Genomic DNA, 56938 nt, shown 5'->3' with positions numbered 1-56938 from the left:
CGCCGGGTCGCACCCGGCACCGTTGACCCCATGACCGACACCATGCACGCCATCAGCCAGGACTCCCTCGGCGGACCCGAGGTCCTGCACGAGGTCGAACTCCCCCGCCCCCTCCCCGGTCCGAGCCAGCTGCTCGTCCGGGTGCACGCGGCCGGCCTCAACCCGACCGACTGGAAACATCGCGCGATCCCCGGATTGTTCCTGCCCGCACCGCCGTTCGTCCTCGGCTGGGACGTCTCCGGTGTCGTCGAGGCGGTCGGCTTCGGCGTCACCCTGTTCGAGCCCGGCGACGAGGTGTTCGGGATGCTGCCCTATCCGCACGGGCACGGCTCGCTGGCCGAGTACGTCGTCGGGCCCGCGCGCGCCTTCGCCCGCAAGCCCGCGGGGGTCGACCACATCGTGGCCGGGGCGACCCCACTGGCCGCGCTCACCGCCTGGCAGGCGCTGGTCGACACCGCGAATCTCGAGGCCGGCCAGCGGGTGCTGATCCACGCGGCCGCGGGCGGGGTCGGCCACCTCGCGGTGCAGATCGCGAAGTCGCGGGGCGCGTATGTCATCGGGACGGCGAGCGCGCCCAAGCACGAGCACCTGCGCGCGCTGGGCGCCGACGAACTGATCGACTACCGGGAGGTCGATTTCGCGCAGGTCGTGCGCGACGTCGATGTGGTGCTCGACACGCTCGGCGAGGAGAACTCCCACCGGTCGCTGCCCACGCTGCGACCCGGCGGCCTGCTCGTCACCATCCGGGCCGGCGCCCAGGACGACCTGCGGGCCGCGGCCGCCGAGCGGGGCGTCCGGTTCGCCGCGCTGCTCGTGGAGGCCGATCACGCGGGCATGAACGCGGTCGCCGACCTGCTCGCCGCCGGCACCATCCGCCCGACCATCGCCGGGGTGTTCCCGCGGGCCGAGGCGGCGAAGGCGCACGCGATCGGCGAGACGGATCGGACGCTCGGGAAACTCGTCGTCACGATGCGCTGACCGGACCCGCGCCGCCACCGGTGGGTGGCGGCGCCGCCGGTGCGCGCGGGCGGCGCCGCATCGGCGGGAAACTCGTGAGCGACGCCGCACGGCAAGTGGCATTGTGGACGCTGATGTGCGCACCGGTGCGAACCGGAACGCGCGAGGAGTGCCGTGTTCGTCGACGACGAAGGAGATCTATGTCCGCCCCGAATCTCACCCGCGACCAGGCGGTCGAACGCGCCGCGACGGTGGCCGTGCAGAACTATCGGATCGAACTCGACCTCACCGACCAGCCGCGCAGCGCGGGTTCGGAAGTGTCGGACACCTTCGGTTCGAAGACCACCGTCACCTTCACCGCCACCCCCGGCGCGAGCACCTTCATCGACCTGGTGGCCGCGCGGGTGCGCTCGGCCGTCCTCAACGGCACCCCGCTCGATGTGAGCGACTACGACGAGTCGACCGGCATCACCCTGCCCGCGCTGGCCGCGACCAACGAACTCGTCGTCGAGGCCGACTGCGAGTACTCGCACACCGGCGAGGGCCTGCACCGCTTCGTCGATCCGGCCGACGACAACGTCTACCTGTACTCGCAGTTCGAGACCGCCGACGCCAAGCGGATGTTCGCCTGCTTCGACCAGCCCGACCTCAAGGCCACCTTCGACATCGTCGCCACCGCGCCCGGTGACTGGAAGGTCGTCTCCAACGGCGCCACCGCCGAGGAGCACAAGGTCGGCGCGGTCGTGCGGCACACCTTCGTGACCACCCCGAAGATGAGCACCTACCTGGTCGCCATGATCGCAGGCCCGTACGCGCGGTGGACCGACACCTACACCGACAGCCACGGCGAGATCCCGCTCGGCTTGTTCTGCCGCGCCTCGCTGGCCGAGCACATGGACGCCGAGCGCCTGTTCACCGAGACCAAGCAGGGTTTCGCCTTCTACCACGACAACTTCGGCGTGCCGTACGCCTTCGGCAAGTACGACCAGCTGTTCGTGCCGGAATTCAACGCGGGCGCGATGGAGAACGCGGGCGCGGTCACCTTCCTCGAGGACTACGTCTTCCGGTCCAAGGTCACGCGCGCGTCCTACGAGCGCCGCGCCGAGACGGTGCTGCACGAGATGGCGCACATGTGGTTCGGTGACCTGGTCACCATGAAGTGGTGGGACGACCTGTGGCTCAACGAGTCTTTCGCCACCTTCGCCTCGGTGTTGTGCCAGGCCGAGGCCACCGAATACACCAGCGCCTGGACCACGTTCGCGAATGTGGAGAAGTCCTGGGCCTATCGCCAGGACCAGCTGCCCTCGACCCACCCGATCGCCGCCGACATCCCCGACCTGCACGCGGTGGAGGTCAACTTCGACGGCATCACCTACGCCAAGGGCGCTTCGGTGCTCAAGCAGCTCGTCGCCTATGTCGGCCTGCAGCCGTTCCTGGCCGGTCTGCGTGACTACTTCGCCGAACATGCCTACGGCAACGCCACTTTCGACGATCTGCTGGCCGCGCTGGAGAAGGCGTCGGGCCGTGACCTGTCGAGCTGGGGCGCGCAGTGGCTCAAGACCACCGGCCTCAACATCCTGCGTCCCGACTTCCTCGTCGCGCCGGACGGCACGTTCTCGAGCTTCGCCGTGGTGCAGGAGGGCGCCGAGCCCGGCGCCGGCGAGCACCGCGTGCACCGGATCGCGGTCGGCGTCTACGACGATGTCGACGGCAAGCTGGTGCGCACCCACCGCGCCGAGCTCGACCTCGACGCGACCGGACGCACCGAGGTACCCGAGCTGGTGGGCGTGGCACGCGGAAAACTGGTGCTGGTCAACGACGACGACCTCACCTACTGCTCGCTGCGTCTGGATCCCGATTCGCTCGACGTGGTCGTGCAGCGCATCGGGGACATCGCCGACTCGCTGCCGCGCACGCTGGCCTGGTCGGCGGCCTGGGAGATGACCCGTCAGGCCGAGATGAAGGCCCGCGACTTCGTCGCGCTGGTGCAGCGCGGGATCGGCGCGGAGTCCGAGATCGGCGTGGTGCAGCGCCTGCTCATGCAGGCCGCCACCGCCCTCTCCAGCTACGCCGAACCGGGATGGGCCGACCAGGAGGGTTGGCCCGGCTTCGCCGACCGGCTGCTCGAGCTGGCCGGTGCCGCCGAGGCGGGCTCGGATCACCAGCTGGCCTTCGTCAACGCGCTCACCGCGGCCGAGCTCGCACCGCGCCACACCGAGGTGCTGGCCCAGTTGCTCGACGGTGATCCGGCCGCGGCCGGTCTGGCGGGGCTGACCGTCGACACGGATCTGCGCTGGCGCATCGTCACCGCCCTGGCGGCGGCGGGCCGGATCGACGCCGACGGGATCGACGCGCCGACCATCGACGCCGAGCTGGCGGGCGATCCGACCGCGGCGGGCAAGCGCCAGGCCGCGGCGGCGGCCACCGCGCGCCCGATCGCCGAGGTGAAGGCGCAGGCCTGGAACACCGTGATGGGTGACGATTCGGTGCCCAACATCACCGCCCGCGCCATCGTCGGCGGCTTCGCGCCCGCCGGTCAGGGCGCATTGCTCGCGCCGTATGTGGACAAGTACTTCGCCGAGATCCCGGCGGTGTGGGAGCGCCGGTCGAGCGAGGTCGCCCAGACCGTCGTCGTCGGCCTGTACCCGCACTGGGCGATCAGCGAGGACGCGGTCGCCAAGGCCGACGAGTTCCTGGCGGGCGATCACCCGCCTGCCCTGTACCGCCTGGTGTCCGAGGGCCGGGCCGGCATCGAACGTTCGCTGCGCGCCAGGGAGTTCGACGCCAAGTAAGCCGGACCACCCGATGGCCCCGATCCCCCGCGGCGGATCGGGGCCATCGGCCGTTCTGCCCGCCGCCTCACGTCCCGTTGCGCTTGTGCGGCGCAGCGATTTTCGGCCACCCCGCTCTACTACGTGAAGTAGTATTCAATTCGGGGGAATTCCTCCCTGTCGACCTCGAGGGAGAAGCGGGATGGAAACTGTCGTCGTCGAACGCGTGATCGCGGCACCGATCGAGCAGGTCTTCGACTGGTGCGCCGACACCACCAATTATGAGCGCTCGCGCTGGGTGCTCCGCGACAAGCTCATCACTCCGGGGCAGGGCGCGCCCTACGGTGTCGGAGCGATCCGCCGGCACACCTGGCTGATCGGCCACTTCCACGAGCGGATCACCCGTTACGACGCACCGCGCTCGTTCGACTACGTGGTCGATCGGAGCTTCCCGCCCGCGCGACACGAGGGCGGTACCCTGACCTTCACCGCCACACCCGGCGGCACGCGGGTCGTCTGGACCACGACCTCGGAGGTCAGCGTCCCGCTGCTGGGCGGACCGGTGACCCGCCTCCTCGCCAAGCCGCTCATCGGCCGGGTCTTCGGGCAGATCCTCGACACCTGTGCCGAGGAACTCGCCGCGACACCCGCGGGCTGACTCACCGGGACGGACCGACGCGGCGTGCGCCGATCCCGTGGATTCGCTCGCTGCTGTGAGCAGATCCGCTGGGGGCAGCAAAAGGCGCGAAACACGGTGCGGGCGAGGCACCGTGGGGACATGGCACACGACGACAAGACCCCGATGTTCAGCTGGCGGGCGCGCGAACAGCTGTTCGGGCGCCGAATCCTGGTACTGGACGGCGCGCTCGACGACGACAACGGCACCCTGCTGATCACCCAGCTCCTCACCCTGGCCGCGCAGGGCCCCGAGGCGCCGATCTCGCTGTGGATCCACTCCCCCGGCGGCTCGGTGCCCTCGATGCTCGCCATCCGCGACGTGATGCGGCTGGTCCCGTGCGAGGTCTCCACCCTCGCCCTCGGCTTGGCGTGCAGCGCCGGGCAGTTCCTGCTGTCCTCCGGCGCGCCCGGCCGCCGGTTCGCGCTACCGCACGCCCGCATCCTCATGCACCAGGGCTCGGCCGGAATCGGCGGCAGCGCCGTCGAAGTCGAGGTGCAGGCCGACGATCTGCGCTACACCGTCGACACCGTGCTCGGCCTGATCGCCGCCGACACCGGCCAGCCCTTCGATCGCGTCTACGAGGACTCCCTGCACGACCGCTGGTTCACCGCCACCCAGGCGAAGGAATACGGCTTCATCGACCACATCGTCGAATCCTTCGACCAGGTCATCCCCAACCGTCACCGCATCGGCATCACCGCGTGAGACACGCTCTCGCAGAGGAGAACCCATGACCAGCTATACGATTCCCAATGTCGTGTCCCAGCATCGCGGCGGTGAGCGGATCACCGATATCTACTCGCACCTGCTCAGCGAGCGGATCGTCTATCTGGGCACACCCATCGATTCCGGGGTCGCCAACGCGCTCATCGCCCAGCTGCTGCACCTGGAATCCGACAGCCCCGGCCAGCCGATCAGCCTGTACATCAACTGCGAGGGCGGCGATCTGTCCGCCATGCTCGCCGTCTACGACACGATGAGTTTCATCAAGGCGCCCGTGCACACCACCTGTGTCGGCCAGGCCATCGCGGTCGGTGCGGTATTGCTGGCGGGGGGCGCGGCGGGGCATCGCGCGATGCTGCCGCACACCCGGATCGTGTTGCACCAGCCCGCGACTCGCGGTCAGGGCACCATTCCGGATCTGATCCTGCAGGCCGACGAGATCGTCCGGATGCGCGCGGCGATCGAGGCGATCCTGTCCAAGCACACCGGGCAGACCCCGGAGACCCTGCGGCGCGACACCGACCGCGACCGCGTGTTCACCGCCGCGACCGCGCTCGAGTACGGCCTGGTCGACCGCGTACTGCACGAGCGGGAGTGATCGCCGGGCTGTGCGCGCCCGCGGGATCGGCCCAGCCGACCCCCGCGGGATGCGGTGCGAGCACAGCCGGCGATTCAGCAGCGGCTCACTGCTTTTCGATGCGATCCAGGTAGGCCCGGCGCACCCGGTCGTCGACCCGGGTGATCGCGGCGTCGTCGTTGGCGGCCTTGCGCAGGACCCGCATCACCGGCTCGGGCACCAGCCCGGCGACATCGGCCGCCAGCCCCACATACGACGGCACCGCGGTCTCGGCGGCCCTGGTCCGCACGCTGCGGACCACGGCGGCGGCGATGTCCTCGGGGTCGACGGCGGGCAGGATGCCGTAGTCGATGCCGGAGCTGAGTTCGGTGCGCACCGCCGAGGGCAGCACCGCGCTCACGCTCACGCCGGTGGAATCCATCTCCAGCCGGGTCGCCGCGGTCAGCCCCACCACGGCGTACTTGCTGGCGTTGTACACGGCCAGGCCCTTGATCGGGAACTTGCCCGCCAGCGAAGCGACGTTCACGACGTGGCCGTAGCCGCGCGCCACCATTCCGGGCAGGGCCAGCCGCATCCCGTGGATGACGCCGTAGACGTTGACCTCCATGGTGAGCTGGTCGATCCGGTCGGACTGGTCCAGAAAGGCGCCGTTGGGCATCACGCCGGCATTGTTCACCAGGACGTCGAGCGGTCCGCCGCGCCACTTCTCGGCGGCGGCGAGGAAGGCCGCGTACGAGGCCTTGTCGGTGACGTCGAGGACATGGCCCAGCGCACGATCGCCGAGGCCCTCGGCAGCCTGCACCGCCAGCGCCTCGTCGAGGTCACCGAGCGCGACATAGGCGCCCTTGGCGGCGAAGGCCGCGGCGGTGGCCAGACCGATGCCGCGCGCGGCGCCGGTGATGGCGACCAGCGCGCCGTTCAGATCGATCCGTGGGTAGCTCATGCCGGTACCGCCATCTCGTCGTCGTGGGTGATGCTGAAATCGTCGGGGTCGAAGGCGCTGACCCGGCGGGTCAGTTCGCCGGTGGACCAGGGCCAGCTGAAACTGTTGCGGCCGTTGGCATCCAGGTAGTAGCTCTGGCAGCCACCCGCGTTGTAGACGGTGCCGGTCAGCGCCGCCTGCACCTGCTCGACGTAGCGGGCCTGCACCTCGGGACGCACGTCCAGGACCGCCCAGCCGCGGCGCCGGGCGCTCGCGATCGCCGAGACCAGGAAGTCGACCTGGGCCTCCAGGATCGCGAAGGCCGAGGAATGGCCGGTGCCCAGACTCGGGCCGAGCACGGTGAACGCGTTGGGGAAGCCGGTGGTGACCGTGCCGAGGTAGGCCTCGGGCGAGCCCTGCCAGTGCTCGGCCATGGTGCGGCCGTCGGCGCCGCGCACGATGTCGGCCAGCGGGGTGTCGAGGATGTGGAAGCCGGTGCCGAGGATGACGGCGTCGACCTCGGCGGTGCTGCCGTCGGCGCCGTGCACGGTGCTGCCGCGGAACTCGGCGACGGCGGTGGCGTGCACGTCGACGTTGTCCTTGGTCAGCGACTGGAGGTAGCTGTTGGAGAACAGGATTCGCTTACAGCCGAGCAGGTAGTCGGGGGTGAGCTTGGCGCGCAGCCGCGGGTCACGCACCACCGCGCGCAGATACGCCGAGCCGACCTTCTGCACGGTCTGCATCAGCGGCCGCGGGTTGCGGAACGCCACGCCGAGGGCTTCCATCAGCCCGTACTCGACCGAACGCAAGGCCTTGTGCGCGAACGGCAAGCGCCGCATCACCCGCTTCTCGATGGCGGGCACCGGGTGGTCCAGCTTGGGCAGCACCCACTGCGCGGTGCGCTGGAACAGGTGCAGCTCGGCGACGTCGGGCTGGATGGCGGGCACGAACTGCACCGCCGAGGCGCCGGTCCCCACCACCGCGACGCGCTTGCCGCGCAGGTCGTAGTCGTGGTTCCAGCGCGCGGAGTGGAACACCTCGCCGGGGAACTCGGCCAGGCCGGGGATCTCGGGAACGCGCGGCTCGTTCCACGGTCCGGCGGCCGAGACGACGAAGCGGGCGGTCAGCTCGCCGGTGCTGGTGTCCAGGCGCCACCGGCGGTCGGTGTCATCCCAGCTGGCGCCGAGCACTTCCACCCCGAAGCGGGTACGGGCGGGCAAGCCGTTGTCGCGGGCCACCCCGTCGACGTAGGCGAGGATCTCGGGCTGGGTCGCGAACAGCCGCGACCATTCGCTGTTGGGCGCGAAGGAGAACGAGTACAGGCCCGAGGGCACGTCGCAGGCGCAGCCCGGATAGGTGTTGGCGCGCCAGGTGCCGCCGAAGGTCTCGGCCTTCTCGAGGATGACGACATCCTCCACGCCCGCCTCGGCGAGCTTGATGGCGGCGCAGATGCCCGAGATGCCCGCACCGATCACGACCACTTCGTGGTGACTCATACGATTTCTCCTTCGACGACAGCGGTCCGGATCGCCTCGGCGACCCGGGCGGGGACGGCTCGGCGGGCGGCGGCCAGGGTGGCCGGGCGCCGGGCGGAGTCCATGAAGTTCGGGCCCATGGCCGCGAGTTCGGCGGGACCGGGTTCGACCCGGATCACCCGGGTGCCCGCAGCGCGCAACAGTGCCACCTCGCGGTCGAGGCCGCGGGTCATCTGAGCGCGCAGGAGGCGCTCGACGCGGCTCAGGCCGGTCGCGGACGCACCGCCCTCGGTGGTCATCGGCGCGACGACCACCACCTCGTCGAGGTCGAGGGGGGCCAGCAGATCGGCCGACACCGAGGACACCGCGCCGCCGTCGACGAAGGCGCGCCCGCGCACCGGCACCGGCGGGAACCAGCCGGGGATGGCCCAGGAGGCGGCGATGGCCGTGCCGAGGTCGACGGTCGGCGCGCTCGGGGATCCGAAGGCGACCCGCTCGCCCGTGCGGGGGTCGGCGGCGACCAGCCAGGTCGCCGGGTGGTCGACCCAGCCGCCGCGGGGGGTCAGCGCCCGGCCGAACGCGCGCAGCCAGTCGGCGTCGCCACGCCCCTTCGGCAGCAGTCCGGCCAGCGCGGTGTACACCGAGCCGCTGCGCATACCGGCGCCGACCAGCCCGAGGCCGGGCAGTCCGAGGGCGGGTACCGGCGGCGTCATGCCGGGATCCACCGCCACGTGGTCGGCGAGGACCGGATCCGCGTCGGGCGCGCCGTCGAGAGCGGCGAGTAGATCGCCGGGGGTCCGGCCGGAGCCGAGCGCGGCGACGATCTCCGCGCCCGCGGAGGTGCCGATCAGTACGTCGGCGGTGCGGACATCCCAGCCGAGCGCCTGTTCGACGGCGTCGAGGGCGACCGCGGTCCAGGCGAAACCGAGGATGCCGCCGCATCCGATGGCGAGGCCACGTCGTGTAGTCATAATTCGGATACTAACGGTATTCGAATTCCAGCGGTACCCCAGATTTGCTAGACTGGGTCCGTGGCCGCCCGGATGACGCGTAAGGAATCGCACGCACAGACCCGTGAACGACTGGTCGAGACCGCCAAGCGGCTGTTCCTCGCCGACGGCTACAACGTGACCTCCCTCGAGAAGGTGGCCGCCGAGGCCGGCTTCTCCAAGGGCGCCGTCTACTCGAACTTCGCCACCAAGCACGAACTCGGCCTGGCCGTGATCGACGTCGTGCACGTCGAGCGCGCGGAATCCCTCGCCGCGGCGGTGCTGACCGGCGATTCCATGGCGGAGCGGATCGAACGCTTCGCGCGCTGGGCCGACGAGAACATCGGTGATGTCGGCTGGACCGCGCTCGAAGTCGAATTCGCCACCAGCACCCGGCACATGCCCGAGGTGCGCACCGAACTGGCCGAGCGCAGGCGGTCGATGACCGCGGTGCTCGGCTCACTGATCCAGGTCCAGGCCGACGAGATGGGCTTCGAGCTGCCCATTTCGGCCGACGATGCCGCCGTGCAGCTGCTCTCGCTGGGTATCGGTCTCGGCGTGCAGCGCGCGATCGATCCCGAGATGCCGGTCAGCGCGCTGGTCGACCTGCTGCGCGGCCTGCTCGCATCCGTCCTGACGGCGTAACCGTCCGGCTCAGGCCGCCAGCAGGACGGCGTTGGGGGCGAACGAGTTCTGCGCGGGCGCGGGCCGAACGGGCGTGGCGATGCTGCGGTCGCCGCCGACCACCACGGCCCGGGCCGGGACCCGGCCGCGCATAGCTTCGGCCACCTGGCCGACCAGCTCGCTCAGCGAGGTGCCGAGCGCGCCGGCCAGCGCCGCGATCATCTCACTGGAGGGTTCCTTGCGGCCGCGCTCGACCTCCGACAGGTACTGCGGCGAGATGCCCGCGCGCCCCGCGGTGTCGACCAGCGTCGAGCGCTGCTCGAGCCGCAGGCTCCGCAACCGCTCACCGAGGGCTTCGCGCCACAACGGTTCGGGGCGCGGCCGCCCTTCGCCGCGTCCGCCCGGAATCACCCGCAACCCGTTGTGTTCGCCCATACGTCGAGCGTAGGGACGCCGGTCCCGACACACCCGGTTCTTCTGCTGTGGGCGTAACTCAGCGGGTGATGCCGAAGCGGGTGTCCACCCAGCCGAGCGCGTCGGCGAACCCGGCGGCGACGATGCCGCTGTGGTCGACGTCGTCGTACTTGCGGTAGTCGACGGACTGGCCGTTGAGCTGCTGTTCGGCCACCATCGCGTCGGTCGACTTCAGCGGCACCGTCAGGTCGGAGCGCCCCTGCAGGACCAGCACCGGTGCCGCGAACCGCAATCCGCTGGGATCGTTGTCGTCGAGGACTCGCAGCAGGCCGGACGGATCGCCGTCCTCGGTGAACACGTCCTTCGCCGAGAGCCCACCCCACCTGCTCCGATCCCGCAGTCCCGCGGTGCATTCGGAGTCCGCGAGCGGCAGCAACGAGACCGCGCGGCCGGTGAGGAACCGGCCGGGATCGACATCGGTGACGGTCTGCGCGCCACGCACCAGCAGGGGCACATACAGCGAGATGTCACCGGTGCCGAGCTTGCCCAGCGGATTCGACACCGCCCACTTCGCCATCCTGACCTGTTCGCCGAGATGGGAGGCGGGGGCCAGCGCGACCGCGCCGAGCAGTGGCGCGCCCGGCGCCCACGCCCCGGCCGCGCTCGCGGCGAACAAGGCGGCGTGCCCGCCCTGCGAATGCCCCATCGCCACCCAGCGCGCGCCCACGGTCTTGTCGACTTCTCGTGCGGCCGTGGCGATATCGCTCATCGCCCGCTGCTCGGTCTCGCCGATCAGATAGCCGTGGTCGCCCGGCGTGCCCAGGCCCTGATAATCGGTCCTGGCCACGGCGTAGCCCTTGGCGACCCAGCGCGCCTGTTCGTCCTTGCCCGGCGAGGACCCCTCGGCGCGCGAGGGCGCGCACACATCGGCGACCCCGTTGGTGCCCGGCGCCCAGGACAGCAACGGCCAGCCGCCCGCGGGCGGTGTCCCCTCCGGCACGGCGAGCGTGCCCGAGACCGCCACGGGCTTGCCCTGCGCGTCGACCGATCGATACAGCACCAGGAAGTTCCTGGCTCCCGGCACCGCCTGCGAACCGGTGACGGGCTGGGTCCGGATCACCGAGCCGTGCGGTCCCGGAATCGATTCCGCCGGTGGCGAATAGAAGTCGGACCGGGGAGTGCCCGCGACCTCGGTCACGCTCGCCGTGTCCTGCCCACAGGCCGCCGCCGTCACGGCCAGACAGGCCACCGCGGCGGCCGTGATCACCCGAGCGATTCCTGTCCGCATGTTCCCCCCACGTGCCACCGAACGGCCGCCACGCGCGGCCGGTAAACCGCCGATCAGGGTACTCGATGCCGCGGGGACGGCCGGGAGGCCCGGCCGTCCCCCGGACTCAGCGCAGCACCCGGCCGAGGAAGTCGCGAATCAGCGCCGCGATCTCCGGTCCGTGCGACTCCAGCGCGAAATGACCGGCGTCGAGCAGGTGCAGTTCCGCGTCGGGCAGATCGCGCAGGTAGGCACGGGCACCGTCGGCGCCGAAGATCTCGTCGTGCTCACCCCAGGCGATCAGCGTCGGCGGCTGATGCTCGGCGAAGTACTTCTGGAACGCGGGGTAGCCGTCGAGGTTGTTCTTGTAGTCGAAGAACAGCTGCAGCTGGATCTCCTTGTTGCCGGGGCGATCCAGGTAGGCCTGGTCGAGGGTCCACGTGTCCGGGCTGACCAACGCCAGCCGATCGGCCGGAACACCGTGTGTGTACTGCCATTTGGTGGCGTCGAGCTCGAGCAGCTTGCGCACCTCGGGTTCGTGGGTGACGCGGTCGTTCGCGTGCGCGAACAGCACCTCCCAGAACGGCGTGAAGCCCTCCATGTAGGCGTTGCCGCTCTGGGTGATGATGGCGGTGATCCGCTCCGGGTGGCGCGAGGCGATGCGCAGGCCGATGGGGGCGCCGTAGTCCTGGATGTAGATCGCGAAGCGCTCGATACCGAGGGTGTCGAGCAATTCCAGGGTGATGTCGGTCAGCGAGTCGAAGGTGTAGTCGAAGTCCTCGACGCTCGGGGCGCCCGACTGGCCGAACCCGAGATGGTCGGGCGCGATCACGTAGTAGTCGTCGGCGAGAGCCGGGATCAGGTTGCGGAACATGGCCGAGCTGCTCGGGAAGCCGTGCAGCAGTAGCAGAGTGGGGTTCTCCGGGTTGCCCGCCGCGCGATAGAAGACGGTCTGCCCCTGGATCTGGACGGTGTTGTGGCTGATCTGGCTCATGCTGGATCTCTCTTTCTCGATGGGTGTGATTACTCGGACCAGGTGGAGTTCTGGACGGCCTCGGTGAAGGCGGCGAGGATCTGTCGGCGCCGTCGATCTCGAAACGCTGGTTGCCGGAGCGGTAGCGCCGGGTCAGGCCCAGGTCGTGGGACATGGCGCAGACGTAGCGGATCTCGGGGTCGTAGCTCGGGCCGGACGCCGCCCCGCGCAGCGCGCCGAAGTAGTAGACGCGGCGGGAGTTGGTGGTAGATCAGCGGACTCGCCGCGGCGCGGACCAGCTCGGTGGCCTCGGCCACCAGCGCCGAATCCGGGATCGCCGGAAGCTCGGTCATCGGGTGTTCCTTTCAGACGGTGACCGGTTCGCGGTGGCGGACCGGAGTGATCAGTGCGGCGGCGGCGACGGTGAACACCAGGCCGAGCGCGAAATAGCCGCGGTAACTGTCGGTGAGGGCGTGCACGACGGTGGCCACGCCGAGGCCGGCGGCGGCGGCCAGCTGGTGGATCACCCAGGCGGGGGCGAGCGTGCGGCCCATCCGCGCCGGGTCGAGGCCGCGCGACAGAATGGCCATGGTCAGTGGGATGACCGGGAACGAGGCGATGCCGAACAGCACGGCCACCACGACCAGCACCTGGGGTCCGGGCACGAACACAGCGGGCAGCAGGGCGGCCAGGCGTACCGAATACAGCACCCGGAGCAGCGATTCCGGCGGGAAGCGGCGCAACAGTCGCACCATCGCCGCCGAGGTGAGCCCGGCCGCCAGGGCGGCCAGCGCCACCAGCCTGCCCGCACCCGCCACCGACCAGCCCTGCTCCACGGCGTGTTTGGGCAGCATCAGCACCACCACGTACAGGGTCGCCGCGTGTAAACCGAACGACACCAGCACTTTCCATCGATCGGCCAGCGACTCCCCCGCACCGGCGCTGGTCGCCGCCCGCTGATCCGTGGGCAGCAGCACCCACAGCGCGGCGGTGGCGGCCAGCCCGATCGCGCCCAGCAGCGCGAAGGTGGCGCGCACCCCGATCGGCTCGAACAGCGCCGTGGCCGCCCATGGCGTGATCAGCTGTCCCAGGTTGATGCCGATCGCGGCCCGCGCCATGGCGGGTCCGGCCTGCGGGCCGTGCGCGCGGCCGAGCAGCGTCGTCACGGTCAGCGTCGACGACGACGCGAAGCCGAGTCCGCCCAGCACCATGTACGCCGCGACGAACTGCCAGGTCTCGGTGACGGTGGCCAGCACCAGATAGCTGCTCGAGATCAGGGTGAGCCCGCCGATCAGCACGAGCTTGGGCCCGAACAGATCCAGCAGCCTGCCGATGCCCTGCTGCGCCAGCCCGGTGACCGTGGTGCCCAGCGCGGCGGCGACGGCCAGTGCCGTCGCCGAGACGCCGTAGGCCGCGGCCGTCGGGGCGAAGAACACGCCCATCGTGAAGTTCAGCCCGAACGACACGGTCATCGCCGCGAGTCCGGCCCAGGCGAGATGTTCACGTCGCATGTCGGTCACCTCCTTTCCGTGTGTAGCCGGGCGATCTCGCCCTCGAGTTCGGCGATCCGATCGCGCAGGACCTGCATCGCCTCGGCGACCGCCGCGCGTGGATACAGCGGCGGAATGTGCTGACGGCAGTTCCAGTCGAACGCCTCGATGTCGATCAACACCGCGCGCTCGAGCTGCGCGCGATACCCCTCGACCGCCAGCGAGGCGACCAGGTCCGGATCGTCGGCGGCTTCGACCACTCGCGCCCGGCCGAAGATCTTCATCCGCGCCTGCGCGGCGTAGTCCATGAGGAACAGCGAGACCCGGTCGTCGTGGTCGAGATTGCCGCGGCTGATGTATTGCTTGTTGCCGCGGAAGTCGGCGAAACCCAACGTGCGATCACCGAGCACCTTCAGCAATCCCGGTGCGCCACCGCGATGCTGGATGTACGGCCAGCCGGTCTCACCGACCGTCGCCAGGTAGAAGCTGTCCCGCTCGCCGATGAACCAGGCCTCGTCGGGCCCGATCCGGTCGGCGACCTCGGGCACCTGCGCCATCCGCTCGTAGCTGCGCAGACTGCCGTGCGCGCGCTGGTGCTCGCGCACCAGCGGAGTGAACGCGACCTGCGCGTAGTGCCCGGTCACGACTACCCCTTCGCCCGTTCGATCTTCCCGGCGAGCGCGGCGAGCAGGCTCTGGAGCAGGTCGATGGTGGTCTCGTCGACCAGGTTGCCCGCGTCGTCGAACCGCTCGTGCGACCGGAAGGCGATCACCTCCGGCTTGACCACCACATCGCTCTCGGTCCAGACGAAGACCTGTCGCAACGCCAGTTGCGCTCGGACCGAACCGAATTGGGTGGGCGCGGCGCCCATGATCGCGACCGGCTTGCGCAGCAGCGGCAGCCCTTCGGTTCTGGTCCAGTCGGTGCTGACCCAGTCGATGGCGTTCTTGAGCACACCGGGGATCGAGTAGTTGAACTCCGGCGTCGCGATCAGCACGCCGTCGGCGGCGGCGATGCGGCGACGCAGGTCGGCCACCGCGGCGGGTCGCTGATCGGGCGTATCCAGGTCCTGGTCGTAGGGCGGGATCGCCCGGAGCCCGTCGTAGATCTCGATGTCGAGGCCGGCGCCGAATTTCTGGGCGGCGCGCAGCAGGGCGGTGTTGTGCGAGTCGGCGCGCAGGCTGCCCGACAGCGCGAGGACGGTGTGGTTGGTCATGGGCTCGCTCTTCTGGGTCGTGCGGATGGGATCCGTTGTTCTAACCAGTCATCGATACTTTAAAGGTTAGTCCGGGCCTCGTTGATTCCCGGTTCGGGAAAAAATCTCGGATTCAACGACGGAGCGCCTTCGTGGCGTACTCAGAACCTACGGCGCGGGCGCGGTATCGACGGCGGACCACCGGCGCCGCGCGGCGGACATTCCACGCCAGATCGTCCAGCTGGAAGGGTTCGCACTTCGGTTGCCCGCGAACGGTTGTCGTCGACTAACATCCGCTGGTGATCGACAGCACCATCCCGGTACGCACCGCCCGGCTGATCCGGGCGACCGCGCGGGGTGTCGGGGTCACCGAGGCCGAGCTGCGTCATCTGCCCGGCCCCGACCCCGCGGACATCGCCGATGGCCTGGCCCGCATTCCCACCGAGTCGACCTGGCGCATCTGGGAACTCACCGAGGCGATCGGCGGTCCCGGTGCCGGACTCCGGGCGGGAGCCGCGGCCGATCGTGGGCAGTTGCTCGAGTGGGACTACCTGTTCACCAGCGCACCCACCCTGGCCGAGAGCGTCCGCATCGCGTTCGACCTGCGCGCCCTGGTGACCGATCCAGGTGTCGGCTGGTCCGTGCGCGAGGACGGCCGCTTGCTGGTCCTGCGGTTCGACGCGATCGAGCCCGACCCGCTACTGGCCCCGGTCGAGGACTTCATCCTCTCCACCGTGCTGCGGCGAATGCGCGAGGCCACCCGGACGGCGATCACGCCGGTCCACGTCGCGCTCCGCAGGCGCGCACCCGCCACCCGGCAGCACCTCGTCGATCTCTTCGGCACCCAACGCATCGATTTCGGCGCCCCGCACGCCCAGCTGACCTTCCTCGACGTCGCCGACCTGCCCACCGGCACCGATCCGCAGCTGGGCGCCCTGGTCCGGCACCACGCCGAGCTCGCCCTCGCCGGCTCCTGCCCCGTCCCCACCGATCAGGAGGCGCTGCGCGCCGCGATCCTCGACGAACTCGCCACGGGCGAGCTCACCCTTCCCGCCGTCGCCGCTCGCTTCGCCGCCAGTCCGCGCACCTTCCAGCGCCGCCTCGCCGCGGCGGGCACCACCTGGCGCGACGAAGTCGACGCCGCCCGCCGCGACCGTGCCGAACGTCTGCTGCGCGAGTCCGACCTCCCCGTCCAATCCATCGCCGCCCGCCTGGGCTACACCGATGCTCGCGCCCTGCGCCGTTCCTTCCACCGCTGGACCGGCCACAGCCCCGATGCCTTCCGCCGGTCGGCGGGAAACGAACTAGCGGCCGATGGCCGCGGCCATCACGCGGACGGCGGAGATCAGGCCGTCGATCAGGTTGCCCTGACGGAACGACGCCAGCGCGGCGGTGACGCCCAGCTGGCAGATGCGATCGTTGGCGCGCTCGGCGACGTGCGCACCGGAGCGCACCTCGATGGCGCCCTGGTTCGGCGAGACCGCGATGAGCACCGAGTCGGCCGCCTCGGGGGTGTTCGGCAGGACCGCGTCGGCGCCGGCCGCCGGGTCGTTGCCGAGATCGCCGAGGTAGATGTTGAAGCGGACCTTGGTCGCGCGGGTCGCCTCGGTGAGGGCGTTGTCGAGCATGACGCGCTCACGGTCGGTGAAAGGCACCTCGTCGAAGACGGTACCCGGCTCGTGCACGCCCGAGACGCGACCGCTGCTGGTCAGTGCGAATCCGTGCGGCAGGTCGGCCTCGACCACCGCGGGCCACTTAGAACTTGCCACTTGCCCGGCCTCCGATCAGCTCCGCGTTCGCGGCTTCGAGAGCCGCATGGCTGCCATGCGACTCGGCGGTGTGGTGACCCGCCGCGGCGGTCACCTCGTCGGTAGCACTCCACAGCACCGGCGAGTGGGTCCACTTCTGCCCGAGCGCGAAGTGGGCCGGCTTCTCACCGGGGAATGGCTTACCGAGATAGGACAAACCCGCGATCGCGAAGTAGATCGCGGCCGGGATGCCGACGAAGATCAGCACTGTCTCGAGAATGCTCACGGTCCAACGGTAGACGATGCTCTGTAGTAGTTCATCCTCCGGCACTCCCGAAACCGCGTGTCCACCCTCCTCAGACCAGCCAGGCCGCCGCGTTCGCGGGCAGCCGGTCGTCGGCGACGGGGGCGCTGGCCAGCAGCACCTCCCCCGGCGGCAGCTGGATCGGCCCGTCGGAGGCGTTGAGGACACAGATCAGTCCACCCGGCCTGCGGAAGGCCAGGCATCCGTCCGGGCTGCCGTACCACTCGATCCGGTCACCCGCGAATTCCGGCCGCGTGCCACGCAGATCGATCGCCAGCCGGTACAGCGACAGCGTCGAATGCAGGGTCTCCAGTTGGGCTTCCACCGTGCGGTCGGCCCAGTCGGCCGGGATCGGCAGCCACGGCGTGCCCGTGGTGAAGCCGAACGGGGTGGTCGAGCCCTCCCACGGGATCGGCACCCGGCAGCCGTCGCGCCCGCGTTCGGTGTGGCCCGAGCGCTCCCACACCGGGTCCCGCAACGCGTCCTCGGGCAGATCGTCGACGTTGGGCAGGCCGAGTTCGGCGCCGTTGTAGACGAACACCGCCCCGGGCAGCGCCAGCTCGACCATCGTCATCGCCCGCGCCCGCGCGACCCCGATCCGGCCGCCGCCGTAGCGGGTGACCTCGCGTTCGATGTCATGGTTGGACAGCGTCCAGGTCGGCGGGGCGCCGACGCCGCTCACCGCGTCGAGGGAGTGCGTGATCGCCTCGCGCACACCCTCGGCGGTGTAGGGGGTCTCGGCCAGGCGGAAGTTGAACGCCAGGTGCAGTTCGTCCGGGCGCACGTACTCGCCGAAGCGGGTGTTGTCGTCGACCCATACCTCGCCGATCGACACCGCGTGCGGGTAGTCGTCGAGGACCGCGCGGATGCGGCGGTGGATGGCGTGCACGCCCGGGTTGTTGAAGCGGGGATCGTCGTCGTCGTGGACCAGCATCTTGGTCTCGACCTTCGCCATGTCGGGCAGGCCGTCGGGCTTGGCCATCCCGTGCGCGACATCGATCCGGAAGCCGTCGACCCCGCGGTCGAGCCAGAACCGCAGCGTCTTCTCGAAATCGGCGGCGACCTCGGGATTCTCCCAGTTCAGGTCCGGCTGTTCCGGCGCGAAGATGTGCAGGTACCACTGGCCCGGGGTGCCGTCGGGCTCGGTGACCCTGGTCCAGGCCGGGCCGCCGAAGATGCTCGGCCAGTTGTTCGGCGGCTCGGCCCCGTCGGGGCCGCGGCCGTCCCGGAACAGATAGCGGGCCCGCTCGGGGCTGCCCGGCGCGGCCTCCAGGGCCGCGGTGAACCACGGGTGCTCGACGCTGGTGTGATTGGGCACCAGGTCCATCGTCACCTTGATCTCGCGGTCGTGTGCCTCGGCGATCAGCTCGTCGAACGCGGCCAGCCCGCCGAAGAGCGGGTCGATGTCGCGCGGGTCGGCCACGTCGTATCCGCCGTCGGCCTGCGGCGAACGCATCACCGGACAGATCCACAGCGCGTCGACGCCCAGTAACTCCAGGTAGCCCATCTTCTCGCGAACGCCGCCCAGATCGCCGACACCGTCACCGTCGGAGTCGGCGAACGAACGTGGGTAGACCTGATAGAACACGGCGGTTGTCCACCACGGAGCGGTGCTGTTTTCCCCCGGCACCGGCGAGGCAGGTGTCTGTGTCACAACCGCAATATTGCCAAAGATTGCCCGGGATATTCCTACGGCGCGAGACTTTCTTCGAATCTGGCAAATCGCCAGCGTTCGCCACGCCGGAGCGAAACATCGGGGTAAACCTCGGCATCGACCCGAAACCGCGGCGCCACCTGCCGGTCATCAGCGAACGCGGGGCACCCTTCCCCTCACCCGGGCGCGTTCTGCAGCGAGGCGGCCGCCATCTGGAAGTAGTCCATCAGCTGCTTGCGGTGCGCGTCGTCCAGGATCGATGGCTCGATCTCCCCGACCGCGATCGTCATGCACCGCAGCCACGCGTCACGCTCGAGCGGGCCGACGACGAACGGGTTGTGCCGCATCCGCAGCCGCGGGTGCCCACGCTCGTCGGAATAGGTCCGCGGCCCGCCCCAGTACTGCTCGAGGAACATCCGCAGCCGACGCTCGGCGGGGCCCAGATCCTCCTCCGGATACAGTGGGCGCAGGATCTCATCGACAGCGACCTCGCGATAGAACACGGACACGATGCGGCGGAACGTCTCGGCGCCACCCACCGCTTCGTAGAACGAGGTCGTTGTCTGCTCACCTGAAGTCACGACGTCCATTGTGCCCCGATGACCGGGCACGCGACGCGGCGGCAGCCGCGCATCACGAACGCGTGGCCCTTCAACCACAGTTCACCCGAAAGTTTGAAAAATAGCCGTGCAATACCGGCAGAACCATGGTCAACTGGGGGGCAGTATCGGCCCCAGATACCACATGATCCTGCCAATCATGAAATTGAGGTCAAGATGAAGCAGCGACCAGGCGCCCGGTCACACGAGGCGCGCGCGCACCGACAACTCCAGCCCGCCGACGTCCACAATCGTGGCTCGGGGGCTATCCCGCTGCATATCTTGTCCGATCACCATCCGGGCGCACACGGTCATCACGACCTGCCGCATCACCCCGCGCCATTGCATCTTGCCGGAGACCACGACGCCGCCGCGTGGCGCAAACGCCGGGTCCTCCTCCTCAACGCCACCTACGAACCGCTCACCGCGCTGTCCGCGCGCCGTGCCGTCGTCCTGCTGATCTGCGCCAAAGCCGACGCGGTCCACGACAACCCCGAAGCCCCGGTCCTGCACTCGGCAGGCGCCGAAGTGGCGATTCCCTCCGTCATCCGGCTGCGCACCTACGTGCGCGTGCCCTACCGCGCCCGGGTGCCGATGACCCGCGCCGCGCTCATGCACCGCGACCGCTATCGCTGCGGCTACTGCGGCGGCAAGGCCGAGACCATCGACCACGTGATCCCGCGCAGCCGCGGCGGCGAGCACTCGTGGGAGAACTGCGTCGCCAGCTGCGCCCCCTGCAATCACCGCAAGGCCGACAAGATGCTCACCGAGCTCGGCTGGACGCTGCGCCACCCCCTGGTCTCCCCCAAGGGACCGCACTGGCGGCTGCTGTCCACCACCGCCGACCTGGATCCGATCTGGTTGCAGTATCTCGGCGAAGGAGCCGCCTGAGTCAGGGGCTCTCGATGACCATCGAGGCCCAGGTCCCCGGTTCCAGCGCCTCGAAGATGTGCGGAAGATCGCCCAGGTAGCGGACGTAATCGCCGGGGCCGATCTCGATGGGCTCGTCCGCCGGGCCGACCAGCGCGCGCCCGGCGGCCAGCACCACGTGCTCGACCACGCCCGGGTTGTGCGGATCGGAGCGGCGGGTATGGCCGGGTTCGGCCGCGATCCGGTAGACATCGCAGCGCGTGTGCGACTGCCCCGCTGCGAGCAATGTCACTCGATAGTCCGCGTCGGCCGATGGCACCGGCGCGCCCTCGTCGGCGCGGATCACCTGGACATTGGGCCGGGGCGGGTCGAGCAGCCGCGAGAACGGCATCTCCAGCGCGACGCACAGCGCCCACAGGGTTTCCAGACTGGGATTGCCGGTGCCCGATTCCAGTTGCGACAGTGTCGATTTCGCGACGCCGGCCCGGCTCGCGACCTCGGTCAGCGACAAACCAGCGCGCGCGCGTTCGCGGCGCAGCGATGCCGCGATCACCGCTTGGGGTGGTCCGGTCACCGGGTCCTGCCGGTCCATCAACGCCTCCTGGGAGCTGGCGATTTCGCGTTGACTTTACCCACCTGTCGCGTTCAATATGAGAAACATGCGTTCGATATGGCGAACACTCGATCGGCGAACCGTCACCGCCGTGGCCGCGGCCTGCCTGGCCGTCGGCCTCTTCGGCGTGTCCTACGGCGCATCGACGATCGCGGCCGGGTTCCCGGTCTGGATGCCGATCGTGATGGCGGTGACGGTGCTGGCCGGCGGGTCCGAGCTGCTGTTCTTCGGCATCGTCGCGGCGGGCGGTAGCCCGCTCGCCGCCGTCGTCGCCGGACTGCTGCTCAATGCCCGGCACCTGCCCTACGGCCTGTCGGCGCCGGAGGTCTTCGGCCACGGCTGGAAGCGAGTGCTCGGCATCCACGTGCTCAACGACGAGTCGGTGGCGTTCGCGACCGCGCCCGGCGACCAGGAGCGCAAGCGCGCCGCCTACTGGGCCTGCGGCATCGGCGTCGCCCTGAGCTGGCCGCTGGGCGCGACCCTCGGCGCCGCCCTGGGTTCGCTCGTCCCCGACACCTCGGCTCTCGGTCTCGACGCGGTGTTCCCGGTGATCCTGCTCGCGCTCATCCTGCCCGCCCTGCGCGACCGCGCCACCCTGCGCCCGGTCCTGGTCGGCGCCGCACTCGCGGTCGCGGCCGCCCCGTTCGTCCCCGCCGGCCTGCCGGTGCTGATCGCTCTGCTCGGCTTGGTGTTCGCGCTGCGGCCACCGGAGCAGACCGAGAGCCCGGCGGCACAGCCATGCTGACCTCGGCCGTTCGGCCCGGGCACGCCGGTGCGCGGTCGATACCCGCCCGGTCGATCCCCGCGCGTCCCGGCCGCGCGCTCGGATCGCCGAGGGTCGTGCCGACCTGTGCGACCGGCCGGACTCCGCCCGTCTCCCAGCGGCGGTGCCCGTCGTGAACACCCCCTACCTGCTGCCCGCGATGCTCACGCTCGCCGCGGGCACCTACGCGCTGCGGTGGACCGGCCCGGCTCTTCGGCATCGACTTCGCCTGTCGCCCAGGATGATCCATCTTCTCGATACCGGCGCGCTGATTCTGCTCGCGGCGCTGGTCGCGACCGCCACCCTCCCGACCGGGTCCGGCGAACTCGGCATCGCCCTGCCCGCCGGAGTGACGGTCGGCGGCCTCCTCGCGTGGCGCCGTGCGCCGCTGCTCGTCACCGTGCTCGCCGCGGCGGCGACAACCGCCCTCCTCCGACTGGCCGGCGTGCACTGACGCGGCGCCGTCACCCTGTGCTCGACGACCGTGACGCGGCGACTCGCGAGCGTCCACCGACCTGATCGTCACACTGCCGTCGAGTCATGGTCGGCACGGGCCGGCTCGCGCCGCTGCTGGCCACCGTCCCCGAGATTACGGACACGCGCACGTCGACCATTCTGCTCCGGCGCCGCGCGCGCGACCTCGTTGTCGCCGGGAGATGTCCGACCCCACTGGCACCATGTCGCCCGTGACCACGAGCGAACGACCGATGCCGCCCCTGAACGCCGACGAGCGCGCGACCACGGAGGCGTGGCTCGACTTCTACCGCGCGACGCTGGCGCTCAAGTGCCAGGGTCTCGACGACGCCCAGTTGCGCACCGCCGCCGCGCCATCCGCGCTGACCCTGCTCGGCCTGCTCCAGCACATGGCCGAGGTCGAACGTAACTGGTTCCGCCGAGTCCTCGCCGAGGAGCCCGCGCCGCCGATCTACGACCCGCACGCCGATACCGCGGGACACGACGGTGGTTTCGAGCTCACCGACGACTCGTCCTACGACAAGGCCGTCGCGGTCTGGCAAGACGAGATCGCCCATGCCCGCCGCAATTGCGCCGCTCGCGAGCTGGACGACACCAGCCCGTTCCTGGACAGCCGGGTGAGCCTGCGCTGGATCTACACCCACATGATCGCCGAGTACGCCCGCCACTGCGGCCACGCCGATCTGCTGCGCGAGCGCATCGACGGAGCCACGGGCGTCTGAGCCCGGCGCACGACCTCAGCTGGGCGACAGCGGGATCCCCCCACCCAGGCGACGCGCGACGGAGCCGTAACGGGCGTCGAGGCGCAGCCAGGTGCGGGTGGCGCGGACGCGGACCAGTTCGGTGGGCTGGATGCGGCGCGATTCGGTCTTCTCCCCCGCGTGCGGGATGAAGTCCATGGCGGTGAGGGCGAAGACGACCCGCATCGGGACCTCGACCGCGAGGTCGTCGGCGCCGGTGACGGTGAGCACCGACTGGTCCAGCAACGAAGCGGGCGGGCCGTGGGCCCCGCCGTGCTCGCGGGCCAGATCGGCACCGCGCTCGGCCAGCTCGACCAGTGCCCGAGCCGGGACGTCGTCGACGTGGGTGAAACCGTCGGCGGGTGGCAGCGCACCGCGCCAGGCCGAGTCCATCGAGTAGCCGAGGTCGATCGGGTGCCCGGTGCGCAGACCCGCCAGCACCGTATCGGCGCCGACGGTGACATCGTCGACACCGAGTTCGGCGGTGACCGTGCGCACCGCGAGGGTCTCGAAACCTGTTGCGACCCACGCGGAGACGAGACTGGAACCCCGCCGCCGCAACCGGACCACCGCGGCCGGGTCGAGCCGGATCGCCCGGCTGAGGAAGGTGGCCAGGTTCTCGCGTTCGGCCGGGTCGGGAGCGTGCAGCACCCGCTGTTCGGAGCTCACGGAGGTCAGGCCCGCCACAGGGCCAGGTAGTCGCGTTCGGTGTCGCTGAGCCTGCGCAACCGCTGGGTCTCGATGTCGAACGCGGCGAGCTGGGTGGTGGCGGTGACCGCCGGCGGCGAATCGGGGGCGGCGCCGTTGGCACGCACCTCGTAGCCGATCGTGAAATCGACCGCCCGCAACTGCTTGACCCACATGGCGATGTCGAGCGGGGTGTCCTCGTGCCGCAACTGGCCCCGGTACTTCACGTGCAGGTCGACCAGCACACAACCCTGCCGCCCCATCGACGCCGTCGGCTTGTCGTCGTCGAACAGCCACGGAATCCTGGCCTCTTCCAGCAGCGTCACCATCCGCGCGTGGTTGACGTGCTGGAACACGTCCATGTCCGACCAGCGGATCTCGACCTTGGCGTGAAAGCGCCGGGGCAACACCAGGTTCGTCTCCGGCGCGGCCGTGGCTGTGTTCGGCGAGCTCGTCACCGTGGTACCTCCGATTGGGCGCCCACCCCGCTCACCATGCTCCGCACCTGTCGCGCGGCGACCGACAGTGTGGCGAGGTCGTGGGTCCCGGACTCGAACAATTCCGACAGTGCCGCGCGCGCACGACCCAGCCGGGACTGGTTCTTCGACTCCCAGTATGCAATTTTCTCGTCGGCCGTCTCCTCCGGGTCACCCGCGGAGAGCACATCGAGGGTGAGCGAGCGCAGCGAACCGTACATGTCGTCGCGCAACGCGAGCCGGGCCAGCGCGTGCCAGCGATCGCCGCGTTCGAGGTGGCTCACCGCCTCGAGCAGCCAATCGATCTTGAGATGCTCGTTGAGCGCGTAGTACAGCGCACCGACCTCGGTGCCGTCCCGGTCGGCGATGTCGGCGATGTCGACGATGTCGAGCAGCGGGTACAGGCTCAGCAGCCCGAACACCTCGGTCGCCAGCTCGGTCGGCGCGCCACGGGCGATCAGCTCGGCCGCGCCCTGGGTGAGCGAGGTGACGTGGTGCCCGCGCAGCCAGCCCGGCACCTGCGGCGCCAGCTCCTGCACCCGCCGGTGGTATCGGTTGATCTCGGCACCCACCGCGATCGGCTGCGGCCGGTTGCTGAGCAGCCAGCGCGAGGCCCGGTCCAGCGTCCGCTTGGACTCCAGCTCCAGCAGATCGCACACACCCGCGGGCGCGTCGGCGCCGCGGATACGCGCCCACACGTCGTGCAGTTCGAAGATCTCGGTGGCCGCGGCGAACGCGCGAACGGTGTCGGAAGTGCTGGCCCCGACTTCCTCGTTGAGCCGGTGCGCGTAGGTGATGCCCGCGTAGTCGACGACTTCGTTGACGATCATCGTGGTGACGATCTCGCGCCGCAGCCGGTGCTTCTTGATCGCGGCGCCGAACCGCTCACGCAGCGGCGTCGGGAAGTACTGCGGCAGCCTGCGCGCGAAGTAGACGCTGTCGGGCAGATCGGTGTCGAGCAGATCGGCCTTGAGCCCGAGCTTGACGTGCGCGAGCAGATTGGCCAGTTCGGGCGAGGTGAGCCCGCGGCCCTCCTCGTCACGCCGCTTCAGTTCGGCCTCGCTCGGCAACGCCTCGAGCTCACGGTCCAGGCCGCGACGCTGCTCGAGATCGTCGATGACACGGCCGTGCACGCTGACCATCTGCGGCGCGTCGGTGCGCGCGATGCCGATCAGCACGTTCTGATCGACGTTGTCCTGCAACACCATCCGCGCGACCTCGTCGGTCATCGAGGCCAGCAGCGGGTTGCGGTCGGCCTGCGCCAGGTCGCCCGAGCTCACCACGCCGTCGAGCAGGACCTTGATGTTGACCTCGTGGTCGGAGCAGTCCACGCCCGCGGAGTTGTCCAGGGCGTCGGTGTTCATCTTGCCGCCGCCCCGGCAGAACTCGATCCGGCCCAGCGCGGTGGCGCCGAGGTTGCCGCCCTCACCGATCACCTTGACCCGCAACTGATTACCGTCGACCCGGACCGCGTCGTTGGACTTGTCGCCCACCTCGGCGTTGGCTTCGGTGCTGGCCTTGACATAGGTGCCGATGCCGCCGTTCCACAACAGCTGCACCGGCGCGAGCAGGATCGCCCGCACCAGTTCCGGCGGCGTGAGCGCCTGCACCGAGTCGGGCAGCCCCAGCGCGAGCCGGGCCTGCGGCGAGATCGGCACCGACTTCACGGTCCGCTCGAACACGCCGCCGCCCGCGCTGATCAGCGAGCGGTCGTAGTCGGCCCACGAGGACCGCGGCAGCGCGAACAGCCGCTCGCGCTCGACGTACGAGGTGGCCGCGTCGGGGTTCGGGTCCAGGAAGATGTGGCGGTGGTCGAACGCGGCGACCAGCCGGATGTGGCGCGAGAGCAGCATGCCGTTGCCGAACACGTCACCGCTCATGTCGCCCACGCCGACGACCGTGAAGTCCTGGCTCTGGGTGTCGATGCCCATCTCGCGGAAGTGCCGCTTGACCGCTTCCCACGCGCCCTTGGCGGTGATGCCCATGGCCTTGTGGTCGTAGCCGGCCGAGCCGCCGGAGGCGAAGGCGTCACCGAGCCAGAAGCCGTAGCGGGTCGCCACGTCGTTGGCGATATCGGAGAAGCTGGCGGTGCCCTTGTCGGCGGCGACGACCAGATAGGTGTCGTCGGCGTCGCGGCGGACCACCCGGGCGGGCGGCAGCACCGCGCCGGTGGCCAGATCGACATTGTCGGTCACGTCGAGCAGGCCGGAGATGAAGGTGCGGTAGCAGGCGACCCCCTCGGCGATGCTCGCCTGACGATCGGCGGCGGGGTCACCGGTGGGCGCGGGCGGATTCTTCACCACGAAGCCGCCCTTCGCGCCGACCGGCACGATCACCGCGTTCTTCACCGCCTGCGCCTTCACCAGACCCAGGATCTCGGTGCGGAAGTCCTCGAGCCGGTCCGACCAGCGCAGACCGCCGCGCGCCACCGAGCCGAACCGCAGATGCACGCCCTCGACGCGCGGCGAGTAGACGAAGATCTCGAATTGCGGTCGCGGCTTGGGCAATTCGGCGATCTCGCGCGGTTCCACCTTGAACGAGAAGTAGTCGCGGGGATGACCTTCGGCGTCGACGACGTAGTAGTTGGTGCGCAGGGTCGCCTTGATCAGGCCGAGGATGGCGCGCAGAATGCGGTCGGCGTCCATGCTGACCACTTCGTCGATGCCCGCCCTGACCTTCGTCTCCAGCTCGGCGGCGGTCTCGGCCGACACGGTGTCGGGATCGAAGCGGGCGGCGAACAGGTCGACGAACGCCCGCGCGACCTCGGGATGGGCCAGCAGCACGCGCGCGATGTTGACCTGGCTGTACGGGAAACCGGCCTGCTGCAGGTACTTCGCGTACGCGCGCAGGATCGCCACCGACCGCCACGGCAGACCGGCCCGCAGCACCAGCTCGTTGAGGCCGTCCGCCTCGGCTCGGCCGTCCCAGACCGCCTCGAAGGCGTCGGTGAACCGAGAGTGCAGCTCGTCCTCGTGGGTGGCCTGCTCGAGCAGTTCGGCGTCGAGATCGCCGCCGAGCGCGTTGCGCAGCAGCTCGGGACGCGCCTGCAGCCCGAAGTCGTAGATCCAGCGCTCGGCACCGCACTCCAGCTGCAGCTGGTAGGGCCGCTCGTCCACCACCTCGACGCCGAGACTCTGCAACACCGGCAGGACCTGGCTCAGCGAGACAGCCGCCCCGGCGATGTAGAGGCTGAAGCGCCACGACCCCGGCGCGGCCTCCGGCTTGCGGTACAGGTGCTGGCCGATGCCGCCCTCGGTGAGCCGTTCCAGCCTGCCGATGTCGGCCAGCGCGCGGACCGGGCCGAAATCCTCCTTGTAGCTTTCCGGGAAGGCCTCCGAATATCGCTTCACCACACCGGGGTCCAGGACGGTGGAGGTGGCGACCTCGTCGTCGATCCGATCGTCCCAGGTGTGGCTGGCCGCGTTCAGCAGAGTCTGCAGGCGCAGCCGATTGTCCTCGGAGGTGTCCGGCGCCGCGGTGGCCTCGGCGGGCAGCATCACGGTGAAATAGACACTGGCGAGCTCGCTTTCGCTCACCCGCGCCGAGTAGTCGATGTCGGCGCCGCCGAGCTCGCGGACCAGGATCTCCTGCATCTGCAGGCGCACCGCGGTGGTGTAGCGATCGCGCGGCAGGTACACCATGCAGGCCACGAACCGTCCGTACCGGTCGCTGCGCAGGAACAGGCGCACCTGCCTGCGCAGGCCCACCCCGAGCACCGCCACCGCGGTGCGGCGCATCGCCTCGGTGTCGGCCGAGAACAGCTCGGTGCGCGGGAACGACTCGATCACCTCGAGCATCGCCTGCCCGGAGAACGAGTCCTTGTCGAATCCGGCCGCCTCGATGGCGGTGCGCACCCTGGTGTTGATGACCGGGATGTCGAGGACGTTCTCGTGCACCGCGCTGACGGTGAACACGCCGATGAACAGATGGACGCCGACGACGGCGCCCGCGTCGTCCACGTCGGCGACGCCGACGAAGTACGGGTACACCGAGCGGTGCACGGTCGCGCGGACCAGGCCCTGGGTGAGCATCAGCAGCGGGCGGTCGCCGCCGTTGATCGGCACCTGGAAGTCGGTGCCGATGTCGGCGCGCAGCACGCCGAGGCTCGCGCCGGCCACCGGGGTGGACACGGTGTGGCCGAGTTCGGTGTCGCGGTGATAGCGCGCGTAACCGAGCAGGGTGAAGTTGCCGCGCGACAGCCAGCGCAGCAGCTCCGCGCACTCGGCCAGATCGGTGGCGGGGAACGGCCCCGAGCCCGCGGCCGCGGTCCGATCGAGCTGGTCGGCCAGGGAGCTCTGCACCCTGGTCATCGCCTCGGTGTCGTCGATCACCTGACGGACGTCGGCGATCACGGTGGGCAGGGTGCGCTCGATGTGATCGAGCTGGGCCCGCCCGGTCGAGGGATGCAGCTGCAGATGCATCCACGACTCCGGCTTGCCGGTCGCGCCGTTGCCGTCCACCTCGTGCGGTGCCGCACTGATCAGGACGCCGTGCGCGTCGCGGGTGACCTCGAAGATCGGGTGGATGACCTCGGTGACGCTCACCTGCATCCGGCTCAGCGCCGCGGTGATCGACTCGACCAGCAGGGGCATGTCGTCGGTGACCAGCTGCGCCGCCGCGCCCATGCCCGACCCGTCGTCGGGATGGTAGACCCGCACCAGCGCCGTGTCCGCGGGACGTTCGGCGGCCAATTCCATGTGGCGACGGAAGATCTGGTTGATGCCGGTGACCGGGAAGTCCGCGTCGCCGGCGTCCACGTGTCGGAAGTACGCCCCTTCGAGTGTCGCGAGATCACCGCGCAAGCTCTGCGGTATTCCCGCGGCCCACGCCGCGCTCGACATTTCCGACGAGACCGTCATCGTTTCGCCCACTCCCATGGATTCGGTTCGCTTCGATTCCGCAACTCAGGTGACGCAAATTCGAGACTAGTCGGGGCTCCATGGACACGCGGAGGGAATTTGCGCTTGCCGCGCCGGTAACTTGGCCAACGTTCGGTGAACGCCGCGGAAGGCGCCGCTGCCAGTCGTTTTCGCGCGTTGACGCCGACGGCCCGGCGAGCCGATCATCGTGGATCGTTCCGCCGGGCCGTCGCAGCAAACCCTCGGGATCAGTCCCGGGTGAGCTTGCGGTGGGTCACGCGGTGCGGGCGCGCCGCTTCGGCACCGAGGCGCTCGACCTTGTTCGCCTCGTAGGCCTCGAAGTTGCCCTCGAACCAGAACCATTTGGCGTCGTTGTCGCTGTCGCCCTCCCACGCGAGGATGTGGGTGCAGGTGCGGTCCAGGAACCAGCGGTCGTGGGAGATCACGACGGCGCAGCCGGGGAACTGCTCGAGCGCGTTCTCCAGCGAGCTGAGGGTTTCGACGTCGAGGTCGTTGGTCGGCTCGTCGAGCAGGATCAGGTTGCCGCCCTGCTTGAGGGTCAGTGCGAGGTTCAGGCGGTTGCGCTCACCACCGGAGAGCACCCCGGCCGGCTTCTGCTGGTCCGGGCCCTTGAAGCCGAACGCGCTGACGTAGGCGCGCGAAGGCATCTCCTGGTTGCCGACCTCGATGAAGTCGAGCCCGTCGGAGACGACCTGCCAGACGTTCTTGTTCGGGTCGATGCCCGCGCGGTTCTGGTCGACGTAGCTGAGCTTGACCGTCTCGCCGACCTTCACCTCGCCGCTGTCCGGCGCCTCCAGTCCGACGATGGTCTTGAACAGCGTGGTCTTACCGACACCGTTGGGGCCGATCACGCCGACGATGCCGTTGCGCGGCAGCGTGAAGGACAGGTCCTTGATCAGCTGACGATCGCCGAAGCCCTTGTCCAGGTGCGAGACGTTGACCACGATGTCGCCCAGGCGCGGACCCGCGGGGATCTGGATCTCCTCGAAATCCAACTTGCGGTGCTTCTCGGCTTCCGCGGCCATCTCCTCGTAGCGACCGAGGCGGGCCTTGTTCTTGGCCTGCCGGGCCTTGGCGCCGGAGCGCACCCAGGCCAGCTCCTCCTTGAGGCGCTTCTGCAGCTTCTGGTCCTTTTTGCCCTGGACCTCGAGCCGCTGGGCCTTCTTCTCCAGGTAGGTGGAGTAGTTGCCCTCGTACGGGTAGGCGCGGCCGCGGTCGAGCTCGAGGATCCACTCGGCGACGTTGTCGAGGAAGTACCGGTCGTGGGTGACGGCCAGCACGGCGCCCGGGTAGGCGGCCAGGTGCTGCTCGAGCCACAGCACGCTCTCGGCGTCGAGGTGGTTGGTCGGCTCGTCGAGCAGCAGCAGGTCGGGCTTGCTCAGCAGCAGCTTGCACAGCGCGACGCGGCGGCGCTCACCACCGGAGAGGTTGGTGACCGGCTCGTCCGGCGGCGGGCAGCGCAGCGCGTCCATGGCCTGCTCGAGCTGGGAATCCACATCCCACGCGTCGGCGTGGTCGAGGAACTCCTGCAGCTTGCCCATCTCGTCCATGAGCTCGTCGGAGTAGTCGGTGGCCATCAGTTCGGCGATCTCGTTGAAGCGATCCAGCTTCACCTTGACCTCGCCGAGGCCCTCCTCCACGTTGCCGCGGACGGTCTTCTCCTCGTTGAGCGGCGGCTCCTGCATGAGGATGCCCACAGTGGCGCCGGGCGCGAGGAACGCCTCGCCGTTGTTCGGCCGGTCCAGCCCCGCCATGATCTTCAGCACGGACGACTTACCCGCGCCGTTCGGGCCGACCACACCGATCTTGGCGCCGGGCAGGAAGTTCAGCGTCACGTCGTCGAGAATGACCTTGTCGCCGTGCGCCTTGCGAACCTTGATCATCTGGTAAATGAACTCAGCCATATATGGAAGCCTATCGGTGCGGGTAACGGGGGTGAGATGCGGAGCGGGCCGGTGCCGCGGATGCGACCCTCAGGCGTCGACCCGCTCGGGCGTACCGGAGATCGGCACCGCAACCGGCGATCGCGCCGGGAGGGAATCCGCCGCGGTCGTAGAGGCTACGGCAGTCGGTACCGTCGGCGCATACTCGGCCGCGTCCTGCGCGGGGATCGGTGGTACAGCGCCGCGCCGGTCCGAAATATTCCGCACGGTGTGCGACGCGGAGCGGGCCGCATCGGATCGCCGCACCACCGACGCGCTGCACCGTCCCAGATCAGGGCCGACCGCGACCGCGCGCATCTCCAGATCCCGACGCTCGGTGCCGTCCTTGCCGCGATACGTGCCGTTGTCCACCCATCCCCCGGCCGCGGCGTCGAACCGGCGCGCATTACTCGCCATTCGGAAGGTCACCACCTGTTCGCCGTTGGCGAGATCACGCCGGACCGGATGGGTCACCACTGTGCCGATCACCGTCGCCTGTGCCTCGTACATCGAATCCGCCCCCGCTCGGTCGCTGTTGTGCTGACTTCCCCAGGATGGACTCACCGTCGGCCGAACGGTCGGACGCGGACGCAACTGGGGACAACCTCGACGGTTGTGGATATCTCCTGTGTCAGAGCACGGGGAGTTCGGTGTTCGCCCCGCACAGGACGACGATCGGGCGCACGCCCGGGTCCGGACGATAGACGCCGCTCTGCACCGCGGCCAGCGCGGCGGCGCCCTCCAGCTCGACGACGACGCGGAATTCGCGCCACAGGTACTCCCTGGCCGCGGTGATCGCGTCGTCGGCGACCGACAGGGCGGGCATGCGGTGCCTGCGCGCGATGTCGAAGGCGATCTCGCCCACCCTGGTCGCGCACAGCAACTCGGTGGCCCTGGACTGCGCGTCGATGTCGACCGGCCTGCCCGCGGCCAGCGCGGCCGACAGCGCAGGCGTGTGCTCGGACTCGACGCCGACGATCTGCCTGCGTCTGCCCAGCGCGGCACCGAGGCCGGCGATCAGCCCGCCGCCACCGATCGCGGCCAGCACCGGCGGCCGCCCGCGCACCTGTTCTTCCAGTTCGAGGCCGATCACCCCGGCTCCCGCCACGACGGCGGGCATGTCGTAGGCGTGCAGGTGTTGCGCACCGCGTTCGGCGGCCAATGTCACGGCCCGCAGCTGCGCTTCGGCGTAGCTCGTGCCGTGCCAGAGCACCTCGGCGCCGTGCGCCCACATCGCGGCGACCTTGGTGTGCGGCGCCGACTCCGGCACCACCACCGTGCAGGCCTTGCCCAGCTGCGCGGCGGCCAGCGCGACCGCGATCCCGGCATTGCCGCCGGAGGCGACGACGACATGATCGACATCCTTGCCCGCGGCCAGCAGCGCGTTGAGCGCGCCACGCACCTTGAAGGTGCCACCGTGCTGGAGGAATTCCAGTTTCAGAGAGACCGGCACGGGGCCGTCGGGGCCGTCGACGGTGGTATGGAACACCGGGGTCTTGCGCACCCGGCCCGACAGCCTGCGTCGCGCCGCCCGCACCTCCGTGCGCAGCACACGATGCGGTTCGGTGCGATGTATCGACCCACTCATGGGCGCACCGCATCCATTCACTGACGCACCTCGCCGTCGCGACGCGCCAGCTCGGCGTACATCGCGTTGTAGGCGGTGAGCTCGGCGTCGTTGTCGCGGTCGGCGGCGCGGTCGGTGCGCTTGGCCAGCCGCTGATCGCTGCGCGACCACTGGATCAGCAGCGCCAGCATCACCACGACCAGCGGCACCTCACCACTGGCCCAGGCGAAACTGCCGCCGTTGCGCTGATCGGCGAGCAGGTCGATGTTCCAGCCGAGGCCGAGGGTGCGGTAGAACCAGCCGCCGAGCACGGTGTTCATGCTCATCAGCGCGATGCCGAAGAACGCGTGGAACGGCAGCGTGCCGAACACCATCGCGAGCTTGGTCAGCGGCGCCACCTCGCGCGGCTTGGGATCGATGCCGATCACCACCCAGTAGAACAGGTAGCCGCTGAGCAGGAAGTGCGCGTTCATCATCAGGTGCGCGGCGTGCGAGTCGACGTAGGTGTCGAAGATCCCGCCCAGGTACAGCGCGTAGAACCCGGCGACGAAGATGATCGACGCCACGACCGGCTGGGTCAGGAACCGCGAGACCGGGTTGTGCACGGCGGCCAGGATCCACTCGCGCGGACCCGGCACGCCCTCGCGCCCGGCGGGCGGCAGCGCGCGCAACGCCAGCGTCACCGCGCCACCGAGGGCGAGCAGGATCGGCGCCAGCATCGACAACGCCATGTGCGCGCCCATGTGCACGCTGAACATCGCCGGCGCGTACCGGCCGACTCCCGAGGACGTGGCCAGCAGCAGCACCAGACAGCCGCTGCACCAGGCGATGGTCCGCCCGACCGGCCAGGCGTCGCCGCGCTTGCGCAGGCGATACACGCCGAGCAGGTAGAGCGCGGCGAGCACGATCGCGAGGGTCCCGAAGATCAGGTCGAAGCGCCAGTCGAACAGCAGTCTGCCCACGGTCGGCGGCCCGGCCAGGGTGTAGCCGAGCTCGACCTCCACCGGCGTCGGGATCGAGGTGGGCGGCGGGGGCGGGGTGCGCCCGAGGCCGACGGCCAGGCCGATGGTGGCCGCGAAGATCAGCATCTCCACCCCGGCGAAGCGGATCAGCGCCCGGCGGTCGCGCGGATCGGCGGCGAGCGCGGGCAGCGCGGCCCGGCGCTGCAGGTAGCCGAGCACACCGAGGACGAGCAGCGCCGCCGCCTTGGCCAGCACCAGCTTGCCGTAGGTCGTGCCGAACAGCTCCGACGCGGGCAGCCGGACCCAGGCGTTGACCACGCCGCTGAGGCCGATCACCACGAACGCGATGGTCGCGGCGACCGAGAACCGCCGGGCAGCGACATCGGTCCCCGCGCCTCCGCGCAGCGCGTGCGCGAGCACCGCGATCAGACCGCCGACCCAGACCGCGGCCGCCACCATGTGCAGGATCAGCGAGTTGGTGGCCACATCGTGGGCACCGCCGGAGGACGAGTGCCCGGTCAGCGCGAGCGGCATCATGGTGATCAGCGAGCCGGCCAGCAGCAGCGGCGTCCAGCCCCAGCGCAGCGCCAGGCGACACCCGATGGCGACGATCAGCGCGAACAGCGTCGTGGTGCGCCAGGCACCGGCGACCTCGACCTGGGCGATCACCGGCCACAGCACCTCGGGCCGCCAGATGTCACCGACCGGCTGCCCGGTCGTATCCGAGACAGTCAGTGGCACCAGCAGCGCCGCGCAGCCCGCCCAGACCAGCGCGGCGTCGGCGGCCCGGCGCACCGCGCGGTAGCCGCCGGCCTCGAGTAGTCCGCTGTCGCGGGGCGGCAGCAGGAACGCGGCGAACAACAGCGAGCCGACGGTCATCGCGGCGGCCAGATCGGCCACCGCCCGCAGCGCGGGCAAGCCATATGTTGTCAACGGCCCCGGATCGGGTATACCCAGCAGACTGAGGGCCTGCGCCGCCGACAACCCGACCACGATCGCCGCGACGACCGCGGCCATCGCCCCGGCGACGACGCTCAGCACCCCGAACGTCGCGCTGTTGCCTGTCGGCGCAGCCCGACCCGCTTCCACCGGTGGCGCGCCGTCCACGGCGGGTCCAGCGGAGGGGTGCTGCGATAACGACATGACAACGAGGGTAGTTCGACCTGCCCCGGGCCGACCCGATGGGGCATCGCTGCCGACGACCCCAGCACTCCTGCTGGTCGGTCGCTATACTTTTCGCGCTGGACACCGGCGCCGAGTTCGGCCAAGGTGGATGCCACTGCCTCCGTAGCTCAGTTGGATAGAGCAAGGGCCTTCTAATCCCTAGGTCGCAGGTTCGATTCCTGCCGGGGGCGCAGATCGGCCCTGACCTGCATGTATTCCAGGTCAGGGCCGCACATGGCCCAGGGCGCCATCCGCGCCGGGCAGGGATTCCCGCGTCCAGCGGATCACCATCCTTCTTTCTTCCCCATTCCGGCTGTTCAGCCGATCCCCCACAACGTTCGTCGTGCCACCGCGCGCTCTTCACGACCGACGCGGATCCCGAATACCCACCCCGAAGGGAGCGAAATCTCATGAGCACCAACGGAATTACCGCCGGTACCGAGCGCGCGATCATCGAGGACCTGCTCGACCGCAATCGCGCCGCGCTCATCGCGACCGCGCGCGGTCTGTCCGAGGCCGATGCCCGCCGGCGACTCGTGCCCTCGCTGACGACGCCTATCTCGTTGATCAAGCACGCGGCCGCGGCCGAGCGGATCTGGTTCCAGCGGTTCTGGGCGGGACTGGACGAAGCCGACTGCGACGGATACTCGCGCCGTGACGAGGGCACCTTCACGGTGGGCGAGGACGAGTCGCTGGCCGAGGTCATCGCCGAGTTCGAGCGGGCGAGCGGGCGGTCACGGGAGATCGCATCCCGCTTCGACCTCGACGACACGAAGGTGAATCCTCGCGAGGGCGAGGTGAGCATGCGGTGGACGCTATTGGCGATGATCCAGGAGTTCGCCCGGCACGCGGGTCACGGCGATATTCTGCGTGAGCAGATCGACGCGTCGCCGAACGCGTGAACGCGGGCACCCGCCACGGTCGCGCCGACGCTCTCGATGTGGATAATCGAACGTATGTGCGAATCCATCCGGCCCTATCTGCGTGCCGGCGTATGGACCGAACCGTCGCCGCGCTTCTGCCCGAACGGGCACCGGCTCGGGGCCGGGCGCGCGCTGGTCGTCGCGATGCCGTGCCGACGGATCGGCGGCCATCACCGGGTCCACACCTGCCTGGCGTGCGGCGCCGTCACCTACAGCCCGCCCGCCCACAACGACTGCGAGCACTGAGCTGTCCACGTGCCGGTGGGCCGCCCCTGAGCCACCGGGGCGACCAGTCCGCACGCGGTCTCAGTGCGAGTAGTCCCGGAACGTCATGACGCCGCCAACCACGACGATGATCGCCGTGAGGACGTAGACCGTGACGCGTATCCACGTCGGACCGTAGTAACTGACCGCCATCGACGCACCGAGCGCCGCGAGAATCATCACCACCCCGTAGAACGGCGTGCGCTGCTCCCTGTCAACCATTCCTCCAGTGTCCGCCGACGACGCGGCGGTGCCAATGCCCTCAACAGGGCGAACAGCCGACCGCCCGGTCACCGGGGCCGACGGGCACGATCAGCGCGCGCCGCCGACGGCGACGCCGGGCGCGGGCAACCGCATCCGCTCGACCGTGGGAACGGGGAACCACCGGTCGGCAGCGGCCGAGGCCGACGCGGGCCTGCGCAGATGGACGCGCCGCCATGCCCGCGCGAACAGCGCCATCGCGGCGGCGAGGGTCACCACCACCGCGCCGATCGCCAGCCCGAGCGACACCGTCACGGCCGTGCCCTCGCGCCCCGCACCGCTGCGATAGATCAGCACCGCCGCCGCCACCGGCCCGGCCATTCCCCCCGCGGCGGCGCTGAGCAGCAACGCGCCGGTGACCAGCTCGACCACCCGCAGCGGCCGCCGCGTCCGCACCCGTACGGCGCGGCGGCTTCCTCCCAGCGAACCCCATGATCTCCCGACCAACGCCACAGCCAGCCCCTTCCGCTCCTCTGCCCACACCTGCATATGAACCGGACACTGCACGGTATACCGCTGCTCGGACGCACAACGAAATCGACACCGAACAGTTGCCGAGTCGGACATCAGCAACCATGCAGCGATTCAGCGGGCGCACCGGCGGACCGGCATCGAGACGGCCTCGGTACCTCGCCCACGCCGGTGCGATGACAGCGACACGCCCGGGTACGGGTACCCTTCCCCCTCATGTGGATCATTCTCGCCATTTCCGTGGTCAGCTCCGTGATCATTGCGATCCTGTTCGCCACCGGCTTCCCGGAGCACTGACTCGACGGGATAGCCGTCCCTTAGCTATCCGGCCTCGTTCGTGGAATGTGGTGAGAAGATGGCTGGGTGCCGAACAGTAGCCAGCCCAGTGCGCGGTCCGACGACGGCCGCTCGTTCGTCGTCGCCGACGCCACCGACAGCGCGCTGGTCGCCGGTTCGCTGGCCGTGATCGTCGCGGCCGAGCGCCGACAGCTCGTCCTCGTCGAGGAGCGGTCGGAGACGACCCCGGTTCGGCTGCGTGGCCGGCTGATCGGCGAGCTCAACGACGACGGCATCGACGTGCGCGCGGGCTACGCGTTCACCGACGGCACGGTCGAACTGGTCGACGCCGAGACCGTCCAGACACTGCACGACACGACCGGCGCGCTGCTCGATGTCGGGGTGAACCTCACCCCGCCGGGCGGTCCGGCCCGGCTGCTGCCCAAGCGATTCAACCGGCACACCTTCTGGTGCGGGCAGAGCGGATCCGGCAAGACCTACGCGCTCGGGGTCGTGCTCGAGCAGGTCATCGCGCACACCGCGTTGCCGGTGGTGATCTTCGACCCCAATTCCGATTTCGTCCGGCTCGGCGAGGTCTCCCCCGGCGCCACCGGCCCCACCGCGGACGCGTTGCGCGAACGCGACATCCGGGTGCTGCGCCCGCATTCCGCGCAGCCGCTGCGGGCTCGGTTCACCGCGCTGCCGCTGAGTTCCAAGGCCGCGATCCTGCGGATCGATCCGATCGCCGACCGCGAGGAATTCAACGAGCTGATCCACCTCGCCGACGAGCTCGCCGCCGCCGAACTCGATGTCACCCTGCCCACCTTGCGCAAGTCGGCATCGACGGCTCAGCGGCGGCTGGCGATGCGCATCGAGAACCTGGGGCTGCACGAGTGGGAGGTGTGGGCCCGCGCCGACCGCGCGGTCACCGAGGTCGTCGACGAACGGCCCGACGCGACCGTCCTCGACCTGGGCGGATTCTCCACCGCCGCACAGCAACTCGTGGTCGCGCTGGCCCTGCTCGACGACCTGTGGGCGCGCCGCGAAGAGCGGCGCCCGATCCTGCTCGTCATCGACGAGGCGCACAATCTGGCCTCGCCCCGCCAGGATTCACCGATCGCGATCGCGGTGCGCGAGCGACTGATCCAGATCGCCGCCGAGGGACGTAAATTCGGGCTGTGGCTGCTGTTGTCGACGCAGCGTCCGTCGAAGGTCCACCCCGGCATCATCTCCCAGTGCGACAATCTCGCGCTGATGAAGATGACTTCCCCGGTCGACCTCGCCGAGCTCGGCACCTACTTCGGCTACGCGCCGTCGGCCCTGCTCGACCGCTCCCCGTGGTTCCGCCAGGGCGAGGCCCTGTTCGCGGGCGGTTTCGTCCCGGCGCCCGCGCTGGTGAAGGTGAACACGCGGCTCACCCCCGAGGGCGGCAGCGACGTCGGGGTGCCACTGCGCTGAGCAGTGACGATCGCGGGCGTTTTCGTCCGGATCACGGTGGGGCCGCCTAGAGTTGACTGATTGTGCGGGGCGATGCGGAGGGGGACGGCCGAGTTGCCCTCGCGATGCGCCGTTGCGTGTTCCGTCGCCGCACGCCGAGCACGTTCGGGGTGTATTGGAAGCTGGCGCGGGCCGGGTTCAAGCGCCAGGCCCAATACAAACTGGCGATGTTCGCCGGGCTGTTCACCAACTGCGTGTTCGGTTTCGTCCGGGCGGCGGTGATGGTGGCCGCCGTCCGCGCGGCGGGCGATTTCGGCGGCTACGACGAGGGCACCATCGGCGCCTACGTGTGGCTGTCGCAGGCCCTGCTCGGCGCGACGCAGTTCATGGGACCACCGATCGACCTGGTGGACCGGATCAAGTCCGGTGACGTCGCGATCGATTTCCTGCGCCCGGTCGACGTCCAGCTGAGCTATCTGGCCACCGACATGGGCCGGGCCGCCTGCACGTTCCTGCCGCGCGGGGTGCCGAGCATCGTCATCGGCGCCGCGACCTTCGGGCTGTCGATGCCGACGACGCCGGTGGCCTACCTGCTCGGCCTGATCAGCGTGCTACTGGCGGTGGCACTGTCGTTCCTGTGTCTGTTCGCGGTCGCGCTGATCGGTTTCTGGGTGGTGGAGATCCGCGGCATCCGGGTGCTGTATCAGATCGTCGGTACTTTCCTGGCCGGGCTCTTCGTCCCGGTCCACATGTTTCCCGATTGGTTGCGGACGATCGCGCTGGCTACCCCGTTTCCCTCCATCCTCCAGTCACCGATCGATACGCTGTCCGGGCGGGTCGCCGGGATGGACGCCTTGCTCACCGTTGCGGCGCAAGGCTTCTGGGTGCTGGTGATCGGACTGCTCGGCAGGGTGTTGCTGCGTGCGGGACAACGCAGGTTGGAGGTACAGGGTGGCTGAACCGGATTCCGCGCGCATCGTGGCCGGGACCTGGTTCACCCCCTATCTCGCAGTATTGCGTTCGCGTGTGAAAGCACAGCAGGTGTACCGGCTCTCGTTCGCCACCGAGGTGTTCAGCGCCTTCCTGATCGGCCTGGTCGAGTTCGCCGAGGTGTGGGTCATCTTCCACAACGTCGGCACGCTCGGCGGCCTGGACACCAACGCGGCGCTGCTGCTGTTCGGGCTGTCCAACACCTCGTTCGCGCTGGCCCAGGTGCTGGTCGGGCATCTGGACTCGCTGCCCGCGATGATCAGGATGGGCACTCTGGACGCCTATCACCTGCGCCCGCAACCGCTGCTGCTGCAATTGATCACCAGCGACATCTCACTGCGCAGGCTCGCGCGCGCCGCAGTTGCGGTGATCGTGCTCGGGGTGGGGTTGTGGCGCAACGAAATCGACTGGGGCATCGCCCCGGTTACCTTGATCGTGATCACCCTGATCAGTGGAATTGCCCTGTTCTGTGGCCTTTTCGTATGCGCAGCGGGACTACAGTTCTTCCTGATAGACGGCGCCGAGCTCACCAACAGCTTCACCTACGGCGGATCCTTCGCCGCGATGCAGCCCGCTTCGGTGTTCCCCGCGCCGCTGAAGCTGTTGTTCGGGTTCGCGATTCCCGTCGCGTTCACCGCCTACGTGCCGACGATAGCGCTGCTGGGTCTCCCCGGACCGCCGCTGTTGCCCGCGTGGTCGGCCTGGTTGACACCGGTGGCGGCGGCATGGGTGTGGTTACTGGCCTTCGCAGCGTGGCGGATCGGAACGAGGCACTATCAGGGAGGAGGGGGATAACGATGGACGAGCACAGCTCTGCGGAGCCGATCATCGACATCGACGACCTCACCCGGCAGTTCACGGTCTACCGCAAGAACGGCAGCCGCTGGCGCAGACACCGGGACACCATCACCGCGGTCGACCGGATGAGCTTCCGGATCGAACGCGGTTCCGCGGTCGGCTACATCGGCGCCAACGGCGCGGGCAAGTCGACGACGATCAAGATGCTCACCGGCATCCTGGTACCGACCACCGGCAGCGTGCGCACCTGCGGCCTGGAACCGGTGCGCCAGCGCAGGGAACTGGCCGCGCGGATCGGCGTCGTGTTCGGGCAGCGCTCGCAGCTGTGGTGGGATCTGCCGCTGCACGAGTCGTTCTCGATCCTGGCGGCCATCCATCGCCTCGATCCCGACATCGCCGACAAGCGCACCCACGAACTGGTCGAGCAGCTCGAGATGGCCGACACCCTCGACACGCCGGTGCGCCAGCTCTCGCTCGGCCAGCGCATGCGCGCGGAAGTGGCCGCCGCGCTGCTGCATTCGCCGGAACTGGTGATCCTGGACGAGCCGACGATCGGCCTGGACGTGCTGTCCAAGCAGCGACTACGCGAGTTCCTGCGAGCCGAGCGGATCGAACGCGGCACCACGCTGCTGCTCACCACGCACGACATGGGCGATATCGAGCGGCTCTGCGACCGCGTCCTGGTGGTCGATCACGGCAGGCTGGTGTACGACGGTTCACTGGCCGGGCTCGGCGCCACCGTCGGCGCGCGCCGGGTGCTGGTGGTCGACTTGGCCGCGCCCACGCCGGATCTCGACGATCTGCCGTGCGGCGCCCAGCTGCTGTCCAGCGAGGCGGGCGGCATGCGCCAGCGGCTGGCCTTCGACGCCGAGCACACCACGGCGGCGGCTTTACTGGCCGCGGTGTCGGACCGGGCGCAGGTGCGCGACTTATCGATCGAGGAGCCGGGCATCGAGGACGTGGTCCGCCGGATCTACGAGTCGGCGCGCTGAGTCAGCTCGGCGCGTTCGGCGTGCCGGAGTACAGGCTGACCTCGCCGTTCTCCCCGAGGAAGGCGTTGACCAGCATGATCCGCTGCGCCAGGAGATCGTCGGGCTCGGGCGCGCTGGTGGTGATCGAGATCTGCGGTATCGCAGCCCAGTTCACCACGTAGCGCTCGGGTGGGCCGTCGTCGTCGGACAGGCGCGCGAGCCGGAACACCGAGACGGCGCGGCGCTCCATGAGGTCGCGCACGACGTCGGCGATTCGCTGCGGGTCTTCCAGCGCGAACAGGAACCCGAAGGTCAGTTCGGGTGAGGACACATAGGCCGGCACATTTATCGAGGTTAGTGCATGCGGTGCCGTCCGCGGCGGGTACCGCCGATCCGATTGCCGGAAATGTGCGGATGAGTAACACAGGAGAAGTCGCGTGGTGACCCCGCCGTAACGGTGCATAACAATTTCCGCAGACCAGGCGATTTGTACACCATACTATTGCGCGGTCGCGCCGAATCGCGCTTTCCTGGTGTTGTCCCGATTTTCCCCGGGTCGTCTTCCTCGCCGCAGCGTCGCGGATATTCGTCGACGCCCGGGCGGGGCTACGCCGGTGCCGGGGAGTGCACCTCCCCCGAATCCTCCCCGGCTCTGGCGTATCCAAGCATGAATTCAGCGTATTCAGGGGCGTGCACCATGCCGTTCGATCCCGGTCATCGTGTGGATGCCACGCAATTCCCGCCACCCTCGGCGCTGTTGCGGGCCTTCCTGGAACCCCCCGGCTCCGACCCGATGCGGCACCGCGTCCTCGACGCGGCCACTCGGCTGGCTCGCTGCCACGACCGCAGACACCAGGCGATCGAGGCGGCTCGCGCGCCGGAGGCCACCAGCGGCCGGATCGCGGCCTGCGGCAAATTGATCGATCAGATCGACGGCGACCGCGCCACCCTCATCGCCCGCATCGACGACTGGGTCGCGGCCAATGTGGCGCACCGGGCGGGCGCCTCGCTGCACACCGAGACCCTCGGCGCGGTGATCGACCGGATGGCAGCGAAATGGATCGCCGCCCAGCGGGCGCTGGGCGGCGATCCGATCGAGAAGACGACCCAGCGGCAGTGGGAGGCGCGCACCCATCTGCACTGGTGCCGGCTGGCTGAATTGACCGACGGCTACCGGGATCTGATCACCGATGTCACCGAACACCGCAGGCGGTTGCCGGTGTGGTGACGATCAGGCTTTGTCGCCGGGAACCGGCTCGGTGACCTCGGTGTCGACCTCGACGGGTTCTGCGACACCGCCGTCCACGTCCTCGACGTCGGCCTCGACGAACTCCGGGTAGGCCCGCTCGGCGTCGACCTGCTGCTCGGCATCCCGGCGGGCCGCCGCGGCGGCCTCGTTCATCTCGATCGCGTCGGTGATGAACTCACCGATCTCGCGCGCGACCTCGGCGACCGCCCCGGTGATCAGCGTGGCGATATTGCCGACATGCCGGGCACCGGAGGACGTCAATTCCTGGACAAGATCTTTGTTGCTTTCGAATTTGCCGACCATTTACACGCCCACTTCGGTTGCCTTCCGATTACGCACAACGATAACACCGGGCGTCGGCGTCCTCTTGACCAAGCGATCCGGCAACGCCAGCAGGAAGATCTTGGCCCAGACCGAGCCGATCTGCTTGGAGAAGCGGCCGGTGTTGTAGGGCAGGCCGTACTTCTCGGCCAGCGCCTTCACCTCGGGCGCCATTTCCGGGTACCGGTTGGCCGGGATGTCCGGGAACAGGTGGTGCTCGATCTGGTGCGACAGGTTGCCCGACATGATGTGGAACAGCTTGGAGCCCTTGATATTGGCCGAGCCGAGCATCTGCCGGACGTACCATTCACCGCGGGTCTCGACCTCGGTCTCCTCCTTGGTGAACGTCTGCACGCCCGCCGGGAAGTGACCGCAGAAGATGATCGAGAAGGTCCACAGGTTGCGCACCAGGTTGGCCGCGGCGTTGCCGGCCAGGGTGTGCAGGAACAGCGGGCCGGTCAGCGCGGGGAAGACCACATAGTCCTTGAGGACCTGCTTGCTCGCCTTCTTGCCCTGCCCCTTGAGCAGCGGCTTGAGGTCGGACCACTTGCGCTTGCCCTTGATGATGTTGTCGGCCTCGAGGTCGTGCACCATCACGCCCCACTCGAACAGCACCATCAGCAGGAAGGCGTAGATCGGGTTGCCCAGGTAGTAGGGGTTCCACTTCTGACCCTCGTCGATGCGCAGGATGCCGTACCCGATGTCGCGGTCCATGTCGTGGACGTTGGTGTAGGTGTGGTGCATGTAGTTGTGCGAGTGCTTCCACTGGTCGGCCGGGCAGACCGTGTCCCAGTCGAATTCGCGGGAGTTGATGCCGCGCTCACGCATCCAGTCGTACTGACCGTGCATGACGTTGTGGCCGATCTCCATGTTGTCGAGGATCTTCGACACACCGAGCGCCGCCACGCCCGCCAGCCAGAACGGCGGCAGGAAGCCCAGGTACATCAGCCCGCGGCCGGCGATCTCGAAGCCGCGCTGGGTCTTGATGATCTTGTAGATGTAGTCGCGGTCGCGTTCGCCGAGATCGGCTTCGACGCGGGCGCGCAGGTCGTCGAGCGCCTGGCCGAGCTCCTCGACCTGCTCCGGGGTCAGGATGACCGGGCCGTCTTTGCCTTCGGTGAGGATCGTCATGGCTGTATCTCCCCTTGGTTGATTTCTCGGTGATCTAGAGGGCGATGTCGACGTCGCCGACGGCCGTGTTCACGCAGATCTGGATCTGCTTGTCGGGATCGGCGTCGAGCTCGCCGGTGCGCAGGTTGCGGGTGCAACCGGAGACCTTGGTGGCGGTGCAGGAGAAGCAGATCCCCATGCGGCAGCCGTATTCCGGGGTCAGTCCGGCCGATTCGGCCTGCTCGAGCAGCGATGCTCCGGTGTTGTCGGCAGCGACGTCGCTGCCGGAGAAGGTGATGGTGCCGGTGGCCTCGGCCGGGTCGGCCGGGACGGTGGTGAGGGTGAACTCCTCGCTGTGCACCCGATCGGCGAGACCCTCGGCCTCGAAGATCGTCTGCACGGCCCGCATCAGCGGCGGCGGACCACAGACGAAGGTCTGCGCGTCGGCGAACCAGGGCGCGACGCGCTCGAGCTCGTCGTAGTCGAAGAACCCACTGCCGGTGGAGGTTTCCCCATCGATGACAGTGCCGGGCTCGACCGGGTAGCGGTACTCGACCCGGAAGTTGGGACGGCGGTTGGCGATCGCGGTCAGCTCGGCCCGGTGCGGCACCATCTCGGGCTGACGCGCGTAGTGCAGGAAGGTGACTTCACCGGTGAAGCCCTCCGCATCGAGCGTACGCAACATCGACAGCACCGGGGTGATGCCGCTGCCGCCGCTGACCAGCAGCACCCGGTCCGGGCGCCGCTCGGGCAGGGCGAAGACGCCGGCGGCGGGCGCCAGGTCGACGACCATGCCGGGCTCGGCGTGGTCGTGCAGGTAGTTCGAGACCAGCCCGCCCGGGTGCGCCTTCACCGTCAGCTGGAGGAAGCGGTCGCCGCGGCTCTCCGGATCGATCGGCGAGTAGCAGCGGGTGTGCCGCACGCCGTTGATCGAGACGCCGATCTGCACGTACTGACCGGCGCTGTGGCCACGCCACTGCCGGGAGGCGCGCAGGGTGAGCGTCACCGAGCCCGGCACCGCACGCGAGACGTGGGTGATCTCGGCGCGCAGTTCCCGTGCGGTGAGCGCGGGAGAGACGAGCTCCAGGTACCGGTCCAGCGGATGCGGCGTCGTCAACGTCTGCACCAGGTCGATCAGTCCCACCATGCGTCTTACCCCTCTGCGGAAGTCCTTCGGCATGCGATTCACATTTCAGTGCACGCCTGTACACTCACTAGTGTGCCGGATGGACCCAGCCCGCTGTCAACCGGCAAAGATGTGAGGCGGGCAACATATCCAGGGAAGCGACTATGGTGAACGGATGTATGCTCACCGATGTGACTGAGCAGGCAGGAACCCGCAACGAGCGCAAGGCGCACACCCGTGCGGCCCTCCTCGAAGGCACCCTGACGCTGGCCGCCGACCGCGGATTCGCGGCATTGAGCCTGCGGGAGATCGCCCGCTCGGCCGGCATCGTGCCGACCGCGTTCTATCGCCATTTCGCCTCGCTCGACGATCTCGGCGCCACGCTGGTCGACGAGGGCGTGACGGCGCTGCGCCTGGCATTGCGCGAGGTCAGACGCAAGCCGGACGCACACCTGGCCGACACCGTGCGGTTCGTGTTCGAGCAGGTGGGGGCCAAGCGCGCCCTGTTCGGCTTCCTCATCCGCGAACGCCACGGCGGGCCTGCCCCGCTGCGCCAGGCCATCGCGATGGAGATGCAGCTGATCGTGCGCGAGATCGTGGCCGATCTGTCCCGGCTGCGCGCGCTGGACAACTGGAGCACCACCGAGCTCGAGATCGCGGCGGACCTATTGGTCACCACGGTCACCGACGGCATCGCCGCCTATGTCGCGGCGACACCGCGCGAGGAGTCGGCGGTGGTCGAGCGCACCGTCATGCAGATGCGCCTGATCGCGCTGGGCATCGGCGGCTGGGTTCCCAAACCCGCTGACTGAGGGATGTTTCCGGTGCTGTGGCCGCATGCGGTCCATGGTGTAACACACCCCACATGCCGCACAGCCGGAATTTCAGAGTACGGGCGTACACACAACGGGGGCCGCCCCGATCTGGTGAACAACCACTAGGTTGCGGCCACCGCGGACGCGGGCGCGCGCACCGGCAGCAACACGAGCAGGCCGGCCGCCAGGACGACGAGCAGGCCGGCGATCCCGGCCCGGTCGCTGTGGAACACCGAGACGAACACCCCGAACAGCGCCGGCGCGAGGAACGAGACCGCCCGCCCGGTCGTGGTGTACAGCCCGAACATCTGACCCTCACGCCCCGGCGGCGCCAGGCGCGCCAGGAACGAACGCGCCGAAGCCTGCGCGGGCCCGACGAACACGGTGAGCGCGAGCCCGAAGATCCAGAACATCAGCGGACCCGAGACCACCAGCAGCACCAGTCCGCACGCGAGCATGCCGATCAGCGAGGCCACGATGACCCGCTTGGGCCCGAGCGAGTCGTCGAACCGGCCCGCCGCGATCGCCGCGGCACCCGCAACGACATTGGCGGCGATGCCGAACAGCAGCACGTCGGCGTCGGCGAAGCCGTACACCTGCACCGCGAGCACCGCGCCGAAGGTGAACACTCCGGCGAGCCCGTCCCGGAAGACGGCGCTGGCGAGCAGGAACCACACCGTGTGCCGGTCCTGGGCCCACAGTTCGCGCACATCACGCCACAGCACGCGGTAGGAACCGAGGACCCCGGCCCGCGCCGCGCCGGGGTCGGCGGTGGTGCGCGGCAGTTCGGGCACCGCGAACAGCACCGGCAGCGCGAAGACGGTGAACCAGACCGCCGCCAGCACGATGGCCAGGCGCACGTTGAGGCCCTGATCGGTGGGCATCCCGAGCACGCCGCGGGTGTCGCCGTCGCCGGCCAGGAAGCCCACGTAGCAGATCAGCAGCAGCACGATGCCGCCGAAATAGCCCATCGCCCAACCGAATCCGGACACCCGCCCGACCGTGGCCGGGGTCGAGACCTGCCGCATCATGGCGTTGTAGGGCACGCCGGCCAGCTCGAACACGGCCGAGGCGAAGGCCAGCAGCGCCAGTCCGAGCCACAGATCGTGATAGTCGTCGTGAACGAAGAACATCAGCGACATCGCGCCGACGGTGAGCGCCGTGAGGGTCGCCAGGGCCCGCTTGCGTGAGCCGACCGCGTCGAAGTACTGCCCGCAGACCGGCGCCGTCAGCGCGACGACCAGCCCCGCCGCCGCGAGCGCCCAGCCCAGCCAGGCACTGGCCGGGGTGTCGCCGGGCAGGTCGTCGCCGACCTTGTCGGTGAGATACACCGAGACCACGAAGGTCAGCGTGACGGCCTGGAACGCCGAGGACCCCCAGTCCCACAATCCCCACGCCACTACCTGCCCGCGTCCGGCCGCCTCGCCGACGGTCTCGGCCGCGTTCACCTCGGTCATGGCCGAAGCGTAATGGGGATCGCGACTCCCGGCAGGGCACATCGGCGTTTCGGCACGCCGTCATTTCATATGAACCTGGTTGCATAGTACCGAGCGTTCCGGATACCCTCGTCGCATGGCACTGGAGCACGCGCTGCTGGTCTCGCTCAGCGAACGGGCCGGCTCGGGCTACGAGCTCGCCCGCCGATTCGACAAGTCGATCGGCTACTTCTGGAGCGCTACCCACCAGCAGATCTACCGGGTGCTCAAGCGTATGGAGGATTCCGGCTGGGTGACCGTGGAATCGGTCGCTCAGCAGGGAAAACCCGACAAGAAGGTGTATTCGGTCGCCCCCGCGGGCCACACCGAACTCGCCCGCTGGATCGCCGAACCCACCGAGTACAGCCCGTCCCACGACGAACTCGGTGTGAAGATCCGCGGCGCCGCGCACGGCGACATCGACGCCGTGCTGGGCGAGGTGGCCCGCCACCGCGCCCAGCACGCGCAGCGACTCGACGAGTACCGCCTCAGCGAAAAGAAATTCTTCCCGGCGCCGGACCAGCTCTCCGGCACCGCTCTGCACCAGTATCTGGTGCTGCGCGCGGGCATCCGCGCGGAGTCCGGCTACGTCGAATGGTGCGACGAAGTACTGCAGGCCCTGCGACCCCGAAAAGGTGACGACCTTCCATGACCGCCTATCCCCACCTGTTCGAGCCACTCGACCTCGGCCACACCACCCTGCGCAATCGGGTGGTCATGGGCTCCATGCACACCGGCCTGGAGGACCGGGCCTGGGACACCAACAAGCTGGCCGCCTACTTCGCCGAGCGCGCCCGCGGCGGTGTCGGCCTGATCATCACCGGCGGCTACGCCCCCAACCGCACCGGCTGGCTCGCGCCGTTCGGCGGCAAGCTGACCACCAAGTCCGAGGCCTACCGCCACCGCCGGATCACCAAGGCGGTGCATGCCGAGGGCGGCAAGATCGCCATCCAGATCCTGCACGCGGGTCGCTATTCCTACATGCCGACCAGCGTGTCGGCCTCGGCGGTGAAGTCGGCGATCAACCCGTTCAAGCCGCGCGCGCTCTCGGCCAAGGGCATCGAGAACACCATCGACGACTACGCCCGCTGCGCCGAACTGGCCAAGTTCGCCGGCTACGACGGCTGCGAGATCATGGGCGGTGAGGGCTATTTCATCAACCAGTTCCTCGCACCGCGGGTGAACAAGCGCACCGACAAGTGGGGCGGCACCGCCGAGAACCGGCGCAGGCTGCCGGTGGAGATCGCCAAGCGCATCCGCGCCGCCGTCGGCCGCGACTTCATCATCGTGTTCCGGCTGTCGATGGCCGAGCTGGTGGAGAAGGGCCAGACCTTCGACGAGATCATCGCCCTGGCACAGGAATTGGAGGCCGCGGGCGTCGATATCCTCAACACCGACATCGGCTGGCACGAGGCGCGGGTGCCCACCATCGTCACCTCGGTGCCGCGCGCGGCGTTCGTGGAGTTCACCGCCAAGGTCGCCCGCCGGGTGAACATCCCGGTCTGCGCGTCGAACCGGATCAACATGCCCGAGATCGCCGAGGAGATCCTCACCCGCGGCGACGCGGCGCTGATCTCGCTGGCCCGGCCGCTGCTGGCCGATGCCGAATGGGCCAACAAGGCCCAGGGCGACCGCGCCGACGAGATCAACACCTGCATCGCCTGCAACCAGGCCTGCCTCGACCACGCCTTCGGCAACAAGAAGGTGTCGTGCCTGGTCAACCCGCGTGCCGGCAACGAGACCACGCTGCAGCTGCTGCCGACCCGGCGCGCCAAGCGGTTCGCGGTGGTCGGCGCCGGTCCGGCCGGGCTCTCGGCCGCGGTGAGCCTGGCCGAGCGCGGCCATCACGTCGACCTGTTCGAGGCCGACGACAAGATCGGCGGCCAGTTCGACATCGCCCGCCGCATCCCCGGCAAGGAGGAGTTCGACGAGTCGATCCGCTACTTCCGCCGCAAGATCGAGCTCACCGGCGTCACCCTGCACCTGCAGAAGCGGGTCACCGCCGACGAGCTGATCGCGGGCGAGTACGACTCGGTGGTGCTGGCCACGGGCGTGCGCCCGCGCATCCCCGACATCCCCGGCATCGATCACCCGATGGTGCTGTCCTACGCCGAGCTGGTGAAGGAGGCGAAGCCGGTCGGCAAGAAGGTCGCGGTGATCGGCGCGGGCGGCATCGGCTACGACGTGAGCGAATTCCTCACCGTCGAAGGGCATCCCACGCTCAAGCTCGACGAGTGGAAGGAGGAGTGGGGTGTGGACTCCGAGGACGAGCAGGTCCGCGGTCAGCTCAAGCAGCCCAAGCCCTCCCCCGCCGCCCGCGACGTGGTGCTGTTGCAGCGCAAGTCGACCCCGTTCGGCAAGGACCTCGGCAAGACCTCCGGCTGGGTGCACCGTGCGGCGCTCAAGGCCAAGGGCGTCGAGCAGCTCGGCGGCGTGAACTACGAGCGTATCGACGATCAGGGCCTGCACATCAGCTTCGGTGAGAAGCACGAGAAGCCGCGGGTGCTCGCGGTCGACAACGTGATCGTCTGCGCCGGTCAGGAATCGGTGCGCGAGCTGGAAGAGCCGCTGCGCGCGGCGGGTGTCGACCTGCACCTGATCGGCGGCGCCGAACTGGCCGCCGAGCTCGACGCCAAGCGGGCCATCGCCCAGGGCACCCGCCTGGCGGCGCGCCTGTAATCCCCCGACCCGGTCGTCCGACGCGAGGGACGATCGTCGCACCGCCCCGTCCACCGAACTCGCATCCGGTGGGCGGGGCGGTGCTCTGCGCGGGCCCGGACGACGCCGTGGCGCCCTCGCCCGGCGGGGACGATCGGCTACCCGGCCGCCAGGTCACGAACCAGAGCACAGAGATCCCGTCCGGCGGCTGTCCGGAACCAGGACAGATGGCCGAGCAACCAATCCTGGTAGGCGATCTCGGCATTGCGCGGTTCATCGGCGACCGTGAGGAAGTAGTCGATCTCGGAGAGCTCGTAGCCGAGGTGGACCACCGGGAGGAGCTCGGCGAGCACGGCTTGTTCGGCGGGCGCGAGCGGACGCTCGGAGCGATAGCCGTCGATCAGCGCGCGCACCTGGTCCGCACGAACGTGGGCCGCTCCACCGTCGCGCAGCGAAACCCAGTCCACCGCAGCGCGTTCGATCGCGGTGGCGAGGTCGAAGACGGCGGTGGTGCGATCGGCGAGGCCGAAGTCGAACACCGAGGTCACCTCGTCGCCGTCCCAGAGCAAGTTGGTGGCGTGCCAGTCGCCGTGCGTCCACAGCGGGCGCACCCCGGCGAGATCGACTCGCAGATCCGGTATTTCGGCGCGCCAGTCACGGTCGGCGAGGAACCGCGCGACCGCGGGGCGGCGGGCGATATGCCATTCGACGGCGCGCACGACGTCTTCGCCGTGGAGACTCGCCACGAGCGGGCACGCCGGTCGGGCGGGGGCGTCGAAACCCGCTGCGGCCAGGTGCATTCGGGCGAGCATCGCGCCGGCGGCCGTCGCATCGCCGGGCGCGCGGTACGGGGTCCAGGAGAAGTCGGTGCGATACCGGTCCTCCCCCACTCCGGCCCGGTGGACTTCGTAGACGAAGCCGGGCCCGCGGCGCACCGATGCGGCCACGCGCGATTCGGCAGCGGGCCGGGCCTGCCTTTCCCGTGGTCGTCCACCGGCTCCGGGCGCGATGTCGTCCGGGTGGGGATCGGGCGCAGATTCGGCCGCTCGCACACCGACGGACCGGACGCCCAGGGTTGCGCGGACGTCGGGCACCGGAATGCCCCCGGCCCGCAAGTGCGCCATGAATCGATGTTCCTCGGCCAGCGCGGCCAGGTCACGAAGGTTCAGCGGCAGGCGCTTCACGACGACCCGCGCACCGTCACGCAACCGCACGCCCACCGTCGACGACAGCGGACGCGCACTGCGCCACTCGATCCCGGCGGGCTCGGGTCCGCCCCAGGTCGCGGCGACCGCCCGGCTGACCTCGTCCTCGGTCAGCGGCGGCCAGGTCGGCGCGGCGGTCGGCGCGTCGCCCATCCCGAACACCCGCGGTCCGGTCACGACAGGCACGCCCTGGTCGGTCGGGCTTGGTCGGCAGAGCGGGCGCGCGGCGGCTCGGTGACTCGCGGGGGCGCTTCCCGATCGGCCCGGCGGTTCGGTGATTCGGTCGTCATCGCGGAGATCAGCCTAGGGCCAGCGGGCGCCCGCGCGGTCGACGTGGCCGCCGCCCGGCCGAGCCCGATCCCCTAAGCTCCCCCGTGTGAGCTTGCCCTCCCCCACTGCAGACAATCGTGCCGTCGTCACCGGCGCGTCCTCCGGAATCGGCACCGCGTTGGCCGCCGAGCTGGCCGGGCGCGGTTACTCGTTGATCCTGGTCGCGCGGCGCGGTGAGATCCTCACCGAGCTGGCCCAGCGGCTGACGCTGGCGCACGGGATCACCGCCGAGGTGCGCGCGGTCGACCTCGCCGATCGGACGCAGCGGGCGAGCCTGGTCGACGAACTGGCCGTGCGCGACATCGCGATCCTGTGCAACAACGCCGGCATCGCCACCTTCGGACCGGTCGCCGAGCTGGATTTCGCCTACGAGCGGGCGCAGATGGAACTCAACGCGACCGCCGTGCACGATCTGACCCTGGCCGTGCTGCCGGGCATGATCGAGCGCAAGGCCGGCGGCATCCTGATCAGCGGCTCGGCCGCGGGCAATATGCCGATCCCGAACAACGCCACCTACGCCGCGTCCAAGGCGTTCGCCAACACCTTCTCCGAGTCGCTGCGCGGCGAGCTCAAGGGCACCGGCGTGAACGTCACCCTGCTGGCGCCCGGCCCGGTGCGCACCGAGACCCCGGCCCCCGAGGACGCCTCGATCGTGGACAAGATGGTCCCCGACTTCCTCTGGGTCTCCTCCGAGTACACCGCCAAGGTGTCCATCGACGCGCTGGCCCGCAACAAGATGCGCATCGTGCCCGGCCTGATCAGCAAGGGCATGAGCGTCGCGGGCAACTACGGTCCCCGCGCCGTGACCGCTCCGATCGCGGGCGCCTTCTACAAGAAGCTGGGCAGCTGATCGTTCCCTGACGGGTTGCGCGTCAGCAACCCGTCAGGAAGCGGCGCCGGGTGGTCAAGGACCCGTCAACATCGAGTTCAGCGGCCCACCAACGGCGTAGTCCTGGAATCGGCCCCGCCATCGGAACGCGGGGGCGTCCCCAGGAGACCACCGTGACGTTGCTCGAGATCTTCCCCTCGTTGCGCGCGACCACCGTGCCGCGGCTCGACCCCGCGGTCTGGCCGGCCGACACGCACTACGACCAGGACGGCCGGATCACCCTCGGCGCGGTCGCCCTCGCCGATATCGCCGACGAGTTCGGCACCCCCGCGCACGTGGTCGACGAAGCCGAGGTGCGCGAACGCTGCCGCGCCTACCGCAAACACTTCCCCGACGCCGAGATCGTCTACGCGGGCACCGCGCTCATGGTCGGCGCGGTGGCGCGCTGGGTCGTCGAGGAGGGCCTGTCGGTGCAGGTCGGGTCCGCCGGTGAGTTGTCGGTCGCGCTGGCCGCCGGGATCGAGCCGCGCCGGATCGTGCTGCACGGCAACGGCAAGACCTTCGACGAACTGAAGACCGCCGTCGGCTGCGGCGTCGGTCGCATCGTCGTCGGCTCGCTCACCGAGATCACGCTGCTGGCCGCGCTGGCCACCGCCCCCCAACAGGTTCTGCTGCGCGTCGCCACCGGTATCGATGTGCCCGGCAGTCCGGAATTCGGGTTCCCGCTCGGTAGCGCTTCGCTCGAGACCGCGGTCGCCAGGATCGCGGCCCAACCGCATCTGCGGCTCATCGGCCTGCACTGCCACCTCGGCGCGCAGATCCACAATCCGGACCACTACGGCGAGGCGATCCGCCGCATGATCGGCGAGCTGGCCTGGATCGACGCCGAGTACGGCATGGTGCTGACCCACCTCGACATCGGCGGCGGGCATGCGGTGGCCTACCGCAGCGGCGACGCCGAGCTGAACCTGCGCGAGCTCGCCGACATCCTCGACGACGCGCTGGACGCCGCCTGCGCGCGCCACCGGTTTCCGCGGCCCGCGATCACCATGGAGCCCGGCCGCGCGATCGTCGCGCGGGCCGGCGTCACGCTGTATCGGGTGCTGTCGGTCACCGAGACCGCCGAGGGCGGGCATCGGGTGATCGTCGACGGCGGCGGCGGCTGTGGCGGGCAGGGCCGTGGCCACGGTGGGGCGCTGGTGGTCAACCGACACCCCACCGGCGCGCAGATGACCGCATCGGTCGCGGGCAGGCACAGCGAGACCGGTGAACTCCTCGCCACCGAGGTGCGGCTGCCCGCCGACCTGCGGCCGGGCGAGGTGCTCGCACTGCCGTGCACCGGGGCCTATCACCACGGGCTGGCCTCGACCTACAGCACCGTCGGCAGGCCGCCGATCATCGCAGTCGCCGCAGGGCGGACCACGCAGCTGCTGCGCCGCGAGACCACCGCCGACCTGCTGATGCGCGAACTCGGCTGACGCCTCGCGCCGGGCGCCGTCCGGGCTGGTGGCGACGCCCGCCCCACGCCTAGGATCAGACATGTCGGGGAAATCGAACAAAACCGACCCACGGTGTGCTCGTCCGGTGACCGGTGCACCGGAAGAGGCAGCCATGAAGACCGACACGAAACATCAGCCAGGCATTCGCCGACTGTTCCTTGGTCTCGCGGTAGCAGGTGCGACCCTCACCTTTGCGCCGGCGGTGGCGGCACCCGTCATCGCCGCACCCGCCACCACCGCAGGCGTGGCGCTGACCGAGTATCCGCGCTGCGACGACTGGAACAACCGCCACTGGGACTACTGCGACCGCGACCGCGGCCACCGCTGTGACAACGACTGGTACGGCCGCAACCACTGGAACGACCGCAACGGGGACTACTGCGACCGCGGTCGCGGTGGCGGCCACAACAATGGGTTCCCCTGGGGATGGTTCGGCAGCAGCTGAGCCGCATCGCTCCCACATCGCGCGGCCGGAACCGACCGCCGACCGTGCGACGGCCGGCGCCCCGCTACCGGCGCCGGGTACCGAAGATACTGCGGCTGATCTCCCGACCAGCCGCGCTGGCCGCTGACCGCAGGAAACTCTTCACCGCCGGATTCTTCATGATCCGCTCGGCCGCCGAATCCTCCTCCGGCCGCGCCCGTCCCGGCGCCTGCGGCGCGGGCGGGGCCGGATCGGCGGCGGCCACGCTGGCCAGCAGCATCTCGTAGGCCGATTCACGGTCGATGCTCTGTCCGTACTTGCCCTGCAGGGGACTCGACAGCGCCTTGGACTTGATCGTCTCGTCACCGATGGTGTCCATCAGCGAGCGCGGCGGCACGATCTTGGTCCAGGCCACCGGGGTCGGCGCGCCCTTCTCCGAGAGCACCGTGACCACGGCCTCCCCGGTGCCCAGCGAGGTCAGCGCCTCCTCCAGGTCGTACACCGTCGACTTGGGGTAGGTGCGCACCGTCTTCGACAGCGCCTTCTGATCGTCGGGGGTGAACGCGCGCAGCGCGTGCTGGACCCGCGCGCCGAGCTGGGACAGCACCGGATTCGGGATGTCGGTGGGCAGCTGGGTGCAGAAGAACACCCCGACGCCCTTGGACCGGATCAGCTTCACCGTCTGCTCCACCTGCTGCAGGAACGCCTTGGACGCCTCGGCGAACAGCAGGTGCGCCTCGTCGAAGATGAAGACCAGCTTGGGCTTGTCGACGTCACCCACCTCGGGCAGCGTCTGGAACAGATCGGCGAGCACCCACATCAGGAAGGTGGAGAACAGCACCGGTCGCGCCGCCTGCTGACCGAGTTCGAACAGCGTGATCACGCCCTGCCCGCCCGCGGTGCGCAGCAGATCGGCGGGATCGAGTTCGGGCTCGCCGAAGAACGTGTCGCCGCCCTCGGCTTCCAGATTCACCAGCGACCGCAGGATCACCCCCGCCGTCTGCGCCGAGACACCGCCGATGCCCTTGAGGTCGTCCTTGCCCTCGGGACTGGTCAGATGGGTGATCACCGCGCGCAGGTCCTTCAGATCCAGCAGCGCCAGGCCGCGCTGGTCGGCCCAGTGGAAGATCAGGCCGAGCGTGGATTCCTGGGTGTCGTTGAGACCGAGCACCTTGCTGAGCAGGATCGGGCCGAACGAGGAGATGGTCGCCCGGATCGGCACGCCGATGCCCCCGGTGCCGAGCGAGACGAACTCGATGGGAAACCCGCTCGGCGCCCAGTCGGCGGCACCGGTTTCGGCGGCCCGCGCCTTGATCTTGTCGTTGTCCTGGCCCGGTTCACTCAGCCCCGACAGGTCGCCCTTGACGTCGGCCATCACCACGGGAACGCCCGCCCGGGACAGCTGTTCGGCGATGCCCTGCAGCGTCTTGGTCTTACCGGTGCCGGTGGCGCCGGCGACCAGGCCGTGGCGGTTCATCATCCGCAGCGGAATGCGCACGCGCGCAGCGGGATCGGTCACACCGTCGACCATCACCGTACCGAGCTCGAGCGCGGGTCCGTCGAAGGCGTAACCCGCCGCGATCTGCGCCGCCGCACCGGACGCCGCCTGCGCCGGTTCGGCACTGGACGCGGCGGCTTCCCGCTCGGCGGCCTCCGCGGCCGCGGCCGCCTCCGCGGCGACCCGCGCCGCCTCCTCGGCCGCCTTGCGTGCCGCTGCCGCCTTTTCCTGGGGGGTGGTCATTCGCGCGTCCTCCGTTTGGTCACAACTGCCGTACGCAAGAAATGCTCGAAACGTCTGCGGGGAATTCCAAGCAAACTGTATCGCCCGTTAGGGTGGCTCAGGTGTCAGACAAACTCTTGGTCTGGATGGATTGCGAGATGACGGGGCTCCGTCTCGACAGCGACAAGCTGATCGAGATCGCCGCGCTCGTGACCGACAGCGACCTGAACATTCTCGGTGACGGTGTCGACATCGTCATCCACGCCGACGACGCCGCGCTGGCCTGCATGCCACCGGTCGTCGCCGAGATGCACGCGAAATCCGGTCTCACCGAAGAGGTTCGGCGCTCGACCGTGACCCTCGAGCAGGCCCAGGCCGAGGTACTCGACTACATCCGCCAGTACGCGCCCACCGCGCGCACGGTGCCGCTGTGCGGCAACTCGATCGCCACCGACCGTGGCTTCATCGCGCGCGACATGCCCGAACTCGACGAGCACCTGCACTACCGGATGGTCGACGTGAGCTCGATCAAGGAACTGTGCCGCCGCTGGTACCCGCGTATCTACTTCGGGCAGCCGGAGAAGGGTCTGGCACACCGCGCCCTGGCCGACATCAAGGAATCCATCCGCGAGCTCGAGTACTACCGCCGCACCGCGTTCGTGCCGCTGCCCGGCCCGTCCACCACCGAGATCGCGGCCGTCGCCGAAGCGGTCACCGAGGCCATCGATGTCACCGGATCAAGCCCCCGACCAGCGGATTAGGGCCTGACGCCCGAAACACGCTAGTATCTACGGCGCCGGTGATTCACCGGTGATGGTGAGTGTAGTTCAGTTGGTAGAGCACCAGGTTGTGATCCTGGCTGTCGCGGGTTCGAGTCCCGTCACTCACCCCGAGAAGGAAAGCCCGGTCCACGAGGACCGGGCTTTCCGCGTTTTCCGGTATCCCCTGTCACAGTCCCCGCCGCACCGTCGTCGTCTCGGTGGACCACCGAGAGAACTGAGGAATTCGACCATGGGAATCGACGAACTGCGCGGCACCGTCCGGGGCGCCGTGCTGCTGCCGGGTGACGCGGGCTTCGAACAGGCCGCCCGGCCGTGGAACGTGGCGGTGACCCAATCGGTCGGCGCCGTCGTCACGGCCACCGACGCCGAGGACATCGCCGCCACGGTCGGCTGGGCCCGGCGCGCGGGCCGCACGGTGGTGACCCAGCCGACCGGCCACGGTGCCACCGGCGACATCGACGACGCCGTCCTCCTGCGCACCGGCGCGCTCGACGACATCGCGATCGACCCGGTGCGGCGACGGGC

Annotated in this window: 57 protein-coding genes and 2 tRNA genes; 27 read left to right on the top strand and 32 right to left on the bottom strand. The window is 69.6% G+C overall.

What is annotated here, in order from left to right; all coding sequences use genetic code 11:
* Positions 1–30: 30 nt before the first annotated feature.
* The 5 genes from V8688_RS11770 to V8688_RS11750 all read left to right on the top strand — a co-directional run bounded on the left by V8688_RS11770 (position 31) and on the right by V8688_RS11750 (position 5728).
* A complete protein-coding gene (locus tag V8688_RS11770) occupies positions 31–978 on the top strand; it encodes an NADP-dependent oxidoreductase (RefSeq protein ID WP_342800788.1) in 948 nt (315 codons plus the stop codon).
* Positions 979–1157: 179 nt separating this feature from the next.
* A complete protein-coding gene (gene pepN, locus V8688_RS11765) occupies positions 1158–3749 on the top strand; it encodes an aminopeptidase N (protein WP_342800787.1) in 2592 nt (863 codons plus the stop codon).
* 181 nt (positions 3750–3930) lie between these two features.
* The gene (locus tag V8688_RS11760) at positions 3931–4386 is read left to right on the top strand and encodes an SRPBCC family protein (protein ID WP_316573848.1); all 456 of its coding nucleotides are present in this window, start codon (positions 3931–3933) and stop codon (positions 4384–4386) included.
* Between the two features lie 120 nt (positions 4387–4506).
* Positions 4507–5112: an ATP-dependent Clp protease proteolytic subunit gene (locus tag V8688_RS11755; RefSeq protein ID WP_218721507.1), complete on the top strand. Its 606-nt coding sequence runs from the start codon at positions 4507–4509 to the stop codon at positions 5110–5112.
* Between the two features lie 25 nt (positions 5113–5137).
* Positions 5138–5728, top strand: a complete 591-nt coding sequence (locus tag V8688_RS11750; protein WP_218721508.1) for an ATP-dependent Clp protease proteolytic subunit — start codon at positions 5138–5140, stop codon at positions 5726–5728.
* Between the two features lie 85 nt (positions 5729–5813).
* On the opposite strand, the gene V8688_RS11745 is transcribed toward V8688_RS11750, so the two are convergent.
* The 3 genes from V8688_RS11745 to V8688_RS11735 are packed head-to-tail and all read right to left on the bottom strand — an operon-like array spanning position 5814 to position 9075.
* Positions 5814–6650 (bottom strand): SDR family oxidoreductase, encoded by an 837-nt coding sequence (locus V8688_RS11745; protein ID WP_218721509.1) that lies wholly within the window; start codon positions 6648–6650, stop codon positions 5814–5816.
* Positions 6647–8125: an NAD(P)/FAD-dependent oxidoreductase gene (locus V8688_RS11740; RefSeq protein WP_218721510.1), complete on the bottom strand. Its 1479-nt coding sequence runs from the start codon at positions 8123–8125 to the stop codon at positions 6647–6649. Before V8688_RS11740 ends, V8688_RS11745 begins: the two co-directional genes overlap by 4 nt.
* Positions 8122–9075, bottom strand: a complete 954-nt coding sequence (locus V8688_RS11735) for a patatin-like phospholipase family protein (RefSeq protein ID WP_342800786.1) — start codon at positions 9073–9075, stop codon at positions 8122–8124. The genes V8688_RS11740 and V8688_RS11735 overlap by 4 nt, the downstream gene beginning before the upstream one ends.
* Positions 9076–9135: 60 nt before the next feature.
* On the opposite strand from V8688_RS11735, the gene V8688_RS11730 reads away from it, so the two are divergent.
* On the top strand, positions 9136–9738 hold the full coding sequence (locus tag V8688_RS11730; protein WP_308248668.1) for a TetR/AcrR family transcriptional regulator: 603 nt from the start codon (positions 9136–9138) through the stop codon (positions 9736–9738).
* A gap of 9 nt (positions 9739–9747) precedes the next feature.
* Here the strand turns inward: V8688_RS11730 and V8688_RS11725 are convergent, their stop codons facing one another.
* The 12 genes from V8688_RS11725 to V8688_RS11670 all read right to left on the bottom strand — a co-directional run bounded on the left by V8688_RS11725 (position 9748) and on the right by V8688_RS11670 (position 19352).
* Positions 9748–10152, bottom strand: a complete 405-nt coding sequence (locus V8688_RS11725; protein WP_342800785.1) for a helix-turn-helix transcriptional regulator — start codon at positions 10150–10152, stop codon at positions 9748–9750.
* Between the two features lie 58 nt (positions 10153–10210).
* Complete coding sequence (locus tag V8688_RS11720) at positions 10211–11419, bottom strand: lipase family protein (RefSeq protein WP_316573844.1); 1209 nt, start codon at positions 11417–11419, stop codon at positions 10211–10213.
* Positions 11420–11525: 106 nt separating this feature from the next.
* The gene (locus tag V8688_RS11715) at positions 11526–12392 is read right to left on the bottom strand and encodes an alpha/beta hydrolase (RefSeq protein ID WP_342800784.1); all 867 of its coding nucleotides are present in this window, start codon (positions 12390–12392) and stop codon (positions 11526–11528) included.
* Positions 12393–12421: 29 nt separating this feature from the next.
* Positions 12422–12724 carry a hypothetical protein gene (locus V8688_RS11710; protein ID WP_342800783.1) on the bottom strand — a complete coding sequence of 101 codons (303 nt, stop codon included), beginning with the start codon at positions 12722–12724 and terminating at the stop codon, positions 12422–12424.
* 12 nt (positions 12725–12736) lie between these two features.
* Positions 12737–13882 carry an MFS transporter gene (locus V8688_RS11705; protein WP_218721515.1) on the bottom strand — a complete coding sequence of 382 codons (1146 nt, stop codon included), beginning with the start codon at positions 13880–13882 and terminating at the stop codon, positions 12737–12739.
* A 5-nt stretch (positions 13883–13887) separates the two neighbouring features.
* Positions 13888–14505 (bottom strand): pyridoxamine 5'-phosphate oxidase family protein, encoded by a 618-nt coding sequence (locus tag V8688_RS11700; protein ID WP_316573841.1) that lies wholly within the window; start codon positions 14503–14505, stop codon positions 13888–13890.
* Positions 14506–14507: 2 nt separating this feature from the next.
* Positions 14508–15077, bottom strand: a complete 570-nt coding sequence (locus tag V8688_RS11695; protein WP_218721517.1) for an NADPH-dependent FMN reductase — start codon at positions 15075–15077, stop codon at positions 14508–14510.
* A gap of 677 nt (positions 15078–15754) precedes the next feature.
* The gene (locus V8688_RS11690; RefSeq protein ID WP_342800782.1) at positions 15755–16309 is read right to left on the bottom strand and encodes a hypothetical protein; all 555 of its coding nucleotides are present in this window, start codon (positions 16307–16309) and stop codon (positions 15755–15757) included.
* A 51-nt stretch (positions 16310–16360) separates the two neighbouring features.
* A complete protein-coding gene (locus V8688_RS11685; RefSeq protein WP_316573839.1) occupies positions 16361–16825 on the bottom strand; it encodes a DUF5130 domain-containing protein in 465 nt (154 codons plus the stop codon).
* Entirely contained in the window at positions 16812–17090 is a 279-nt protein-coding gene (locus tag V8688_RS11680) for a hypothetical protein (RefSeq protein ID WP_218721519.1), read from the bottom strand. Before V8688_RS11680 ends, V8688_RS11685 begins: the two co-directional genes overlap by 14 nt.
* 70 nt (positions 17091–17160) lie before the next feature.
* On the bottom strand, positions 17161–18762 hold the full coding sequence (locus tag V8688_RS11675) for a glycoside hydrolase family 13 protein (protein WP_308248670.1): 1602 nt from the start codon (positions 18760–18762) through the stop codon (positions 17161–17163).
* A 176-nt stretch (positions 18763–18938) separates the two neighbouring features.
* Entirely contained in the window at positions 18939–19352 is a 414-nt protein-coding gene (locus V8688_RS11670; RefSeq protein WP_218721520.1) for a globin, read from the bottom strand.
* 186 nt (positions 19353–19538) lie between these two features.
* On the opposite strand from V8688_RS11670, the gene V8688_RS11665 reads away from it, so the two are divergent.
* Positions 19539–20252 carry an HNH endonuclease gene (locus V8688_RS11665; protein WP_255588610.1) on the top strand — a complete coding sequence of 238 codons (714 nt, stop codon included), beginning with the start codon at positions 19539–19541 and terminating at the stop codon, positions 20250–20252.
* Between the two features lies 1 nt (position 20253).
* Here V8688_RS11665 and V8688_RS11660 read toward each other — a convergent pair whose 3' ends face one another.
* Positions 20254–20823, bottom strand: a complete 570-nt coding sequence (locus tag V8688_RS11660; RefSeq protein ID WP_218721521.1) for an XRE family transcriptional regulator — start codon at positions 20821–20823, stop codon at positions 20254–20256.
* 67 nt (positions 20824–20890) lie between these two features.
* Between V8688_RS11660 and V8688_RS11655 the strand changes: the two genes are divergently transcribed.
* The 3 genes from V8688_RS11655 to V8688_RS11645 all read left to right on the top strand — a co-directional run bounded on the left by V8688_RS11655 (position 20891) and on the right by V8688_RS11645 (position 22803).
* Positions 20891–21589, top strand: coding sequence for an AzlC family ABC transporter permease (locus V8688_RS11655; RefSeq protein ID WP_218721522.1), 699 nt, complete (start codon positions 20891–20893; stop codon positions 21587–21589).
* 151 nt (positions 21590–21740) lie between these two features.
* Positions 21741–22061 (top strand): AzlD domain-containing protein, encoded by a 321-nt coding sequence (locus V8688_RS11650; RefSeq protein ID WP_308248671.1) that lies wholly within the window; start codon positions 21741–21743, stop codon positions 22059–22061.
* A gap of 232 nt (positions 22062–22293) precedes the next feature.
* Positions 22294–22803, top strand: coding sequence for a DinB family protein (locus V8688_RS11645; protein ID WP_308248672.1), 510 nt, complete (start codon positions 22294–22296; stop codon positions 22801–22803).
* Between the two features lie 15 nt (positions 22804–22818).
* On the opposite strand, the gene V8688_RS11640 is transcribed toward V8688_RS11645, so the two are convergent.
* The 7 genes from V8688_RS11640 to V8688_RS11610 all read right to left on the bottom strand — a co-directional run bounded on the left by V8688_RS11640 (position 22819) and on the right by V8688_RS11610 (position 34458).
* Entirely contained in the window at positions 22819–23490 is a 672-nt protein-coding gene (locus V8688_RS11640) for a hypothetical protein (RefSeq protein ID WP_218721523.1), read from the bottom strand.
* Between the two features lie 5 nt (positions 23491–23495).
* Positions 23496–23921 (bottom strand): thioesterase family protein, encoded by a 426-nt coding sequence (locus tag V8688_RS11635; RefSeq protein ID WP_342800792.1) that lies wholly within the window; start codon positions 23919–23921, stop codon positions 23496–23498.
* Positions 23922–23962: 41 nt separating this feature from the next.
* Complete coding sequence (locus V8688_RS11630; protein ID WP_342800781.1) at positions 23963–28843, bottom strand: NAD-glutamate dehydrogenase; 4881 nt, start codon at positions 28841–28843, stop codon at positions 23963–23965.
* A 248-nt stretch (positions 28844–29091) separates the two neighbouring features.
* Entirely contained in the window at positions 29092–30768 is a 1677-nt protein-coding gene (ettA, locus tag V8688_RS11625; protein ID WP_218721526.1) for an energy-dependent translational throttle protein EttA, read from the bottom strand.
* A gap of 69 nt (positions 30769–30837) precedes the next feature.
* Positions 30838–31296 carry a single-stranded DNA-binding protein gene (locus V8688_RS11620; protein ID WP_255588611.1) on the bottom strand — a complete coding sequence of 153 codons (459 nt, stop codon included), beginning with the start codon at positions 31294–31296 and terminating at the stop codon, positions 30838–30840.
* Positions 31297–31417: 121 nt separating this feature from the next.
* Entirely contained in the window at positions 31418–32374 is a 957-nt protein-coding gene (locus tag V8688_RS11615; RefSeq protein ID WP_218721527.1) for a serine/threonine dehydratase, read from the bottom strand.
* 17 nt (positions 32375–32391) lie between these two features.
* A complete protein-coding gene (locus V8688_RS11610; protein ID WP_218721528.1) occupies positions 32392–34458 on the bottom strand; it encodes a cytochrome c oxidase assembly protein in 2067 nt (688 codons plus the stop codon).
* Between the two features lie 138 nt (positions 34459–34596).
* Here V8688_RS11610 and V8688_RS11605 point away from each other — a divergent pair.
* The 3 genes from V8688_RS11605 (at position 34597) to V8688_RS11595 (ending at position 35648) form a co-directional block, all read left to right on the top strand.
* Positions 34597–34670 (top strand) — tRNA-Arg (locus V8688_RS11605).
* A gap of 219 nt (positions 34671–34889) precedes the next feature.
* The gene (locus tag V8688_RS11600; RefSeq protein WP_342800780.1) at positions 34890–35381 is read left to right on the top strand and encodes a DinB family protein; all 492 of its coding nucleotides are present in this window, start codon (positions 34890–34892) and stop codon (positions 35379–35381) included.
* A 54-nt stretch (positions 35382–35435) separates the two neighbouring features.
* Positions 35436–35648 (top strand): hypothetical protein, encoded by a 213-nt coding sequence (locus V8688_RS11595; RefSeq protein WP_218720840.1) that lies wholly within the window; start codon positions 35436–35438, stop codon positions 35646–35648.
* A gap of 60 nt (positions 35649–35708) precedes the next feature.
* Here the strand turns inward: V8688_RS11595 and V8688_RS11590 are convergent, their stop codons facing one another.
* Both V8688_RS11590 and V8688_RS11585 read right to left on the bottom strand, forming a co-directional pair.
* The gene (locus V8688_RS11590; protein ID WP_218720841.1) at positions 35709–35888 is read right to left on the bottom strand and encodes a hypothetical protein; all 180 of its coding nucleotides are present in this window, start codon (positions 35886–35888) and stop codon (positions 35709–35711) included.
* A gap of 90 nt (positions 35889–35978) precedes the next feature.
* On the bottom strand, positions 35979–36323 hold the full coding sequence (locus V8688_RS11585; RefSeq protein WP_218720842.1) for a hypothetical protein: 345 nt from the start codon (positions 36321–36323) through the stop codon (positions 35979–35981).
* A gap of 438 nt (positions 36324–36761) precedes the next feature.
* On the opposite strand from V8688_RS11585, the gene V8688_RS11580 reads away from it, so the two are divergent.
* From V8688_RS11580 to V8688_RS11565, 4 genes are all read left to right on the top strand, one after another.
* The gene (locus tag V8688_RS11580; protein WP_218720843.1) at positions 36762–38132 is read left to right on the top strand and encodes an ATP-binding protein; all 1371 of its coding nucleotides are present in this window, start codon (positions 36762–36764) and stop codon (positions 38130–38132) included.
* Positions 38133–38248: 116 nt separating this feature from the next.
* Entirely contained in the window at positions 38249–39070 is an 822-nt protein-coding gene (locus tag V8688_RS11575; protein ID WP_342800779.1) for an ABC-2 family transporter protein, read from the top strand.
* Positions 39063–39896, top strand: a complete 834-nt coding sequence (locus tag V8688_RS11570; protein WP_218720845.1) for an ABC-2 family transporter protein — start codon at positions 39063–39065, stop codon at positions 39894–39896. The genes V8688_RS11575 and V8688_RS11570 overlap by 8 nt, the downstream gene beginning before the upstream one ends.
* A gap of 2 nt (positions 39897–39898) precedes the next feature.
* The gene (locus tag V8688_RS11565; RefSeq protein WP_218720846.1) at positions 39899–40891 is read left to right on the top strand and encodes an ATP-binding cassette domain-containing protein; all 993 of its coding nucleotides are present in this window, start codon (positions 39899–39901) and stop codon (positions 40889–40891) included.
* Between the two features lies 1 nt (position 40892).
* Here V8688_RS11565 and V8688_RS11560 read toward each other — a convergent pair whose 3' ends face one another.
* The gene (locus V8688_RS11560; RefSeq protein WP_308248619.1) at positions 40893–41201 is read right to left on the bottom strand and encodes a hypothetical protein; all 309 of its coding nucleotides are present in this window, start codon (positions 41199–41201) and stop codon (positions 40893–40895) included.
* A gap of 390 nt (positions 41202–41591) precedes the next feature.
* On the opposite strand from V8688_RS11560, the gene V8688_RS11555 reads away from it, so the two are divergent.
* Positions 41592–42098 (top strand): DUF4254 domain-containing protein, encoded by a 507-nt coding sequence (locus tag V8688_RS11555; protein ID WP_308248620.1) that lies wholly within the window; start codon positions 41592–41594, stop codon positions 42096–42098.
* A gap of 3 nt (positions 42099–42101) precedes the next feature.
* Here the strand turns inward: V8688_RS11555 and V8688_RS11550 are convergent, their stop codons facing one another.
* From V8688_RS11550 to V8688_RS11540, 3 genes are read right to left on the bottom strand one after another with little or no spacing between them, the layout of a single operon-like run.
* Positions 42102–42422, bottom strand: coding sequence for a hypothetical protein (locus tag V8688_RS11550; protein ID WP_342800778.1), 321 nt, complete (start codon positions 42420–42422; stop codon positions 42102–42104).
* Entirely contained in the window at positions 42423–43571 is a 1149-nt protein-coding gene (locus V8688_RS11545; protein WP_218720849.1) for an acyl-CoA desaturase, read from the bottom strand. It lies immediately after the preceding gene.
* A 34-nt stretch (positions 43572–43605) separates the two neighbouring features.
* Positions 43606–44697, bottom strand: coding sequence for a ferredoxin reductase (locus V8688_RS11540; RefSeq protein WP_218720850.1), 1092 nt, complete (start codon positions 44695–44697; stop codon positions 43606–43608).
* 170 nt (positions 44698–44867) lie between these two features.
* Here V8688_RS11540 and V8688_RS11535 point away from each other — a divergent pair, with 170 nt between their 5' ends.
* Entirely contained in the window at positions 44868–45488 is a 621-nt protein-coding gene (locus V8688_RS11535; RefSeq protein WP_308248621.1) for a TetR family transcriptional regulator, read from the top strand.
* 125 nt (positions 45489–45613) lie between these two features.
* On the opposite strand, the gene V8688_RS11530 is transcribed toward V8688_RS11535, so the two are convergent.
* Positions 45614–46948, bottom strand: coding sequence for an MFS transporter (locus V8688_RS11530; protein WP_342800777.1), 1335 nt, complete (start codon positions 46946–46948; stop codon positions 45614–45616).
* A gap of 115 nt (positions 46949–47063) precedes the next feature.
* Here V8688_RS11530 and V8688_RS11525 point away from each other — a divergent pair, with 115 nt between their 5' ends.
* Entirely contained in the window at positions 47064–47618 is a 555-nt protein-coding gene (locus V8688_RS11525) for a PadR family transcriptional regulator (RefSeq protein ID WP_218720853.1), read from the top strand.
* On the top strand, positions 47615–49645 hold the full coding sequence (locus V8688_RS11520) for an NADPH-dependent 2,4-dienoyl-CoA reductase (RefSeq protein WP_218720854.1): 2031 nt from the start codon (positions 47615–47617) through the stop codon (positions 49643–49645). The genes V8688_RS11525 and V8688_RS11520 overlap by 4 nt, the downstream gene beginning before the upstream one ends.
* Positions 49646–49782: 137 nt before the next feature.
* On the opposite strand, the gene V8688_RS11515 is transcribed toward V8688_RS11520, so the two are convergent.
* Positions 49783–51006, bottom strand: a complete 1224-nt coding sequence (locus V8688_RS11515; protein ID WP_342800776.1) for a phosphotransferase — start codon at positions 51004–51006, stop codon at positions 49783–49785.
* A gap of 199 nt (positions 51007–51205) precedes the next feature.
* On the opposite strand from V8688_RS11515, the gene cmrA reads away from it, so the two are divergent.
* The 3 genes from cmrA to V8688_RS11500 all read left to right on the top strand — a co-directional run bounded on the left by cmrA (position 51206) and on the right by V8688_RS11500 (position 53932).
* Entirely contained in the window at positions 51206–52009 is an 804-nt protein-coding gene (cmrA, locus tag V8688_RS11510; protein WP_218720856.1) for a mycolate reductase, read from the top strand.
* A gap of 152 nt (positions 52010–52161) precedes the next feature.
* The gene (locus V8688_RS11505) at positions 52162–53466 is read left to right on the top strand and encodes an alanine racemase (RefSeq protein ID WP_218720857.1); all 1305 of its coding nucleotides are present in this window, start codon (positions 52162–52164) and stop codon (positions 53464–53466) included.
* Between the two features lie 133 nt (positions 53467–53599).
* A complete protein-coding gene (locus tag V8688_RS11500; protein WP_342800775.1) occupies positions 53600–53932 on the top strand; it encodes a hypothetical protein in 333 nt (110 codons plus the stop codon).
* 64 nt (positions 53933–53996) lie between these two features.
* On the opposite strand, the gene V8688_RS11495 is transcribed toward V8688_RS11500, so the two are convergent.
* Positions 53997–55652, bottom strand: a complete 1656-nt coding sequence (locus V8688_RS11495) for a helicase HerA-like domain-containing protein (RefSeq protein WP_342800774.1) — start codon at positions 55650–55652, stop codon at positions 53997–53999.
* Positions 55653–55753: 101 nt separating this feature from the next.
* Between V8688_RS11495 and orn the strand changes: the two genes are divergently transcribed.
* The 3 genes from orn to V8688_RS11480 form a co-directional block, all read left to right on the top strand.
* On the top strand, positions 55754–56392 hold the full coding sequence (gene orn / locus V8688_RS11490; RefSeq protein ID WP_218720860.1) for an oligoribonuclease: 639 nt from the start codon (positions 55754–55756) through the stop codon (positions 56390–56392).
* Between the two features lie 55 nt (positions 56393–56447).
* Positions 56448–56520 (top strand) — tRNA-His (locus V8688_RS11485).
* A gap of 122 nt (positions 56521–56642) precedes the next feature.
* The coding region (locus V8688_RS11480) for an FAD-binding protein (protein ID WP_342800773.1) at positions 56643–56938 on the top strand (296 nt) is incomplete at its 3' end.

The sequence above is a fragment of the Nocardia sp. No.11 genome (assembly GCF_038752175.1).
Taxonomy (GTDB): domain Bacteria; phylum Actinomycetota; class Actinomycetes; order Mycobacteriales; family Mycobacteriaceae; genus Nocardia; species Nocardia canadensis.
The sequence above is the reverse complement of the archived record's forward strand: the minus strand, read 5'-3'. Positions and strand labels throughout refer to the sequence as shown.

Bases quoted from the DNA above. Each gene is read 5' to 3' on its own strand.
- V8688_RS11755 (WP_218721507.1), top strand. From the start codon at position 4,507: ATGGCACACGACGACAAGACCCCGATGTTCAGCTGGCGGGCGCGCGAA.
- V8688_RS11595 (WP_218720840.1), top strand. From the start codon at position 35,436: ATGTGCGAATCCATCCGGCCCTATCTGCGTGCCGGCGTATGGACCGAA.
- V8688_RS11760 (WP_316573848.1), top strand. From the start codon at position 3,931: ATGGAAACTGTCGTCGTCGAACGCGTGATCGCGGCACCGATCGAGCAG.
- V8688_RS11550 (WP_342800778.1), bottom strand. From the start codon at position 42,422: ATGGTCGGCAAATTCGAAAGCAACAAAGATCTTGTCCAGGAATTGACG.
- V8688_RS11530 (WP_342800777.1), bottom strand. From the start codon at position 46,948: ATGACCGAGGTGAACGCGGCCGAGACCGTCGGCGAGGCGGCCGGACGC.
- V8688_RS11740 (WP_218721510.1), bottom strand. From the start codon at position 8,125: ATGAGTCACCACGAAGTGGTCGTGATCGGTGCGGGCATCTCGGGCATC.
- V8688_RS11735 (WP_342800786.1), bottom strand. From the start codon at position 9,075: ATGACTACACGACGTGGCCTCGCCATCGGATGCGGCGGCATCCTCGGT.
- V8688_RS11715 (WP_342800784.1), bottom strand. From the start codon at position 12,392: ATGAGCCAGATCAGCCACAACACCGTCCAGATCCAGGGGCAGACCGTC.
- V8688_RS11705 (WP_218721515.1), bottom strand. From the start codon at position 13,882: ATGCGACGTGAACATCTCGCCTGGGCCGGACTCGCGGCGATGACCGTG.
- V8688_RS11655 (WP_218721522.1), top strand. From the start codon at position 20,891: ATGCGTTCGATATGGCGAACACTCGATCGGCGAACCGTCACCGCCGTG.
- V8688_RS11670 (WP_218721520.1), bottom strand. From the start codon at position 19,352: ATGGACGTCGTGACTTCAGGTGAGCAGACAACGACCTCGTTCTACGAA.
- V8688_RS11525 (WP_218720853.1), top strand. From the start codon at position 47,064: ATGGCACTGGAGCACGCGCTGCTGGTCTCGCTCAGCGAACGGGCCGGC.
- V8688_RS11545 (WP_218720849.1), bottom strand. From the start codon at position 43,571: ATGACGATCCTCACCGAAGGCAAAGACGGCCCGGTCATCCTGACCCCG.
- V8688_RS11565 (WP_218720846.1), top strand. From the start codon at position 39,899: ATGGACGAGCACAGCTCTGCGGAGCCGATCATCGACATCGACGACCTC.
- V8688_RS11665 (WP_255588610.1), top strand. From the start codon at position 19,539: ATGAAGCAGCGACCAGGCGCCCGGTCACACGAGGCGCGCGCGCACCGA.
- V8688_RS11660 (WP_218721521.1), bottom strand. From the start codon at position 20,823: ATGGACCGGCAGGACCCGGTGACCGGACCACCCCAAGCGGTGATCGCG.
- V8688_RS11495 (WP_342800774.1), bottom strand. From the start codon at position 55,652: ATGACCACCCCCCAGGAAAAGGCGGCAGCGGCACGCAAGGCGGCCGAG.
- V8688_RS11615 (WP_218721527.1), bottom strand. From the start codon at position 32,374: ATGAGTGGGTCGATACATCGCACCGAACCGCATCGTGTGCTGCGCACG.
- V8688_RS11750 (WP_218721508.1), top strand. From the start codon at position 5,138: ATGACCAGCTATACGATTCCCAATGTCGTGTCCCAGCATCGCGGCGGT.
- V8688_RS11520 (WP_218720854.1), top strand. From the start codon at position 47,615: ATGACCGCCTATCCCCACCTGTTCGAGCCACTCGACCTCGGCCACACC.
- V8688_RS11720 (WP_316573844.1), bottom strand. From the start codon at position 11,419: ATGCGGACAGGAATCGCTCGGGTGATCACGGCCGCCGCGGTGGCCTGT.
- pepN (WP_342800787.1), top strand. From the start codon at position 1,158: ATGTCCGCCCCGAATCTCACCCGCGACCAGGCGGTCGAACGCGCCGCG.
- V8688_RS11610 (WP_218721528.1), bottom strand. From the start codon at position 34,458: ATGTCGTTATCGCAGCACCCCTCCGCTGGACCCGCCGTGGACGGCGCG.
- V8688_RS11725 (WP_342800785.1), bottom strand. From the start codon at position 10,152: ATGGGCGAACACAACGGGTTGCGGGTGATTCCGGGCGGACGCGGCGAA.
- V8688_RS11540 (WP_218720850.1), bottom strand. From the start codon at position 44,697: ATGGTGGGACTGATCGACCTGGTGCAGACGTTGACGACGCCGCATCCG.
- V8688_RS11500 (WP_342800775.1), top strand. From the start codon at position 53,600: ATGAAGACCGACACGAAACATCAGCCAGGCATTCGCCGACTGTTCCTT.
- V8688_RS11590 (WP_218720841.1), bottom strand. From the start codon at position 35,888: ATGGTTGACAGGGAGCAGCGCACGCCGTTCTACGGGGTGGTGATGATT.
- V8688_RS11745 (WP_218721509.1), bottom strand. From the start codon at position 6,650: ATGAGCTACCCACGGATCGATCTGAACGGCGCGCTGGTCGCCATCACC.
- V8688_RS11600 (WP_342800780.1), top strand. From the start codon at position 34,890: ATGAGCACCAACGGAATTACCGCCGGTACCGAGCGCGCGATCATCGAG.
- V8688_RS11630 (WP_342800781.1), bottom strand. From the start codon at position 28,843: ATGACGGTCTCGTCGGAAATGTCGAGCGCGGCGTGGGCCGCGGGAATA.
- V8688_RS11620 (WP_255588611.1), bottom strand. From the start codon at position 31,296: ATGTACGAGGCACAGGCGACGGTGATCGGCACAGTGGTGACCCATCCG.
- V8688_RS11695 (WP_218721517.1), bottom strand. From the start codon at position 15,077: ATGACCAACCACACCGTCCTCGCGCTGTCGGGCAGCCTGCGCGCCGAC.
- ettA (WP_218721526.1), bottom strand. From the start codon at position 30,768: ATGGCTGAGTTCATTTACCAGATGATCAAGGTTCGCAAGGCGCACGGC.
- V8688_RS11710 (WP_342800783.1), bottom strand. From the start codon at position 12,724: ATGACCGAGCTTCCGGCGATCCCGGATTCGGCGCTGGTGGCCGAGGCC.
- V8688_RS11770 (WP_342800788.1), top strand. From the start codon at position 31: ATGACCGACACCATGCACGCCATCAGCCAGGACTCCCTCGGCGGACCC.